This window comes from Actinoplanes cyaneus (genome assembly GCF_016862095.1).
GTDB classification, from domain to species: Bacteria; Actinomycetota; Actinomycetes; order Mycobacteriales; family Micromonosporaceae; genus Actinoplanes; species Actinoplanes cyaneus.
Genome location: NZ_BOMH01000042.1, coordinates 1 through 56262 on the forward strand (window position 1 = coordinate 1; position 56262 = coordinate 56262).

The window sequence follows — 56262 nt, forward strand, 5'->3', positions numbered from 1 at the left end:
CTAGGCGGCGTGCGCCGGCTCATGCCCGGGAGCGCGTGGTCAGCCGGCGTCGAGGGCGTGGAGCACCGGGGTCAGCGACGCCGGGTGGTGCAGGATGCCGAGGTGGCCGACGACGGCGGCGCAGGGAAGGACCACGGGGGTGGCGTGCGGCGCGGCGGTGAGGGACGCGGTGTAGGGCGTCACCATCTGGTCGTAACGGGTCACGATCGTGGTGAACCGGGTCGCCGGCGCCGCCGGGGCGGTGTGGATCGCGGTCAGGACCGCGGAGCCGGGGACCTGCTCGCGCCAGGTGGGGATCTTCGCGTCCAGCCAGCGGCGCAGGTTGCCGGGGAGCCGGTCCGGCCGGCGCAGCAGCCCGTGCAGGGTGGTCCCGCCGTACGTCGGCGCCAGCCCGACCAGGGTGCGCACGGCGCCGGCGGCCGGCTCGGCGGGCAGGCAGCGGACGAGATAGTGGGCGAGGACCGCGCCCCACGAGTGGCCGACGACGTCGACGCGGTCGCTGCCGGTGGACGTACGGACCGTGTCGACGAACGCGGCGAGCTCCAGCGCGTGCCGGTGCGTCGCGCTCGCCCCGGCCGCCGGGCGGGCGCGGCGCCAGTCGAACGGGTAGACGTCGCGCCCGTGGTTGGTGAGCAGCGGCGCGAGCGTGAACCAGTCGGACGAGGAACGCCCGTTCGTGCCGTGGACGAGAATCACCGGCACCGGCCCGGTGGCCGGTGAGCCGTCGCCGGGGTGGCGGGCGCCGGGCGGAAGCCCACGTGGATGCGCGGCGCGGTGACGCAGGGCCGCCCGCCGGCTGAAGTGCACGGGCAGTGGTCGGTCCATGTCGTGGATCTTAGGTCGGTGGGTGCTTTCCGGCTCCGGCGGCTATTCTCCGCTCCGATGACGAACGAGAACACGGCCAACAGCGCGCGAACCGGACCACCCGGGCAAAGCGGGACGCTGTCGCCGGAGCCACCGCGAAGTCAGGGGAGGGATGCCGCCGGGGTCACGCCGGCACGCCCCGTCGTTCCCGCACGTCCGGCCGGACCGGTCCGGCTGGCTGTGCTCGACGGGTTGCGACTGGTCGCGGCGCTGGCGGTGGCGGGGTTCCACCTCACCGCGGCGTGGCGGATCGACGGGGCCCGGGAGCCGGCGTACTTCCTGCCGCACCTGACCCACGTCACGATCTACGGCTTCCTCGGCGTCGAGCTGTTCTTCCTGATCAGCGGGTTCGTCATCGGCATGAGCAGCTGGAACCGCAGCCTGGGTGACTTCTTCACGTCCCGGGTCAGCCGGCTCTACCCGGCGTACTGGGCGTGCGTGCTGATCACCGCGGCGGTGGTCACGCTGGCGCCGATCGACGGCGGGGTGACGGTCACCGGCAAGCCCGGCATCCGCGAGATCGCGGCGAACCTGACCATGCTGCAGGAGCCGCTGGGCGTCCCGGCGGTCGACACCGTCTACTGGACGCTCTTCGTCGAGCTGCGCTTCTACCTGCTCTTCGCGGCGCTGGCGGCGTTCGGGCTGACGTACCGCCGGGTGGTCCTCTTCTGCGCGATCTGGATGACGGTCGCGGCGATCGGGCCGGCGCTGGGCAGCACGGCGATCACCGTGATCGCGATCCCGCAGTACGCGCCGTACTTCATCGCCGGGATCGCCGCGTTCCTGATCCACCGGTTCGGGCGCTCGGCGCTGCTGCTCGGCATCTACGGTTTCGCCTGGCTGCTCGGCGTCGAGCGGGTCAGCGACCGGGTGAGCGACATCGACCCCGGTTTCCACGTGCCGGTCTGGCCGGGCCTGCTGATCGTCACACTGTCCTTCGCGGCGGTGCTGGTGGTCGCGCTGGGCTGGACCGATCGGATCCGCTGGCGCGTTCTGACCGTGGCCGGCGCGCTCACGTACCCGTTCTACCTGCTGCACCAGCGGATCGGGTACACCTTGATCCGGCACGGCTACGAGGCGACGCGGCTGCCCGCCTGGGTGCTCGTGCTCGGCGCCGTCGTGCTGCTGCTCGGCCTGTCCTGGCTGGTCCATCGTCTGGTGGAGCGGCCGCTGGCCAAGCGGATCCGCACCAGCCTGCGGCACGCGCTCGCCGAGTTGCGCGCCGCCTCGGCGGCGGATGCCAAGGGCGTGACACTGCCGCGGCAGGCCCGGGAGGGGCGGTTGGTGCGATCCGCCCGGGGACGTGAGGAGAAATGATCAGATTCCTGGTACGTACGGAGGTGGAGCCGTGACCAGGCTCGAAGCCGACTGCACCCGATGCGCGGCGCTGTGCTGTGTCGCCCCGGCCTTCGCCAAGTCCTCCGACTTCGCCGTGAACAAGCCGGCCGGTCAGGCGTGCCGCAACCTGGGTGAGGACTTCCGCTGCACGATTCACGAGCAGTTGCCGCAGCGCGGGTTCCGTGGCTGCGTGGTGTTCGACTGTTTCGGCGCCGGCCAGCGGATCACCCAGGAGACGTTCGGCGGGCGCGACTGGCGGAGCGCCCCGGAGATCGCGGGCGCGATGTTCGCCGTCCTGCCGGTCGTGCGTCAACTGCACGAGCTGCTCTGGCTGCTCACCGAGGCGTTGCGGCTGGACGAGGCGAAAGCGCTGCACCCGAAGCTGCGGGCGGCGGCTGACGAGATCGACGCGGTGGCCGCGCGACCGGCCGCCGAGCTGCGGGGGCTCGACGTCGACACGTACCGGAAGAAGGCCGTGCCCCTGCTGCGCCGCGTCAGTGACCTGGCCCGGGCCGGAGCCGGTGGCCGCCGGCCCGACCACAGTGGCGCCCAGCTGATCGGCCGCCGGTTCCGCGGCGCCGACCTGCGCGGGGCCAGTTTCCGCGGCGCCCTGCTGATCGGGGCCGATCTGCGCGGCGCGGATCTGCGGCGGGCCGACTTCACCGGCGCTGACCTGCGTGGCGCCGATCTGCGGGGCGCCGATCTGACCGGGGCGCTGTTCCTCACCGCGGCGCAACTGCGCGCGGCAGTGACGGACGCCGCTTGAAGATCACCCGTTGCCGGGAGGTGAGCCGGGGCGATCGGCCCTAAGCTGGACCGATGCAGGATGTGTCCGGCGTGGTGTGGCTCCTGACCGTTCTCGGGATCATCGGGTTGTTGCTGTTCGACTTCTTCGTCCACGTCCGGCGGGCGCACGTGCCGCGCCTGCGTGAGGCCGCCCTGTGGACCGGGATCTACGTGTCGATCGCGATCCTGTTCGGGGCCGGGGTCTGGGTGTTCGGCGGGTCCACGATGGGCACCGAGTACTTCGCCGGATATGTCACCGAGGAGGCGCTCTCGGTCGACAACCTCTTCGTCTTCCTGCTGCTGCTCGGCAGCTTCAAGGTGCCCCGCGCCGACCAGCAGAAGGTGCTGCTCGTCGGGATCGCGGTGTCGCTCGTCGCGCGGACGGGGTTCATCCTGCTCGGCGCCGCGCTGATCAACTCGTTCGCCTGGATCTTCTACATCTTCGGGCTGATCCTGCTGGTCACGGCGGGCAACCTGGTGCGCGAGAAGGACCGGGACTCCGACGACGAGGCGCCGGAGAACGTGATGATCCGGCTCGCCCGGCGGGTGCTGCGCACGTCGGACACCTTCGACGGTGACAAGCTGGTCACCTACCGCGACGGCAAGCGGGTGCTGACCCCGATGCTGCTGGTCATGGTCGCGATCGGCGGCACCGACATCCTGTTCGCGCTGGACTCGATCCCGGCCATCTTCGGGCTCACGCAGAACGTCTACCTGGTCTTCACCGCGACCGCGTTCTCGCTGCTCGGCCTGCGCCAGCTGTACTTCCTGATCGACGGCCTGCTGGACCGCCTGGTGTACCTCTCCTACGGCCTGGCCGCGATCCTGGCGCTGATCGGCGTGAAGCTGATCCTGCACGCCCTGCACCAGAACAACGTGCCGTTCATCAACGAGGGCGAGCACATCGGCGTCACCGAGATCCCGACCGTCGCGTCGCTCGGGATCATCGTCGGGGTGCTGCTGGTGACCGTGGTGGCGTCCCTGCTCAGCCCGCGCGGCCGCGCCCGGACGTACGCGGCGGCCGCGCGCCGCCGGGCGAACGAGTTCCTCGAGATCGAGAAGGACCCGACCTACTGCGACGAGGTGTACCACCTGCTCCTGGAGGAGGAGCGAAACCTGCAGAGCCTGCCGGAGCGCCATCGCGAGCGCATCCGGCAGAGCGAGCTGGCCGACCTGCTGCGCCGCGCGCACCGGGTGCACGCCGAGCGGGTCGCGGCCGGCCACTGCTTCGTCCAGCCGGAGCCGTCAGCCGCGTGACCGCGAGCCTGCAGCCGGAGCCGGAGCCGCAGCCAGAGCCGGACAGCGGCGTGGCCGCGAGCCGCGGCCGGTCCGGTCAGCGGCGTGACTGCGGGTCGTCCGACCGGTTGAGATAGGCGGACAGGTTCGTCGTCTGGCCGCCGAACTCCTCGTCCTCCGACAGCAGGCTGGCCACCCGGGCGGCCAGGCTCGACGCCCGGGACGCCAGGTCCGGCTCGGTGTAACGGATGTCCTGCTCGGCGCGCATCGCCTGCTCGGCGCGGACGGCGTCGGCGGCGATCCCGGGCCGGTCGGCCTGCCCCCGGGAGCCGGAGGTGGGCAGCGACGACACCGGCACCGAGGAGACCGGGGCGGCCTCGTAGGCCGGCTCGGAGTACGACTGCTCCTGGAAGACCGACTCCCGGTACGCCGGCTCCTGCTGGTAGGCGGGCTCGGCGTACCCCGGCTCGGCGTACCCGGGCTCGTCGTAGACCGGGTCGGCCGGCTCCGGGGCCGGCACCGGGACCGAGCCGAGCAGCGTCACCGTCTGCCCCTCGCCGCCCTGGTAGTTGGTGAACTCCGGGCCGATCACCAGGCGCGCCAGCATCCGCGCGTGCGCGGGGGCCACCCCGATCTCGGTCTGGTTCTCCACCCGGAACCGGGCGATCGCCTGGCGCAGCACGTTCGCCAGCTTGTCGGCGTCGTTCACGGTCGCCAGGTCGCCGCCCGCGAACACCAGCGCCGGGAAACTGCCCTCCGGCCCGTTGCAGACCAGCTGGATCTGGGTGACGGTCGCGGTCCGGCCGATGTCCCGGTTCCCCGGCTGCACGCGCAGGTGTTGCGGCCACAGCCAGAAGAGCTCACCACTACTGAGCGTGTTCTCGTTCGCATGGGTGTAGCGGACCCGGCGGTCGGTCACCAGGACGTCGGTCTCCTCCGGCAGGGTCCATCGCGGTAGCGAGGAGGCCTCGTCGAAGGCATATTCGGCCACGGCGCAGCGGCCGCGCCAGAGCACCCGCTCGCCGCTGTCCAGCGGTCCGAGATCGGTGCCCGGTGCGGACAGGAAGTGCTGGTGGAACATGGTTGCCTTCCCCGTTCACGCCGCGGTCGGATAAACGCGGCCGAAACGATTACAGCGTTGTCCTACCGGTGTCGCCAGTCACCCGACGCGAATCACACCACAACTTCCGGATTCGACACCGGACGGTGATGACCGGTGAACCATCGGTCACTCCTTTGATCACTTTCGGTTACCGAACAGCCCGGCCGGTGGTGCGGGCGAAGCCACCGCCGAGGCGTCCGGGACCGGCGCCGCGCCGGCCGCGAACCGATCCAGGTCCGTCTCCACCCGCCCCGGGAACCAGTCCCCGGCGGCCCGGCGGGTGAGCTCGGCCACCGGAGGCGGGGTGCGCCCGGCGAGCACCACCAGATTGCCGAACCGGCGGCCGCGGAGCACCGCTGCGTCGGCCACCAGACACGCCTGCGGCAGAACCGCGCGGATCGTGGCGACCTGAGCGCGGGCATGCTTGAGCGGCGGGCCGTCGGCGATGTTCGCGACCAGCCAGCCGCCCGGGTCGAGCACGCGGGCGAGCTGCTCGGCGAACTCCAGCGACGCCAGGTGCGCGGGGGTGCGGGCGCCGGCGAAGACGTCGAGCACGATCACGTCGTACGCGCTGTCCCGCATGCTCTCCACGGCCTCGCGCGCATCGCCGACCCGGACCCGGATGTTCGCCCGCTCCGGCAGCGGAAGCTCCCGGCGGACCATCTCGACCAGCGGCCCGTCGATCTCCACGACCCGCTGGGCGGACCCGGGCCGGGTCGCGGCCAGGTAGCGCGGCAGGGTCAGCGCGCCACCGCCCAGGTGCAGCGCGCGCAGCGGCCGGCCCGGCTCGGCCACCAGGTCGATCGCCGCGGCCATCCGCCGGACGTACTCGAACTGCAGGTACGCCGGGTCGGCCAGGTCCACGTGTGACTGCGGCGCGTCGTCGAGCAGCAGTGTGAAAGCGGTGTCCCGATCCGGATCCGGGACCAGTTCCGCGACGCCCGAGGCGACGGTCTCACTACGCCGTCGCGACGCCCTGCGCTGTGCCATCCGGCAATTGTGCAGGGAGCGATTCGGTAGCACCGGGCAGGGAACGCGATGGCCGGCGCGAAAACTTCCGACGTTTGTCCCGTGACGGTTTTCGAGCAGACCCTGAATCGGCGTACGGCGATCGGCGGCGCGGCCGCGGCCGGCGCGGCGGCGGTACTTGCCACGGGTTCGCCCGCCCTCGCAGCCTCGCCCGCCGACCCCCGGTTCCGCACCGCGGTGGAGCCCGGCATCGTGATCGAGGAGGCCACCGGCGGGTTGCTGCCCGCCGACCCGCTGCTGCACCTGCTGCGCCGGGCGACCTTCGGGCCGAGCCCCGCCGCGATCGCGCAGATCCGCACGCTGGGCGCGAGCGCCTGGCTGGACCGGCAACTCAACCCGGGGAGCATCGACGACAGCGCGGCCGACGCGCTGATCGCCCGGCTGCCGCTGTGCGGCCTGAGCATCGGCGAGATCCGGGCCCGGGTCGCGGCCGGCCAGCTCAAGCAGTTCGACTGGAGCCCGATGTGGCAGCTGTCGTTCGCCGCGCCGGTCCGGGCGATCTGGAGCGAGCGCCAGCTGTTCGAGGTGATGTGCGACTTCTGGTCCAACCATCTCAACGTGACCTGCCCGTCCGGCGACGTCTGGGACAGCCGCACCGACTACGACCGCACCGTGATCCGCAAGTACGCCCTGGGCACGTTCGCGGAGATGCTCAAGGCGTCGGCGCGGCACCCGGCGATGCTCACGTACCTGGACAATCGGTACTCCACCCGGCTGGCGCCGAACGAGAACTACGGCCGCGAGCTGATGGAGCTGCACACGGTCGGGCTGGAGTACGCCGAACCGGACGTCAAGGACGCCGCGAGGCTGCTCACCGGACTGACCGTGGACAACACGACCGGGCAGTACCGGTACGACGCCGCGAACCACGTCACCGGCGCGGTGCGGATCCTCGGGTTCACGCACGCCAACGCGACCACGACCGGTGGCGAGGCGGCCGCCATGGCGTTCCTCGACCACCTGGCGATGCACCCGTCGACCGCGCGCCGGATCGTCACCAAGCTGTGCGTCCGCTTCGTCGCCGACGTGCCGCCGACCGGCCTGATCACCAAGCTCGTCAAGGTCTACCTGGACAACCGGTCGGCGATCGTGCCGGTGCTGCGGGCGCTGTTCACGTCGCAGGAGTTCGCCTCGTCGGTGGGCGCGAAGACGCGTACGCCGCTGGAGGATCTGGCGGCCACCGTGCGGATCCTCGGCTACGGGCCGCCGCCGAGCGGGACCAAGACGTACGAGAGCCTCTACTGGATGGCCCGCAACGCCGGTCACGCGCCGCTGCTCTGGGGGCCGCCGAACGGATACCCGGACGTCGCCGCGGCCTGGGCCTCGCCGTCCGGCCTGCTGGTGCGGTGGAACTTCCACCTGTCGATCGCGGCCGGGAACTGGCCTGCCGACCTGGTCCGACCGGCCGACCTGCTGACCGGGATGATCGGCGCGCGGCCGGCCACCTACGGCGCTCTGATCGACGCGACCGCCCGGCGGCTGCTCGGGGTCACGCTGGGCGGCGAGCAGACCGCGGCGCTGGCGAGCTTCTACGGCAAGACTCCGGCCTCGCCACTGAAATACAACGATCCCGCGGTTGGCTGGATGTACCCGTACCTGATGGCGATGCTGCTCAACGCCCCGAACTTTGCCCTGAGGTGATGACTGTGAACTGTGGTTGCGACGAAGCGCGCAAGGTCTCGCTGTCCCGGCGGCGGCTGCTCGCCGCGGGAGCGGCCGGGGCGTTCGCCGGGCTGGCCGGCTCGCAGCTCGACACCCAGCTGGCGTTCGCGGCCGACCCGGCGTACTCCGGGGACGTGCTGGTGCTGCTCTCGCTGCGCGGCGGGTTCGACGGGCTGTCCGCGGTCGTGCCGGCCGGCGACCCGGGGTACTACACCGCCCGGCCCGGGATCGGGGTGCCGAAGTCCCAGCTGATCGGCGGCGGGACGTTCTTCGGCCTGCACCCGGCGCTGGCGCCGCTGCTGCCGTACTGGACGTCGGGCAAGCTCGCCGCGGTGCAGGCGGTCGGGCAGCCGGCCCCGAACCGGTCGCACTTCTCCGCGATGGAGGAGCTGGAGCGGGCCGCCCCGGGGACCTCGCTGCGGACCGGCTGGCTGAGCCGGATGCTCGGCTCGCTCGGCGCTGACGACCCGTTCGACGCGATCGCGATGGGGACGGCTCGCCCGGCCCGGGTGCTCGACGGGCCCGCGCCGTACCTCGGTGTCACCTCGATCGACGGGCTCGCGCTGACCGGCGACGACGCGGCCAAGCCGCTCGCGGCGACGATGGCGGCGCTCTACAAGGGCGCGCCGGCGACCCTGGCGAAGACCGCGGGTCAGCTGACCGGCGCCCTGGACCGCGGCAAGGCGCTGCGGGCGGCCGGATACACCCCGGCGAACGGCGCGTCCTACCCGTCGACCGAGCTCGGGGCGGCGCTGCGCGACGTGGCCCGGATGATCAAGGCGGGCGCCGGGCTGATGACCGCGACCGTCGACTCCGGCGACTGGGACATGCACGAGAACCTGGGTGTCGCGCAACCCGGCCGGCGCATGCACGACCAGCTCGCCCAGCTGGCGTCCGCGATCGCGGCGTTCGCGACCGACCTGGGGCCGGACGGGCTGCGCCGGGTCACGCTGGTCACGATCAGCGAGTTCGGCCGGCGGGTGGCGCAGAACGGCTCCGGCGGGCTCGACCACGGGTACGGCAACGCGATGTTCCTGCTCGGCGGCGGGGTCCGCGGCGGCCAGGTCCACGGCACCTGGCCCGGCCTGGGCGCGGGTCAGCTGCGCGACGGCGATCTGGCGGTCACCACCGACTATCGCGCGGTGATCGGCGAGATCCTTCGCGCCCGCTGCGGCGTTCGGGACCTGGCCTCGGTCTTCCCCGGCGTTCCGGCGTCGTCGCTCGGTGTGGTGACCGCGCGCTGAAACCGGCCTTTCGGTCACGGTCGCCGCTTCACACTGTCACCGACATTTCTGACGTACGGAGGTGACGGTGACCAGCAACCTGTTGGCCGAACTCATCGGGGGCCAGCGGCGCCCGACCGGCCCGCCGCCCACCGGGCAGATGCCGGCGATCCTGCGCGCGGCCGAGCACCGGGCCGGCCCGCCGCTCAGGATCCGCCGGCACACCTCGGACGAGGGGCTGCCGTTCTGGCGGTGGGACTGCGAGAGCTGCGGCGAGTACGGCGGTGGCCGGCACCACCCGGACGCGGTCCTCCGGGCGACCCGGCACTGCCACGAGCATCCGGACCACCGGTCGTCGCTGCTGCCGCCGGCCAGTTGCCGGCAGCCCGACACGTACCTGCCGCTGCACCCGATGCTCTTCGCCGTCGACGACGAGCCCGGCCCCGAGCCCCTCGACATCTGACCACCACGACCGTGAGGCGCGCCGCAGGCACGAGTCACGCGCAGTCCACGTGCGGCCGGCCCGCGACGCGACCTGACGTGCCCGGAGTCCACGCCGGGTCCGCCCGGGGCCGGGCAAGCGTGACGCGCGCTGCGATCGCGATGAGCGCGGGGTCCGCGCGGGGCCGGGCATGCGCGGCGGTCACGGTCCCGGCTGGTTGTCATGGGCGTTATGAGGCACGAATAACGCCCATGACAACCAGCCGGAACCGGGGGCGCGCTGCTGCCGGGACCATCGGCGGCGTCGCGGACTCCGGGCGGTGGCACTGCGCGGGCCGCTCGAGGGCGTCGACGGGTCTGTTGCTCTGAGCGTGCCCACCCGCGGACGTCGCCCTGGAGGGCTTTGCGTTCTGGCCGCGCCAGCGGCCTGCGAAGCCCGGAAGGGTCCCCGCGGGAGCGACGATCCGGACCACAGCGAAGAGGGGACCGGAAGATCTTGAAGTTGATCTTCCGGTCCCCTCTTCTATGTCTGAGCCTGTCCGAGACGGATCAGGCGAGACGGATCAGGGCTGGGTGTCGCCGGCGCCGGTCCGCTTCTGGGCCTCGTCGACGCCGCGGTCCACCTGCGACGAGTACTTGTTCCCGGTCCGCTGGTCGACCTGGTCGCCGGCCTTGTCCAGACCCTGGTCGACCTGCTCGTCGTGCTTGTCCGCGAAGTCCTTGGCCTTGTCGAGGAAGCTCATCGTGGCGTCTCCTTCATTTGTGGCTCGATCACTTCTGACTCAACTGTCTCGGTGTTCCGCTTACCCAGAATCTCGGCAACCTTGCGGAAAAGTGGGTCGGCAACCACCTCGGTGAGGTCGGCGCGCAGCGGGATCCGCCAATTCGGGTACTCGTCGAAGGTGCCGGGCAGGTTCGGTTGCCGCCGTTCCAGCAGGACGTCGTAGAGCGACGCGGTGACCAGGCGGCACGGGGTGCGCGCGAGGAACTCGTGCATGGCGAGCACGACGTCGGCGGGCTCCTCCGAGTCGAGCAGGCCCTCGCCGCGCAGCAGCTCCAGCAGCGCTGTCTTGTCCGCCTTCCAGGTGGCCCACTCCTGCTCGACGGTGCCGGCCAGCTGGCCGAGCTCGGCGCGGACCTCGACCTGCTCGCCGGCGAGGAATCCGGCTGCGGTCGGCAGGTCGTGGGTGGAGATGCTGGCCAGGGCGTTGCGGCGGTACTCGGCGGAGGGGCGGAACTCGCCGGTGTCCCAGTCCCGGGTGAACCAGAGGACGGAGGAGCCGAGCATGTTCATCCGCTCCAGCGTGTCGGTCATCTCGGGCAGGACGGTGCCGAGGTCCTCGCCGATCACGACCGCGCCGGCCCGCTGCGCCTCGAGCGCCAGGATGCCGAGCATCGCCTCCGGGTCGTAGTGCACGTAGGTGCCCTGCGCCGGCCCCATGCCCGGCGGCACCCACCAGAGCCGCCACAGCCCGGCGACGTGGTCGACCCGCAGGCCGCCGGCGTGCCGGAAGATCCGGCGCAGCATGTCACGGTAGGGCGCGTATCCGGTTTTGATCAGCATGTCGGGGCGCCACGCGGCGAGCCCCCAGTCCTGGCCCAGCTGGTTGAACGCATCCGGCGGCGCGCCCGCCCGCACGCCGGCTGCCAGCGCGTCCTGCAGCAGCCAGCCGTCCGCGCCGCCCGGGTCGATGCCGACGGCCAGGTCGTGCACGATGCCGACCGGCATGCCGGCGGCCGCCTCGCGGGCCGCGTCGAGCTGCTGCTCGACCAGGCGCTGGACCCAGGCGTGGAAGGCGATCCGGTCGCTGCGGTAGGCCTGGACGGCGGGGGAGTCCGGATGCCGCAGCTCCTCGGGCCACTTCTGCCAGTCCGGGCCGTGCTGCTCGGCGAGCGCGCAGAACCGCGCGAAATCGATCAGCCCGGGGTCGTCGGCCTGGTCGGACGGCTCGGCGAGAGGCCAGAGAAGTTCCAGGGCGGCGAGCTTCGCCTCCCAGACGGCGGTGTAGTCGATCAACTCGCCCGCCGCCGGTCGCAGGGCATCGATCCGCTCCCGTACGGACCTGTCCGCGCGCTGGTACTCCCGGGTGTCCGAGATCCGCAGGTAGAGCGGGTTCGCGAACCGGCGGCTCGACGGCGAGTAGGGCGAGGCCGCGACCGGCGGCACCGGGGTGATCGCGTGCAGCGGGTTGAGCAGCACCAGCCCGGCGTCCCCGCTCTGCTCCACGAACGACCGCAGGTCACCGAGATCGCCCATGCCCCACGAGTCCGCCGAGTGCAGCGCGTAGAGCTGCAGCATCCAGCCCCACGTCTCCGGCGGCCGGGGCAGCTGGACGGGCACCACCACGACTGTCGTCCCGCCGAGCCGGTGCCAGCCCAGCGGCAGGTCCTCGAGCACGTCGACGGTCCGGGTCGTGCCGTCCTCCAGGACCAGCTCGGCCGGCGCGGGCAGCTGCCGGCTCTGGCCCTCGCGCAGCACGATGGTCCCGGGCAGGTCGTCGCTGGTCGTGACGCCGGCCAGTGCCGCGTCGATCGCCGCCGGTGTGCTCGCGTCGACGCCGAGCAGGCCCAGCACGCCGATCACCGACTCAGGCGCGACCTCGGTGTCGCGGCGCTGGAAGTTCTCGTACCGAGTGGCCACCCCGTGTGCCCTGGCCAACGCCTCGAGCTTCGCGTCCATGCTGTCCCTTCCCGTCTCCGGCCGCTGGAGTACCCGTGATCATCGGTGGCTACTCCGAGTCGCGGCCGTTGCTTACATCGGTCAGCATGGGGCACATGGGTGACATGGTGAAATGGTGGCCGCGGCTGACCGCGGCGCTGACCGGCGCAGTGCTGACCCTGGTGATCCCGGTGCACGCCTGGGCCGCGACGAACGGGGTGGACGACCTTGCGGTCGAGGCCGCCAAACGGCGTACGCGCAGCCGGGGTTTCGGCTTCTTCTTCCTTCCCGGCATCTGCTGCCTGCTCGTCGTGGGGGGTGTGGTGCTGGCAATAGTGTTGATTTCCCGCAAACGCAGGCGGCGCTGAGGAGATCCGTCCTAGTTTGGGAAGATGCGGACGCGTAGCAGGCGGTCGATGGCTCTGGGCGGCGGGATCGCCGCGATTCTGTGCATTCCACCCGCCGTCTCGGTCGCCGCGAACGCGTCCTCGGACGTGCTGCTGAGCATGGGCCGGCCCGCGCTCGCCTCGTCGACGCAGAGCGTTTCCTGGCTCGCGTCGTCGGCGGTGGACCGGGGCACCGGCACCCGCTGGGCCAGTGGCGCCGGGGTGGGCACCGAGTGGCTGCGCATCGACCTGGGCGCGGCGCAGGAGGTCACCCGGGTCCGGCTGCACTGGGCCACGGCGTATGCCAAGGGTTACCGGGTGCAGCTCTCCGACGACGGCGCCACCTGGCGGGACACGTTCCGGACGGCGTCCGGCAACGGCGGGGTCGACGACCTGCGCAACCTGAAGGGGCACGGGCGCTACCTGCGGGTGCTGGCCACCCAGCGGGCCAATCCGAGCGGCTACTCGCTGTGGGACGTGCGGGCGTACGGGCCGGGCCCGGCCGGCCGGCTCCCGGAGTCGGTCGCCGCCCCCGGCGCGGGGGTGCCACCGGTGGCCGGGGACCTGACCGGGCACACCAAGAAGGAGACCGCCCTGCAACTGGTCGCCAGCGCCGAGAACTCGACGCTGAACTGGCGCGGGGAGTACGGATACCTGGAGGACCTGGGCGACGGCCGTGGATACACCGGCGGGATCATCGGGTTCTGCTCCGGGACCGGCGACATGCTCGCGATGGTCACCGAGTACACCCGGCGCAAGCCGGACAACCCACTCGCCCGGTACCTTCCGGCGCTGCGCGCGGTGGACGGCACCGACTCGCACGCCGGGCTCGACCCGGGGTTCCCGGCCGCGTGGCGCATTGCCGCGAAGGACGGGATCTTCCAGAAGACGCAGCAGGACGCGCGGGACCGGATGTACTTCGCGCCCGCGGTGCGGCTCGCCGAGTCGGACGGGCTGCGGGCGCTGGGACAGTTCGCGTACTACGACGCGGCGGTGATGCACGGTGTCTCCGGGCTCCGGACCATCCGCGAGCGGGCGGTGCGGGCCCGGAAAACGCCGTCACAGGGCGGGGACGAGATCGCGTACCTGGGCGCCTTCCTGGACTCCCGGGACACCGAGATGAGGCGGGAGGCCGCGCACAGCGACACCACCCGGGTCGACACCGCTCAGCGAGTGTTCCTCACCGGCAGCAACCTCGACCTGGTGGCGCCGCTGTCCTGGAGCGTCTACGGCGACAAGTACTCGATCAAGCGCTGATCAGGCCCGAGCCCACTTCTGGTTCGCGGTGCCTGTGCAGTCCCACAACTGGAGCTGCGCGCCGTTGGCCGTGTTGTTGTCCTTGATGTCGACGCACTTGTTGGCCGACACGTTCACCAGGTCGCCCGCGCCCGACAGCGTGAACCGCTGCACCGGGTTGCCGTTGCAGGTCACCAGCTGGATCGGCGTGCCGTTGGTCAGCGCCCCACCGGCCGGGTCCATGCACTTGCCCAGCGCGCGGAACGTGCCGTCGCCGTTCGCCGTCCACTGCTGCGCGCCGGTGCCGTTGCAGTCGTACATCTGCAGGCGGGCGCCGTCCGAGGCGGTGCCGCCCGGGATGTCGATGCAGCGCCCGTTGAGGTTGCTCTTCAGCGCGTTCCCGGTGGCGGGCGGCGGGGTCGTCGAGCCGGTCGACGTGTTGACGTGCACGTAGTCGATCAGCATCTTGCTCTCGGCGGGCAGCCCCGCCGGGTTGCCCTGACCGAAGTTACCGCCGACGGCCAGGTTCAGGATGATGAAGAACGGGTGCTCATAGACCCAGTTCACGTTGCCCTTGGCGGCGCGCAGCGAGTCCGGGGTGGCCCGGAAGTACTCCTGGCCGTCCACGGTCCAGACGATCAGGTTCGGCGACCAGTCCACGGCGTAGTTGTGGAACGCCTGGTACCAGGGCGAGCCGGCGACGAGCTGACCGCCGTACGAGCTGCCGCCGGAGTAACCGGGCCCGTGCAGCGTGCCGAAGAGCCGGTTGGGGTCCCGGCCGACGATCTCCATGATGTCGATCTCGCCGTCGGTCGGCCAGTTGCCGCCGCCGAGCATCCAGAACGCGGGCCAGAGCCCGGAGCCGTTCGGCACCTGGATGCGGGCCTCGACGTGCCCGTACTGCTGGGTGAACTTGCCGGCGGTCTGGATCCGGCCGGACGTGAACTGGCAGGTGCCGTTCCAGCAGTCGTTGTGCCCGCCGCTGCCCTTGCGGGCCGTGATGACCAGGTGCCCCTGGCCGTCCATGGCGATGTTGCTCGTGCCGCTGGTGTAGTACTGCAGCTCCTGGTTGCCGAAGCCGCTGCCGCCGGTGTCGAAGTTCCACTTGGACGTGTCGACTCCGGTGCCGGCCGCGCCGTTGAAGTCCTCGTTCCAGACGACCGCCGCGTCGGCGTGGTCGTTGCGTGACGACATGAACAGCGATGACGCCAGGGTGGCCATCACCACCGCCGCGCCGAACATGACGCGTAACTTGCGCATGGGGGAACCTCCGGGGGAGAGGGTGCCGTTACTCCAAACAGTCTTTAGAGATGGACTGCCATGGGTCAATGGAGACGGGTTCCGGAACCCCGGATAACAGAGAACCGCTCAGAGTTTCTGGAAAAGAGCCGGCACCGGCCCCGGCTGCCACCCCGGGAGCGAGGTGTGCTGCTGCAGGACCCGGTAGTTCGCGCCCTTGTACGAGACGCGGTCGCCCACCTCGTACGTCGTGAACGCCTTCCACGCCGGCGCCGGCGGGGCGGTCACCGTGACCGTGACGGCGACCGAGTCGGCCACCAGCGCGTCCGAGTAACGGCCCCGGCCGGCCGGGCCGAGCTCCAGCTTGAACGGCTGCCCCGCGGTGTCCGGCGTCAGCCGCAGCACCTGCGTGCCGTCGACCGCCCAGACGAACGACGTCCGGGTCCAGTCGACGGTGTACGTGTGGAAGCCGCCGACGCTGGTGGTGCCGACGCCGAGCGCCTCGTACCGCCCGGAGATCGTGCCGCCGTTCGTGGTGCGCACGCCGAACAGGTTCCAGGCCGGGCCGGCGTCCCCGGCGCGCAGCACGGCGGTCGCCCGCCCGCTCGACTGACTGAAGCTCGCCACGGTGGTCAGCGACGAGTCGAGCACGAGGTGGCCCTCGCCGTCCTGCCAGGTGTCCCAGCCGTTGCCGGACCACTTCGCTGGGTCCGGCCCGGAGCCCCGGCCACCACCGAAGTCGTCGCTGAAGACCGTCTTGGTGACCGTCTCGGCGTGCGCGACGCCGGACATGGTCAGCCCGGAGACGACGACTGCGGCCGCCAGCAGCGACCGCAGCCACCGCGCACCGTGACGCACCGTTCCCACCCCTGCCTGAACCTGGCCTCGCACCCGGCCGAATGACGAGACCCGGTCTGGATCCGCGCACAGACTCTGCACGCCGAAGTGCGGTGAGGGCAAGACCGGCCGCGATCTGTTTACTGATCCCTTACGCGGGATTGCCCTGGCGCGGGGCGCGGACGGGCCGGGGTCACGCCGCGGCCCGTCACCGGACACGCCGTCAGTCGTAGTCGGGCGCCCGCGTCTCGTGCATCGCCAGCTCCTCGGCGCTCGCGCCACCGCCGGCCGCGCCCGCGTCCCACGCCACGCTGTCCGGCTCGTCGTCGAGGCCGGAGCCGCCGTCCGGCGCGACCAGCCGCCCGACGCGGGCCGGGTCGTCCTCGTCGAGCTGGCCGTCGTCGTAGAGCGAGACCGGCGAGTCCGGATCGGAGGTCGGGCTCTCACCCCACACGTCCCGGTCGAAGCGCTCCTGGCCGGAGTCGTCGACCGTCTCGTCGATCGGGTCACGACGCCGCGGGCTCTCGTCCTCGGCGCCGAAGTCCGGCTCCTCCTGGCGCAGCCGGCGGTCGAGCCCCTCGCCCTGGCGCTGCTCCTCCGCCGTGTCACCGAACCGGTTCGAACCGCCCGGGCCGACCCCGGCGAGCGCTGCCGGGTCCGCGCCGTCGGCCCATCGGCCGCTGTCCACCTCGTCGTTCGCGGTGGAGTCGTCGTCGGCGGTGTCCGGCAGGCCCGAGGCCTCCGGATCGCTCACCTCGGTGGGGTAGTCGTTGTCTCGCATGTGCGCAATCTACCCGCGCGCCGGGCAGGTCATTCGTTGATCGGTCACCGGTTCATCAGGGCCCAGACGACCTTGCCGCCGGGCAGCCCGAGCAGTCCCCACCGGGTCGCCACCGAGTCGATCAGAAGCAGACCCCTCCCGCCGTACGCCGTGGGAGCGACCGGCCCCGAGAAACGCGGCCGGGCCGGCGACTCGTCGCGCACCGCCACGCTCATCGTGGCACCGCGCCGGGCCAGCATCAGCCGCATCGGGGTCCGGGCGTGCGCCACCACGTTGTTGACCATCTCGGTGGCCACGATGCACGCGTCCCCGGCCAGCTCGGCCAGCTCCCAGCGCAGGCAGAGCTCGGTGATCAGCTCGCGGGCCCGCCGGGCGGCGCCGGCCGCGGGTTCCAGGTCCAGGTTCACCCGGGTCCCGGCGCCGGGCGGGCCGAGCGCGGCGTACGCAGCGTCCCGGTCGTCCGCGACCAGCCAGCCGGTGGGCTCCCAGCGCCGGTCGCCGTCCCCGCCGTAGAGCGCGAGGCGGGTGGCCGGCCAGTCCCGCGTCTCGTCGAACACCTCGCGCAGCGTGGCGAGCGCGGCGTCCTGCGGCACCCGGAGGCCGGCGACGTCGGCGACCAGCGCCTCCGGCTGGCCGGCCAGCACCTCGAGAAGGGTGGAGCGGACCGGCCCGGCGGTCTCGGCGTCGAGCACCCCGGTCAGCCGGACCAGGGGATGACTCCGGCCACGGTCCACCAGGTGACGAACCTCGCTCGGCATGATCGCTCCATTGTGCATAACACGTCCCCTCCGCGCATTTCGGCGATCGGCGGGCGGGGTCCGGCGCGAATGCGGACATTTGCCCACGACGGGCATGTAGGGCAAGTACCCCGTCCGGGTGCGGTCAACCCCGGGGCGTCAATGCGGTCAGCAGGCTCTCGTGCAGCAGGCCGTTGGTCGCGACCACCGACGACTGGTCCGCGCAGGTGCGCCCGTCCAGATCGGTGACCTTGCCACCGGCCTCCTGGATGATCGGGATCAGCGCCGCCATGTCCCAGAGCGACAGCTCCGGCTCGGCCATCGCGTCCAGCGCGCCCTCGGCCAGCAGCATGTAGCCGTAGAAGTCGCCGTAGGCGCGGCTGCGCCACACCCCGAGCAGCACGTCCAGCAGTTGCGGGAGCCGCCCGTTCTCCTGCCACCCGGTGAGGCTGGCGTAACAGACGCTGGCGTCGGTGAGCTTGCGGACCTGCGACACCTCGATCCGGCTCGCGGCGTGCTGGTGCCTTCCCGCGTACGCCCCCAGGCCGCGGCCCGCCCACCAGCGCCGCCCCAGCGCCGGGGCGGACACCAGCCCGACCACCGGGGTGTCGCCCTCCAGGAGCGCGATCAGCGTCGCCCAGATCGGGACGCCGCGCACGTAGTTCTTGGTGCCGTCGATCGGGTCGATCACCCAGTGCCGGGTGCCCGGGCCGGCGGCCGCCTCGGACCGGCCGAACTCCTCGCCCAGCACGCCGTCCCGCGGCCGCGCGCGGGCCAGGGTGGCACGGATCGCCTTCTCCACCGCGGTGTCCGCGTCGGACACCGGGGTCAGGTCGGGCTTGGCCTCGACCTTCAGGTCCAGCGAGCGGAACCGGGCCATCGCGATGGAGTCGGCCGAGTCGGCGAGGGTGTGGGCGAGAGCGAGATCGTCCGCATATCCAGCCATGGGTAGACCCTATAGAGACACCGCCGGCGCGGCGTCACGCGCTCAGGCCGGTCTCCGGCTGGTGATCCCGCGCATCCAGGTCGCCGGCCCTCGACGAGAGGAGCCTGCGGTACGAGTCCAGGCGCCGGCGGTCGGCGTGCCCCTGGGCCACCCACGCGTCGAGCGTGCAGTCCACGTCGGCGGCGGTGTGCCCGCAGTTCGGCTGATCGTCCAGGGTGCCCTCGACCAGGTCGGGGAACCCGTGCAGCAGGCTCTCGGCGCTGACGTGGGCCAGGCCGAAGCTCCGGATGCCGGGCGTGTCGATGATCCAGCCGGGGTCCTCGGGCGCCTTGCCCTTCTTCGGGGCGGGGCCGACCCGGGGCAGGCGCAGCGCCACCGCGCTCGTCGACGTGTGCCGCCCCTTGCCGACCGCGCTGACCACCCCGACCGCGCGCAAGGCGTCCGGCACCAGGCGGTTGACCAGCGTCGACTTGCCCACGCCGGAGTGGCCGACCATGACCGAGATCCGCCCGGCGAGCCGCTCGCGCAGCTCGGCCAGGTCGCTGCCGGGGCGCACCAGCACGTGCGGCAGGTCCAGCTCGGCGTAGTAGTCCAGCACCTTCTCCGGGCCCGCCAGGTCGGCCTTGGTGAGGCAGAGCAGCGGCTCGATGCCGGCGTCGTACGCCGCGACGAGGCACCGGTCGATGAACCCGGTGCGCGGCGGCGGGTCGGACAGCGCGCTCACGATCACCAGCTGATCCGCGTTCGCCACGACGACCCGTTCGAGGCGGCCCTCGGGGGTGGTGTCGTCGTCGTCGGCGGTGCGGCGCAGCACCGACGTGCGCTCGCCGATCCGCACGATCCGCGCCAGCGAGCCGGCGTCGCCGGAGACGTCCCCGACCAGCGCCACCCGATCGCCCACCACCACCGACTTGCGCCCGAGCTCGCGCGCCCGCATCGCGGTGATCACCTCGGGCTCGTCGCCGGTGTCCTCCTGGACACAGCCGTACCGCCCACGGTCCACGGTGATCACCAGCGCGTCCACCGCGTCGTCGTGCTTGGGGCGCGTGCGGGTGCGCGGGCGGGACGACCGCCCCGGCCGGACCCGGACGTCGTCCTCGTCGTACTCCCGCTTGCGCCCTGGCAGCTCCGGCTCCTCTGGCTCGTGGTCAGCTGTGCCCGGCTCAGCTCGTGCTCAGCTCGGATCAGCTCGTGGTCGCTAGTCCCGCCCAGAGTTCCGGGAACTCGGGCAGCGTCTTCGACGTACAACCTACGTCGGTGAGCTGAACGCCCGGGACGGAGAGTCCGATCACCGCGGCGGCGTGCGCCATCCGATGATCCGCGTACGTCTCGAAGGACGCGCCGTGCAGCGGCCCCGGCTCGATCCGCAATCCGTCCCGGAACTCGGTGATGCCCGCACCGGCCTTGGTCAGCTCGGCGGCGAGCGCGGCGATCCGGTCCGTCTCGTGGCCGCGGATGTGCTCGACCCCGCGCAGCTCGGACGGCCCGTCGGCGAGCACCGCCAGCGCGGCGAGCACCGGGGTCATCTCGCTCACCTCGGACAGGTCGGCGGTGATGCCGCGCAGGGTGCCGGTGCCGCGCACGGTCAGCCCCCGCTCCGAACGGGTGACCTCGGCGCCGAACGCGGTGAGCAACCCGGTCAGCTGCTCGACCGGCTGCCAGCTCCGCTCCGGCCAGCCCGCGAGCGTGACCTCGCCGCCGGTGACCATCGCGGCGGCGAAGAACGGCAGCGCGCCGGAGAGGTCCGGCTCGATCACCCAGGTGCGGCCGCTCAGCGGGCCCGGCTCGACCACCCACACGTCGGGCGTGCTCTCGTCGACCACGGCGCCGGCCGCGCGCAGCATGTGCGTGGTCATCCGCAGGTGCGGGGCGGACGGGACCGGCGGGCCCTCGTGCCGCAGGGTCAGGCCCTTGGCGAAGCGGGCCGCGGAGAGCAGCAGGCCGGAGACGAACTGGCTGGACCCGGACGCGTCGACGACCGCCTCGCCGCCCTCGACCAGCCCGCCGCCGTGCACGGTGAGCGGCAGCCCGCCGGTCGGCGACGCGTCCACCCGCACGCCGAGCGAGCGCAGCGTGTCGAGGATCGGGCCCATCGGGCGGTTGCGTGCGTGCGGGTCGCCGTCGAACTCCACGGTGCCCTCGGCCAGCGCGGCCACCGGCGGCAGGAAGCGCATGATCGTGCCGGCCAGACCCACGTCCACCCGGGCCGGGCCCCGCAGCGGGCCGGGCTCGACCACCCAGCGGTCGTCGGCCGAGGCGTCCACGGCGACGCCGAGCGCGCGCAGGCCCGCCGACATCAGCGTGGTGTCCCGCGCCCGCAGCGGCGCCTCGATCGTGGAGGGGCCGTCGGCCAGCGCGGCGAGGATCAGCGCGCGGGCCGTCATCGACTTGGAGCCGGGCAGCCGCACGGTGGCGGTGACCGGACCGGCGGCGGACGGGGCGAGCCAGGGACGGAGTTCAGCAGCCATGACCGCCATTCTGCCGGTGGGCCCCGACATTTCCGTCATCGCATTCCCGGCCCCCGGGACACCACCGCGCACCCGGCCTTTGCGCGCCGCCGGGCGCCCCCTGCCACCGTTTCCGGCGGCGTACGCTGCACCCCATGTGCGGGCGGTACGCGACGACGCGGAGCAACGCGGATCTCAGCCAGTTCTTCGAGGCGGTCGACGTGACCGCGGAGCTGCCGCCGAGCTGGAACGTCGCGCCCACCGACCCGGTGCCGCTGATCCGTGAGTCGGTCACGCACGCCGCCCGGGTGCTGGACACCGCGCGCTGGGGCCTGGTCCCGCCGTGGGCCGCCGACCTGCGGCAGGGCGCCCGGATGATCAACGCGCGCGCCGAGACGGTGGCCGGCTCGAAGGCCTTCGCGGCGTCCTTCGCGAAGCGCCGCTGCCTGATCCCGGCCGACGGCTGGTTCGAGTGGGTCCGCGACGGCAAGCAGAAGCAGGCCTACTACATGACCCCGGCCGACGGCTCCCCGCTGGCGCTCGCCGGGATCTGGTCGTCGTGGGGCAAGGAATCCGTGCTGACCTGCAGTGTCATCACCACCGCGGCGCTCGGTGACCTGGCCCGGGTGCACGACCGGATGCCGCTGATCCTGCCGCCCGGGCGATGGGCCGGCTGGCTGGCCGGTGGCGGGGACCCGGAGCCGTTGCTGCGCCCGCTCGACGCCACCGCATTGGCGTCGATCGAGATGCGCCCGGTCGGTCCGGCGGTGGGCAATGTCCGCAACAACGGTCCGGAGTTGCTGGCGCCTCCCGCGGAGGTAACGCTTTTCTGAACTCCGGGAGATCAACGAAGTTCTTTGTCGGAGTATGCGCGGATTCTGGATTTACAACTTTGTTTCAAGATAGATCACCCCCTTGTTCTGATCTTGTACGGTGCGGTACAAACCAGCGCCGGAGTGGTGACAGTCCGCAAGGTGCGGGATGACCGCCACAGCAGTTCCGGTCCCACGGGGGAGGTGGGCTGATGACACGAGCACGCATGCCGCGTCCGCACGAGGTGGCTATCGCGCGACGCGACCCGCGGTTGCTCGACGCAATTGCGCAACGCCGTACCGACGAGGCCTGGCGGACCCGGGGGGCCTGCCGGACCGTCGACCCGGAGACGTTCTTCCCGGCGCCCAACGAGCCGTCCGGCGGAGCTGTCGCACTCTGCGGCACCTGCCCGGTGCAGGGCCCGTGCCTGGCCTGGGCGCTGCAGGTGGGCGACTGTCACGGGGTCTGGGGCGGCACCACGCCCCGCGAGCGGCGAGCCATGCTGGTGGCCTGGCGGGAACGGGTCCAGCCCAACGGCGACGCGGTCGAGGACGACTCCACTGACGAGGCGGACCGCCGGTTCCTGACGCTGGAGCCGGTCAGCCGCTGATAGAAACGGAGCCTGTGACGAGCTCCGAGAAAACCGTCGACACCCCGCGCGGGCCGGCCCGGGTCCGGGTCACCGAGCCGGACGGCCCGCCGCGCAGCCAGCTCTTCCTCGGCCACGGCGCCGGGGGTGGCGTCGACGCGCCCGACCTGGTGGCGGTGCACGACGCCGCGGTCGCGGCCGGGGTGCGGGTCGTCCTGGTCACCCAGCCGTACCGGGTGGCCGGCCGACGGGCGCCCGCGCCGGCCGGCCAGCTCGACGAGGCGTGGACCGCTGTGGTGCGGGCCATGGCCGTACCGGAGAAGCCGTTGATCCTGGGCGGGCGGTCGAGCGGAGCCCGGGTCGCGTCGCGGACCGCTGCCACGCTGGGCGCCGCGGGGGTGCTGGCCCTGGCGTTCCCGCTGCACCCGCCCGGCAGGCCGGAGAAGACTCGGGCGGGTGAACTTCCGCAGGCGATCCCGACGCTGGTGCTCAACGGCGACCGGGACCCGTTCGGCGTGCCCGGACCCGCCGGATCCGTGGAGGTCGTCGTGCGTCCCGGGGCCGTGCACGATCTGCGGAAGGACTTGCCCGGCACTGTCCGGTTCGTGGTCGAGTGGCTTGCGCGACATGGCTGGGCGAAGGAATTCTGACGGTGGCAGCGGCGTTGCAGAACCCGGATGAACAGTCATCGGAAGGGGTTTGCGCAGTGCGTGCGGTAAAGCAGCACGAACGCCGGGAGACGACCCGGGTCCGGGAACTCCTGGGCTCCCCGGAATGGCCGGCCGTCGCGCCGGCGGCCCCCGCTACGCCGGTGAGCGTGAGCACACCGGTTTTCGAGAGCGTGACTGGGGCACTACCCGTATCCTCGGCGGGGCGGTCGAGGGGGGAGTCCAGGGTGGCCCAGAAAGAGCGTGTCGACGAGCGTCGCGAGCGCTTCGAGCGTGATGCGCTGCCGTTCGTCGATCAGTTGTATGCCGCCGGCCTGCGGATGACCCGCAACCCGGCCGACGCCGAGGACCTGGTGCAGGAGACCTTCCTCAAGGCGTTCTCCGCGTTCCACCAGTTCGAAGAGGGTACGAACCTCAAGGCCTGGCTGTACCGGATCCTGACGAACACGTACATCAACTCGTACCGGCGCAAGCAGCGGCAGCCCGTGCAGGCGCCCACCGAGGAGATCACCGACTGGCAGCTCGCCTCCAGTGAGTCGCACACCTCGCAGGGGCTTCGCTCGGCGGAGACCGAGGCGCTCGACCGTCTGCCGGACAGCGACATCAAGGAAGCGCTGCAGTCCCTGCCGGAGGATTTCCGGCTCGCCGTCTACCTCGCCGATGTCGAGGGTTTCTCGTACAAGGAGATCGCCGACATCATGGGCACGCCCATCGGCACCGTCATGTCCCGTCTGCACCGTGGCCGGCGCAACCTGCGCAACCTGCTCGAGGGGTACGCCGCCGACCGCGGCATCACCCGGGCCGCCACCGAGCCGCAGGAGGCATGAGCCGATGTCGAGCGCCGAGAGCGAACACGAGACCGACTGCAGCATCGTGCTCAGCGAGGTGTATCTCTACCTTGACCTGGAGTGCAGCGAGGACCGCCGGCACCTGATCCAGAGGCACCTCGACGAGTGCACGAGGTGCCTGCGTGAGTTCGGCATCGAGACCGAGGTGAAAGCCCTGGTCGGCCGATGCTGCGGGGATGAGCGGGCACCGTCCGAGCTGCGCGAGCGGCTCCGTCAGAAACTGGGACAGCTCGACGCTTCGTGACCTCATGCGAAAGGGCCGGCAGACGTGTGTCTGCCGGCCCTTTCGTCGTGATTCAGCTGTTGGGACGCTTACCGTGGTTCGCGCCGCTCTTCTTACGGGCCTTCTTCTTGCGAGCCTTCTTGGCCATAAAGGGCCTCCTTCCTCACGCTTGCTCAGTCGCCGATCGTAGTCGGCGCTTCTCGCGGCCCGGGACTCGCCCGCTCGAGATCCGTGATTTGATGACGTTCTCTGGAATGCGAGGAGGGATCGGAATGGCCGAAGAAGTCCGTGCCGAGATGGTGGCCAACGTGTGGAAGGTCGTGGCCGGGGTGGGCCAGGCCGTCGCCGAGGGCGACACGCTGGTGATCCTGGAGTCCATGAAGATGGAGATCCCGGTGATCGCCGAGTCCGACGGGACGGTCGATCAGCTGGCCGTGAACGAGGGCGACGTGGTCCAGGAGGGCGACCTGATCGCCGTCATCGGCTGATCCCTACTTCTTCAGCCAGCGCAGCAGGTAGGAGCGGCTGCGCTGGCGCGGGACGACCGGCACCCGCACCGTGGCCGCGGCCAGCTCGCGGGTGGGCCGGTCCAGCTCCGGCGTGGCCAGCGCCAGCTCGGCGACCGCCCGGGCGTGCGGCCCGCCGGCCGTCTCGGTGAACCGCCCGGCCACCACGGCCGCCACGTCCGCCCGCGCCGCCGGGTCCACCCAGGCGTAGGTGACCAGCGCGAACAGCGCCGCCTGGGTGACCCGGTCGACGTCGCCGTCGAGCAGCCCGAGCAGCAGGCGCCGGCGGCCGGAGTCCAGCCACGGCTCCTCCGTCCCGTGGTGCAGCAGCCCGAGGCAGGCCCAGATCTCCGCCGCCCCGCGCGGCTCGGCGCCGGCCACCGTGGGGTGGCCGAGCATGGCGAGCAGCTCCCAGGGCTCGACGAGCACCAGGCCGAGCGCGCGGTCGTACGCCGCGGGCGGGTGCGGCCACCGGTCCGACGCCACCCGCAGCAACCGGGCCACCGCGTCCCCCGAAGGCTCGGCGTTGACCGTCGCGCGGCCGGGCGGCAGCCGGGACAGGCCGGCCGGCGTGCCGCTGAGCCACGCCGTGTCGCGGCAGCACTCGTCCAGGTCGGTGTGCTCGTGGGTGTCGTCGGGGTGGTCGCGGGCGAAGTCGGCGAGCGCGATCAGGTGCGCCACGTCGCCGTCGGCGCGGAACCGCAGCCGGTGGGCGGTGTGCACCACGCAGTCGAAGCGCGGGTCCCGCTCCAGCGCGCGCTCCGTCCAGTTCAGCGCTTCCTCGAGCCGGCCCAGGTCGGCGAGGGTGGCGGCGACGTCGGCGTAGACCGACAGGTCGTCCGGGTCGTACATGACGGCACGGCGCAGCGCGGCGAGCGCCTCGGGGATCCGGCCGGCGCTGCGGAACGCGTACCCCAGCCAGATCTCGCCCAGCTTGGACGGGCGGGACCGGGCGCCCCGGGTCGCCCAGTCGATCGCGAGCCGTGCCTCGCCGAGCCGACGGGCCAGCGCCGACCCCGCGCCCAGCAGCATCGCGTGCTCGCCGTGGGCGTCGATGGTGTGCCGGACCACGGTCAGGTAGGGCCGCAGTGACGTGGCAGCGGCTCTCGGCGCCGGATCGCCCACCGCCGTGCAGAGCCGCATCAGCGTGCGGGCCAGCGCGTCCGGGTCGATCCGCCCGCCCAGCACCGGGTCGCTGACCCACGGGACGCCGGCCCAGTCGACGGCGGGGGTGTGCCCGCTGGCCGCGGCGAGCAGGGGCAGCGCGTCCTCCGGGCGCCCGGCCGCGGCGAGCAGGTGGGCGTGCGCGGCCACCCGGCCGGCCGGGGCGTGCGGCTCCAGCGGGAACAGGTCGAGCGCGCGGTCGGTGTCCGCCGCCAATCGGCTGAGCAGCTCGTGGATCTCCGGCAGGGTGGGTGCGTGGGGCAGCGCCCCGGCCAGGTGGCGGGCGGCCTGATCCATCTCGCCGCGGTCGAGTGCGGCACGGGCGAGGGCGAGGTCGTGCGGGACCTGGGGGTGGGCGTCCACGAGTGAAGACAGTACGGGCATCAGCACGATCTGTCAGGCCTCGCCTTTGCGCAGTAGTGCTCGAAAGGTTGACGTACTAAGCTTTTTCTTGCAAGACTGCGCATCGATTGCGCGGGAACTGCTCATCTCGGGAGGATGACGTGACAGAGCGAGGCCACGGGATGGCAGCGGACATTGCGGAACAGCCGGCGGGTTTCGCCCGCTTGCTGGAGGGTCCGCACGCGGACGCGATCGCCGGGGTCGCCGCCGAGATCGCGGCACGCCGGCCGCGGAACGTGGTGTTCGTCGGCCGCGGCACCTCCGACCACGCGGCGCTCTACGGGGCGTACCTCGCCGAGATCCGGCTGGGCCTGCCGGTGGCCAGCGCGTCGCCGAGCGCGATCACGCTCTACGGCGCTCGCCCCGACTTCACCGGCACGCTGGTCGTCGGAGTCAGCCAGAGCGGCGGCTCCCCCGACCTGACCGGTGTCCTCTCGGCCGCGCGGGAGACCGGCGCGCTCACCCTCGCCGTCACCAACAACCCGGAGTCGCCGCTGGCCAAGGCGGCCGAGCTGTCGGTGGACGTGGCGGCCGGGCACGAGCGGGCGGTCGCGGCGACCAAGTCGTACACGGCCGAGCTGCTCGCGCTGCTCCTGCTCGTCGAGGGCATCCGGGCCGGCGACGGGCGGCTGCCGGACGCCGAGCGGGCCGCGCTGGCCGAGCTGCCGGCGCTGGCCGAGTCGGTGCTCGCCGACCGGACCGCCGACGAGATCGCCCAGCGCTACCGGTTCGCGCCGCACATGGTCACGACCGGCCGGGGGTATGCGTATCCGACCGCTCGCGAGGCCGGGCTGAAGCTGATGGAGACGTCGTACGTGCCGACGCTCGCGTTCTCCGGCGCCGACCTGCTGCACGGCCCGCTCGCGATGACCGACACCGACGTCCCGGTGATCGCCGTGGTCGGTGACGGCCCGGGCGGGAAGGCGATGGGCGACGTGCTCACGCGGCTCGGGGAGCGCCGGGCGGACGTGCTGACCGTCGGTCCCCGGGGTCGACTGGTCGTCCCGGCCGTCGACGAGCGTTACAGCCCGTTGCTGGACATCCTGCCCCTGCAGCGGCTGGCGCTCGCGCTCGCGCTGGCCAAGGGTGAGGACCCGGACGCGCCACGCGGTCTCAAGAAGGTGACCAGCACGCTCTGACAGGAAACATCGGCGTGGCAGGCTTGGAGCCGTGTCCACCCTGCGCGATCTCGTCGAGGAACACACCAGCCTGGGTTCCGCCGACATCGACCACCTGCACCGGCTCGCCGGTGACTGGCAGCTGCTCTCCGACCTCTCCTTCGCCGACCTGCTCCTGTGGGTGCCGATCAAGGGGGACAAGCCACGTCAGTTCCTCTGCGTGGCGCAGGTGCGCCCGACCACGGCGCCGACGGCGTACCAGGACGACCAGGTGGGCAAGATCTTCGGTGGCCCCGAGGTGGCCCACCTGGACATCGCCTTCACCCAGGAGCGCATCTGGCGGGAGGGCGACCCGGTCTGGTACGGGGACACGCCCGCCCGCCACGAGGCGATCCCGGTGCGCCGCCGCGACGAGAACGACCACGAGGAGGGCTACAGCGAGGTGATCGCGGTGATCGGCCGCGACACCAACCTGAGCACCGCCCGCACGCCCAGCCAGCTGGAGCTGAACTACCTGACCACCGCCGACGACCTGGCCCAGATGGTCGCCGACGGCACGTTCCCGCCGGCCCGCCAGCCCGGCGAGATGACCACCTCGGCGCCCCGGGTCGGCGACGGCCTGATCCGGCTGGACGCCTCCGGCAAGGTCACCTATGCCAGCCCGAACGCTCAGTCGGCCTACCGCCGGCTCGGCTTCAACGCGCACCTGGTCGGCGAGGAGCTGGCCCACCTCTCCAGCCGGCTGGCCGCCGACCCGCTGGAGGGCAACGACGTCGCCGAGCGGATCCGGTCCGCGCTGCGCGGCGAGTTCCCGCCGCGGATGGAGTTCGACGCCCGCGGCGCCACCGTGCTGACCCGGTCGCTGCCGCTGCTCCCGGCCGGCGTGCCGATCGGCGGGCTGGTCCTCGTCCGGGACGTGACCGAGGTCCGCCGGCGGGACCGCGCGCTGATGACCAAGGACGCCACCATCCGCGAGATCCACCACCGGGTGAAGAACAACCTGCAGACCGTCGCCGCGCTGCTGCGCCTGCAGGCCCGCCGGGTGGACGCGCCGGAGGCCCGGATGGCGCTGGAGGAATCGGTGCGCCGGGTCGCCTCGATCGCGCTGGTCCACGAGACCCTGTCGATGTCCAGCGACGAGGCGGTCGAGTTCGACGGCATCGTCGACCGGGTCGCCACCGCCGCCACCGAGGTCGCCTCGACCAGTTTCCCGGTACGGATGAGGCGCGAGGGCACCTTCGGGATACTGCCCGCCGAGATCGCCACGTCGCTGGTCATGGTGCTGAACGAGCTCCTGATCAACGCGGTCGAGCACGGTTTCGGCACCCCCGAGGGCGACGACGAGGACGACGCCGTCGCGCCGGAGCAGGGCGCCGAGGTGGTCGTCTCCGCGCACAAGTTCCGCAAGCAGTTGCACGTCACGGTCGCCGACAACGGTCGCGGGCTGCCGGAGGGCTTCCGGCCGGACGCCGGCGGGCGGCTCGGGTTGCAGATCGTCCGCGCGCTGGCCACCGGCGAGCTGCGCGGGAGCATCGAGCTGCGCAACCGGGCCGGGGGCGGCACCGAGGCCGTGCTCGTGGTGCCGCTCGGCAAGCGCTGACCCGCACGCTTCCCGGCCGGTTCTCACCGTGGTCGTTCGTCCCTCGCAACCATGGTGAGAACCAGCCGAGAGAGTGGATCTCGATCGATGCGTCGGGCCGCTCTACCTGCGGTGTAACGTTTTCGTAACGGCAGTAAGAGAACTCCGCCAAGTGCCGCGGACCACACTCCCGAAATCTGGACCTCACTGGCCCACATTCGGTTTGCGTGAGAGGCTTACCGGCATGACCGCTGCTCTTGACCGCCGCTTCGTGGCCCGCCGCCACGTCGATTACGGCCGTGTCTTCAGCGCGATGTGTCCGGCTTCCTGACGCCGCCCCCCTTTATTTCGGGCGCGGACGACAAGCCGGCCCTCTCCCGACGCTGACGTCGCGGAGCCTCCTCAAGGCCGCGATTGTCCTCCGGTGCCCACGAAACCCGGAGGACCGCCGCCATGGCGCCCAGCAACACTCCCGCAACACCGGCCGCTCGCCCTCGTAAGGCGCGCGGCGAGGGTCAGTGGGCGCTCGGACACCGCGAGCCGCTCAACCCCAACGAGCGCAGCAAGAAGGACGACAACCCGCTCAACGTCCGGGCGCGCATCGAGAACATCTACGCCCACCGGGGCTTCGCCTCGATCGACCCGGCCGACCTGCGTGGCCGTTTCCGCTGGTGGGGGCTCTACACCCAGCGCAAGGCCGGGATCGACGGCGGCCGCACCGCGGTGCTGGAGCCCGAAGAGCTCGAGGACGAGTACTTCATGCTCCGCGTCCGCATCGACGGCGGCGCGCTGAACCTGGCCCAGTTGCGCACCATCGCGCAGATCTCCACCGAGTTCGCCCGCGACAGCGCGGACATCACCGACCGGCAGAACATCCAGCTCCACTGGGTGCGGGTCGAGGACGTGCCGGAGATCTGGCGCCGGCTCGAGGCGGTCGGCCTGCAGACCACCGAGGCGTGCGGTGACTGTCCCCGCGTCGTGCTCGGCAGCCCGGTCGCCGGCATCTCGACCGACGAGGTGATCGACGCGACCCCGGCGATCGACGAGATCATCAAGCGCTACATCGGCGACCCGGCGTACTCGAACCTGCCCCGCAAGTTCAAGACCGTCATCTCCTGGCTGCCCGACGGGCCGTACCTTGCGAACGACGTCTCCTTCGTCGGCTCGGTGCACCCGGACCACGGGCCCGGCTTCGACCTCTGGGTCGGCGGCGGCCTCTCCACCAACCCGCGGCTGGCCGAGCGCCTCGGCGTGTGGGTGCCGCTCGCCGAGATCCCGGACGTCTGGGAGGGCGTCGTCGCGATCTTCCGCGACTACGGGTACCGCCGGCTGCGTCACCGCGCCCGCCTGAAGTTCCTGCTCGCCGACTGGGGCGTGGAGAAGTTCCGCGAGGTCCTGGAGAAGGAGTACCTCGGTCGCGCGCTGATCGACGGTCCCGCCCCGGACCTGCCGGAGAAGCCGATCGACCACATCGGCGTGCACAAGCAGCGCGACGGCCGTAACTACGTCGGCGCGGCCCCGGTCGTGGGCCGGTCCTCCGGCAAGCAGCTCAGCGACCTGGCGGACCTCGCCGAGCGGCACGGGTCGGACCGGGTGCGGCTCACGGCGTACCAGAAACTGCTCGTCCTCGATGTTGCGGATGACCAGGTGGAGTCACTGATCACGGGACTGCGGGGGATCGGCCTGGAGGCGCGGCCCTCGGCATGGCGGCGCGGCACGATGGCCTGCACCGGCATCGAGTACTGCAAGCTCGCGATCGTCGAGACCAAGGCCCGCGGCGAGGAACTGGTCGCGCGGCTCGAGGAGCGGCTCAAGGACTTCGACGCGGACATCTCGGTGCACATCAACGGCTGCCCGAACGCCTGCGCCCGCACCCAGGTCGCCGACATCGGACTCAAGGGCCAGCTCGTTCTGAACGCGCACGGCGAGCAGGTCGAAGGCTTCCAGATCCACCTCGGCGGCGCGCTCGGCATGGCCAAGGGCGAGACCGCCGGCTTCGGCCGCAAGCTGCGCGGCCTCAAGGCCACGGCAGAAGAGCTCCCGGAGTACGTGGAACGCGTCGCTCGCCACTACCTGGACGGACGTTCCGACGGTGAGACGTTCGCCAACTGGGTGATGCGGGCCGAGGAAGGGCTCCTCAAATGAGCGACGCCCGATCCGCCCCGCTCTACTGCCCCTACTGCGGTGAAGAGGACCTCCGCCCCAACGAGTCCTCGCACGGCGCCTGGGAGTGCCACTCCTGCGCCCGAGTCTTCACGGTCAAGTTCAACGGGTTGTTGTCCAAGGGAGCCACGTCATGAGCATCCTCAACGCCACCGGCCTGGGCCTGATCAACCTGGGCGCTCCGAGCGCCCCCGCTGACCCCGCCCGCCGCACCCCTGACGAGCTGCGCGAGCTCGCCGTCCAGGCCGCACGGGACCTGGAGGGCAAGCCCGCCGAAGTGATCGCCAAGTGGGCGACCGACACCTTCGGCGCGCGGTTCTGTGTCACCAGCTCGATGGCCGACGCCGTGGTGGCGCACCTCTTCTCCCGCGTCGCGCCCGGCGTCGACGTGGTCTTCCTCGACACCGGCCTGCACTTCCCGGAGACCCTCAAGGTCCGGGACACGGTCGCCGCGACCATGGACGTCAACGTCCGCTCTATCCGCCCGCGGCTGACGGTCGGCCGGCAGGACGCGGAGTACGGGCCTCGCCTGTTCGCCCGCAGCCCCGACGAGTGCTGCTTCATGCGCAAGGTCGAGCCGCTGGAGCGGGCCCTCGCCGAATACGACTCGTGGGCCACCGGCCTGCGCCGCGACGAGTCGCCGACCCGCGCCAACACGCCGGTCGTCGCCTTCGACGCGAAGAAGGGCAAGGTCAAGGTCAACCCGATCGCGGCCTGGACCCAGGACGACGTCGACCGCTACATCAGCCGGTGGAACGTGCCGGTCAACGAGCTCTTCAAGAAGGGGTACGGGTCGATCGGCTGCTGGCCGTGCACCCGCCGCACCAAGGCCGGCGAGGACCCGCGCGCCGGCCGCTGGGCGATGTTCGAGAAGACCGAATGCGGTCTGCACGTCTGAGTCCGCCCCGCCCCGCCGTGGTCCTGGTGGCCCACGGCAGCCGGGACCCGCGGGCGGCCGCGTCGACCGAGGCGCTGGCCCGGGCGGTGCGGCAGGCGCGACCGGAGTGGCTGGTCCGGGCCACGTACCTGGATCACGCCGGGCCCCGGCCGCTGGACGTGCTGGCGGCGCTCGGGCGGCGCCGGGCGGTGCTGGTGCCGCTGCTGCTGACCGCCGCGTACCACGGAAAGGTGGATCTGCCGGCGGTCGTCTCCGCGGCCGCGGGACTACCGGTGGACGTGTCGCTGGCCGACGTGCTGGGGCCGCTGCCGCTTCGGACGGCCCCCCGGCTGCTGCTCGACGCTCTCGTGCGGCGGCTGCCCGCCCCGGAGACGTTCGACGCCGTGGTGCTCGCCTCGGCGGGAACACGCGACGCCGCCGCCCGGGGAACCGTGGAACATGCCGCGGCGGCGCTGGGAGCCCGTCTCGGAGTGCCGGCGGCGGTGTCGTACTCCTCGGGGGCCGGGCCGCGCGCCGGGGAAGCCGTCCGGGCGCTGCGGGACGGTGGGGCCCGGCGGGTCGCGGTGGCGGGATACTTCCTGGCGCCTGGATTGCTCTACGACCTGGCGGTGTCCTCGGGCCGGGAGGCCGGGGCGGTGGCGGTGGCTGAGCCGCTCGGGGATGCGCCGGAGTTGGTCGGCCTGATCAGTGCGCGGGTGGCGGCCGCCGGAGTGCGGGCGCTCGCCGCGGCCTGAAGGTGTTCGGGCGTCCTGAAGGGGTTCGGGCGGGCTGAAGCGCCCGGCGGGCTGAAGCGCCGCCGACATCCGGCTGGCCGGACTCGGCTGGTTCCCAGGGGTGCTTGAGGTGTGCGGAAAGGCCTTTGCCGTCCAGCCGGGCTCGGTGAGCTGGTGCTGAGGGTTGTTTCGTGGCGGGTAGGCAGCCGTGACGTCCAGCCGGGCTCGGTGCGCCGGCGGTCAGAGGTGCCTGCTGCGGGAGGAACTCTGACGGCCGGCCGGAATCGCGCGCTGACTCATAAGGACCCGGGGTCACGTGATGATCCGGCACAGAACGCGGCACAGGGCAGCCGACGGGTGCTCCATGGCGCAAAGGGGGAGAGACTGCGGGCGGTGGCAGGGTGCGCGGCGCAACGCGGAGGAGGCGGCGGCCGGCGGGCGGTCGGGGCCGGCTCACGGGCGCGGGCTCAAACCGTACCCCTCCAGCTGATTGGCTCTTGAGGGTTGGCGCAGGAGCAACACAACCCACCCACCCCACTGGGGGAAGGCCCCGCTGACCATTGTCGCGCGAAAGCCGGCCCCCGCGCCGACGGCCTGTGGACAACCCATCGCTGTGGACAACTTGCGGACGGCCTCATCGCCCCGCAGACCGCCGGAATCACCGGGCGGGCCGGTCGATGCCGCTCCGTCCACAACCGATCCGCAGAGCTGATCTCCGTCGATCAGTTACGCAAAGTGATGATCACTCTGCGCTACGCGACAATGGGAGCCGGCATCGGAGCATCCACAACGGAGTGTGCTGGAGTGGCGACGGAAACCGGTCGATCACCAATTTCGAGATCATTTCAGGAGTGCGGGCAAACGTACGGTGATCGAATTGACGCTCAGCGGAATGGGGACTGTGAGTAGGCGACCCGAAACAGCAAGACGCCCCGTGCCGTTACGGCCCGGGGCGCAAATGCTGTGCGGGGGATTGAATCAGGCAGTGGGGGCGGAGACCCGAAGGCCGCCGCGACGCTTGACCGCGCGCCGCTCGTCTTCGCTCATTCCGCCCCATACGCCGGCGTCCTGGCCGGACTCGAGTGCCCACTGGAGGCAAGACTCGGTCACAGGGCACCGCCGGCACACGGCCTTGGCCTGCTCGACCTGCAGGAGCGCGGGGCCGGACGTCCCGATCGGGAAGAACAGCTCCGGGTCCTCGTCGCGGCAGATCGCATCGTGACGCCAGTCCATGGCGGCAAACTCCTTGTTTCGGATGGGGTAATGAAAACAGTGCTGTTTACCTATATGCATGCGCCCGCAGTGCCGACGGGTTGTACCCGTACACTCACCGGAGCGTCAGCAAGCCTTTGTGTTTGGTAGCCGTTCTGCGCTTCTTGTTTAGGAACGCGCACAAGCCGCTACCGGTTACTTCTTATCGCTTGTGAATGCTTTCACGAACTCTCGCGATGTCAAGGGTAGCGCTGGAAGTTTCTTCCAGCGGGTGAGCTGCCTCACGCACCCTTATGTCCGGTTCTGCTGCTCTTGCCAGAGCCGGTTGACGAACGCTCCCATCAATGTAGTACGGTCTCGCCCACTTCGCCGACCTTTTGCCCGTGTTTCTGTAACGGATCGTGAGCACGTCCCGAAAGACGTACCCCGGAGTCAGCAGATCACACGTAGCGCTGATGGGACGGACACGAAGTGCACCTTCTGCCGCTCCCCGAGATAGTCCCCGTCCAGCTGGAACGCCTGGGGTCGGGACGCGATCACGGTGAACTCGGCAAGGTCGTGCAGACGAACTACTTGTTTACCGTGCGGATCACCGGATCGCCACGCGAGTTGTGTCACGGTCTTTGCTGTTGCGTAAACCTTGAGTTTGCGCAGGGCAAGCACGTCGAGCCCGAGATCGAAGGAAGCGTCCGGATTCGGGTCCACCGGACGGTCACCGGCGTACGTCCAAGGGGCCGTGTTCTGGATGATCACCGTGCCGAGCCCGGTCTGCGGCGGCTCACCCGGACGTTCCAGGGTCATCGGCGGATCGGACCGTTCGATCCCGGTGAAGAACTGACCGACGATCGACCGCATGTAGAGGCCCGGCGTCGAGGTGCGGCCGCGCAGCCGGGCCTGCTCCACCCGGCGGATCACCGCGGCGTCCAGTCCGAGGCCGGCCGTGAAGGTGAAGTAGCGATCGTCGGCGCGACCGAGACCGATCACCCGGTGGCGGCCGTCGCGCAGCCCGTCCAGGATCACGCTCGTCCCGTACACCCAGTTCTCGGGGAGGCCGAGTGCGCGGGCGAAGACGTTCGTCGAACCGCCGGGGACCACGGCCAGCGCCGGCAACCGGTACGCCGAGGGGCCGGTCAGCCCGGTGAGTGTGCCGGGCGCGGACATCAACCCGTTGACCGCCTCGTTGACGGTGCCGTCACCGCCGAGCGTGACCACCACGTCGATGCCACTCTCGGCCGCGTCCCGAGCCAGCGTGGTGGCGTGCCCGCGGCGCTCGGTGTAGCGCACGGTCAGGTCGACGGCGCTCTCGAGCGCGCGGACCAGAACGTCCCGGCTGCGCTCGGTGGTCGTCGTCGCACGAGGGTTGACCACCAGCAACGCACGCATGGGCGGCACCTTACCCGGCGGAACTCGATCAGGCTGTCGGTATGGTGCAGCCGTGACAGGTGAGAAATCCGTGACGTCGGCCTCGGCGTCCCTCGATTGGGCGGTCCGGCTGCTCTACCTGCAGAGCGTGGGCATGGCCGGGCTCACGGCGTACCTAATTGTCCTAGATCTGACCAGTTCCGCGGCGGACCTCGGCGTGGCAGTCTCCCTGACCGTGATGGCGGCCCTGGCCGCCGTGGTGATCTTCCTGGTCGCCCGCGCGCTGGGCCGACGGAAGGTCCGTGCCCGCGGCCCGGCCGTCGTGATCCAGCTCTTCCTGCTGGCCACCGGCGGTTTCCTGCTCCAGGTCGGGCCGGTCTGGCTGGGTGTCGTGCTGCTGGTCCTCGCCGCGATCACCGCTGTCCTGGTGCTTCTCCCGCGCAGCGGCCGAGCGTTGGGTGTCGATTAGCCGGTCCGTTGTGGCAGATCAGGGCCTAACCTGGACGGGTGACCGGCTCAACGGTGCGCCCGCCCGCATACCAGCAACTAGCGGACGATCTACGTGCGGAGATCACTTCGGGACGGCTGCAGCCTGGTGAAAGGTTGCCGCCCGAGCCGGAGCTGTGCGTCAAGATCGGCGTCAGCCGCAGCACGGTGCGTGAGGCGCTGCGCCTGCTCGCCAGCCAGCATCTGATCGTCACGACCCGCGGGGTGACCGGCGGGAGCTTCGTCGCGCACCCGGACGCCGGGCAGCTGGCCGACGGCCTCTCGACCGGGTTTGCGCTGCTCGCGCACTCGGCGGGGGTCGGTCTCGCCGATCTGCTGGAGTTGCGGCGCGCGCTCGAGGTGCCGGCGGCCGGCCTGGCGGCGGTCCGCCGCACGGACGCGCACCTCGCGGAGATGCGCGGGGCGCTGTTCGACCCGGCGATCGACGACTTCGACACGATGCTGTCGGCACACTCGGTGTTCCATCGGGTGCTCGCCAAGGCGACCGGGAATCCGCTGTTCGAGCTGGTGGGGCGGCCCCTCTACCAGGCCTCCTACGGGGAGGAAGTGGTCGCGCACCTCCCGGCGGAATACTGGTCGCGGATCGACGCGGACCACCGGGAGCTGCTGGATCATCTGGCGGCTCGCGACGCCGGCGCGGCACGACTGGCCGCGGCCCGGCACCTGGACTACATCGCGGTCGCCGCGGGCACGCAGACTGCCGGCACACCCACCGCCGGTACGCCGGCTACCGGCGAGACCCCGTGAGCAGTGCCACGGGCCGGGCGAGCAGTCAGAACTCCGTGAGCAGCGCTGACGCCCGGCTTCCGGGTGCGAAACGAGCGCTCAGTACTCCGTACGCCGAGTGAGCAGGCGAATCGTCGCGGACTGCCCGTTGGCCTCGGCGGAGGCGGACGTGGTGAGCGCGGTCAGCACCTTCCACGCGAAGGACGACTCGGAGGGCAGCCGCGCGCCGCGCACCGTGGAGACGGTGACCTCGACGGTCAGCGCGTCGTCGGTGACCGCGAAGCGGCACTCCAGCTCGGCGCCACGGGTCGCGATCGCCAGCAGCATCGCGCAGGCCTCGTCGACGGCGATGCGCAGATCCTCGATCTCGTCGAGGGCGAAGTGCAGGCGGGCCGCGAGACCGGCGGTGGCCGTCCGGAGCACGCCGAGGTAACCACCGTCGGCGGGAACCGTCAGGAGTACGACGTCGTCTCCGACTTCCGGCTCCGCGTGGGTCAGCTGAGTCATCCGCGACCTCCTCCTGTCGGTGGAGACTCTAATCGGTCACACCGAGTTACGGCAGAGGCCGGCAGCCCTTGCGGGCTGACCGGCCTCGATCGCGACTCAGGCCTGCTTGGTCTCCCAGAAGATCTTGGAGATCTCCTCGATCTTGGCAAGCAGCTGGTCAGCCACGGCGACGTCCACCGAGCCCTTGGCGCCGGACGCGCCGGCCAGCTTGGTGGCCTCGTTGAACAGCTGGTGCAGCTGCGGGTACTTCTCGAAGTGCGGGGCCTTGAAGTAGTCGGTCCACAGCACCCAGAGGTGGTGCTTGACCAGCTCGGCGCGCTGCTCCTTGATCAGGATGGCCCGGGTGCGGAACTCGGGGTCCGTGTTCGCCGCGTACTTCTCGGCGATGGCCTTGACCGACTCGGCCTCGATCCGGGCCTGGGCCGGGTCGTAGACGCCACACGGCAGGTCGCAGTGTGCGCTGACCACGGTGCTAGGCATGAGGAAACGCGGAAGTCGCATCAGGACTCCTCCATAGAGTTTGCGATGATCCGCCTTGACACTACCCCTTACATCCCTGGGCTAACGCAACGGAGGCTTGATGCCTTGAGGTGGCAATTACCACTGTTCGCCGTGCTGGTGAACGGCCCGTCCATGGTTCCGGCGCTGCGCCACGGGGACGCGCTCGTCGTCCGTCGCGGCGCGCCCGTAAGGAGCGGCGACATTGTCGTCGCGCGCTTCCGTTGCCGCCCGGACCTGCTGGTCGTTAAGCGAGCGATGCGGGAACAGGACGACGGCTGGTGGCTGGAGGGTGACAACGAGTTCGTCCAGGACGACTCACGGGCCTACGGGGTGGCAGATGTCATCGGGCGAGTGTTGTTTCGCTACTACCCCAGCCCAGGGCGGTTAAGTTAGTCTCCAGTATCCCCAGCGCACACCCGCGCTGCGGTCGCTTTCCCGGGTGACCCCCGCATCGCACCGCCTCCTGGCGCATACTCGCGACCAGTTTGTGCAGGTGCCACGTATCAATGTCGATGCTGTGTGGAGTTCACCGTGTCTTTCTTCAGTTTTGAGCTCGATCCTGCCCTCGCCGCCGACCCGGTCTTCGACCTGCACCGCCGGGGCAAGATGACGATGAGCGCGACCGTTCCCCTGGCCAGCCGGGACGACCTGTCCCTGGCGTACACCCCCGGTGTCGCCCGGGTCTGCGAGGCCATCGCCGAGGACGAGTCGCTCTACCCCGACTACACCTGGACCGCCAACACCGTCGCCGTCGTCACCGACGGCTCCGCGGTGCTGGGGCTGGGCAACATCGGGCCCAAGGCCGCGATGCCCGTCATGGAGGGCAAGTCGGTCCTGTTCAAGCAGTTCGGCGGGGTCGACTCGATCCCGCTCTGCCTGGACACGCAGGACGTCGAGGGCATCATCGCCGCGGTCAAGGCGATGGCGCCGTCGTTCGGCGGGATCAACCTGGAGGACATCAGCGCGCCGCGCTGCTTCGAGATCGAGCGCCGGCTCGACGCCGAGCTCGACATCCCGGTCTTCCACGACGACCAGCACGGCACCGCGGTCGTCACGCTCGCCGCTCTGCGCAACGCCGCCAAGCTGCTCGGCCGTGACTTCGCCGGTCTGCGTGTGGTCATCAGTGGCGCCGGTGCCGCGGGGGTCGCGATCACGAACACGCTGATCGCCGCCGGCGTCCAGGGCGCCAACGTGATCGTCGTCGACTCGCGCGGCATCATCCACGCCGACCGCGGCGACCTGTCCGGGGCCAAGGCCGGCCTGGGCGCGATCACCAACATCTCCGGCCGCACCGGCGGCATCGCTGAGGCCCTGATCGGCGCGGACGTCCTCGTCGGCGTCTCCGGCGGCACCATCGACGAGGAGGCGCTGGCCGGGATGGCGCCGGGCGCGATCATCTTCGCGCTGGCCAACCCGACGCCCGAGGTCCACCCGGCGGTCGCCCACAAGTACGCCGCGGTCGTCGCCACCGGCCGCAGCGACTTCCCGAACCAGATCAACAACGTCCTCGCGTTCCCGGGCATCTTCCGCGGTGCGCTGGACGTCCGGGCCACGACGATCACCGACGCCATGAAGGTCGCCGCGGCCGACGCCATCGCCGCGATCGTCACCGACGACCTGCGACCGGAAGCGATCGTGCCGTCACCCCTCGACCCTCGCGTCGCCCCGGCCGTCGCTGCCGCCGTCGCCGCCGCCGCGGTCCGCGACGGGGTGGCCCGGCGTACCCCGGCGCCTGCTCCGGCGCAGGCCCGCCAGCCGGTCTGACCTGCTGTTCCTGACGCGCCGCCCTGCTTTCCGGTAGGGCGGCGCGATCAAAATCAAGATCCTCATTGCCTATCTTCGCTGTGGTCCGGATCGTCGCTCCCGCGGGGACCCTTCCGGTCCGAGCAGGGCCGTGACCGGCCCTGAACGCTCGGCCCGCAAGGGCGGCCTCCGTGGTGGGGCACGGTCACCCCGGCAGTCAAAATCCGCGACATCGATCGACGTGCGGCGCTGCGAGCCGCCGGCGACTAGGGTCGGATCATGCGCGCCGCCTACGCCTCCTCGCTCCAGCCCGACGCGCCTCTGAGCGCCCTGACCGTCGGTGAGCTGCCGTTCGATCCGCCGGAGGGCTGGGTGCCGGTCGAGGTCCGGGCCAGCTCCCTCAACCAGCACGACGTCTGGTCGCTGCGCGGCGTGGGGCTGCCCGCCGACCGGCTCCCGATGATCCTCGGCTGCGACGCGGCCGGCGTGACCCCGGCCGGCGACCCGGTCCTGGTCTACCCGGTGATCCAGGACAAGGCCGACCCGCGGGGCTATTCGCTGTTCTCCGAGCGGTTCCCCGGCACGTTCGCCGAGCGCGTCGCCGCCCCGCGGGAGAACCTGCTCCCGATCCCGGACGGCGTGTCGTTCGCCGAGGCGGCGTGCCTGCCGACAGCGTGGCTCACGGCCTACCACATGCTGGTGACCCGTGGCCGCGCCGGCGACGCGGGCGCCGTCCTGGTCCAGGGCGCCGGCGGCGGAGTCGCCACCGCGGCGGTCGCCATCGGGGTCGCGCTTGGCAAGCGGGTCTACGCCACCAGCCGTGACCAGGCAAAGCGTGAGCGCGTCACGGAGCTGGGCGCGATCGCGGTGGAGCCCGGCGCGCGCCTTCCGGAACGCGTCGACGTGGTGATCGAGTCCGTCGGCGAGCCCACCTTCGACCACTCGATGAAGTGCGCCGCCCCCGGAGCCCGCATCGTCGTCTGCGGAGCCACCGCGGGTCACCTGGCTCGCGTCGACCTCCGCCGGGTCTTCGCCATGCAACTGGAGATCCTCGGCAGCAGCATGGGCACACCCGCCGAGCTCACCGAACTCCTCGACATGTGCGCCACCGGCAAGATCCACCCCGTGATCGACTCCACCTACGAGTTCGAGGCGATCCCGGAAGCCTTCGCCCGCCTCACCGCCCCGGACCTCTTCGGCAAGGTAGTCATCACCCACTGACCGCCGGCGTCTCCCAGCCCGCCGGCCCCTTCAAACCGACCGTGCCCAGCCCGTTCCCTCGCGCGCTGCCCGGCTGGCCCTGACCGTCGTCTCCGGCCCGTTCCACCAACCGTGAGTCCCAGCCGGCGGCCGTGCGCTGCCCGGCTGGCGCTGACGGTTGTTTCCGGCTGGTTTTACAACCGTGAGTGCCAGCTGGGGGCCGTGAGCGTCCGCTGGCGGGTGTGCGGTGCCCGGCTGGCGCTGAGGGCTGCTCTCCGGTCCGATCGAGCGCCGTGAGCGCCGGCCGGGGACGTGGCGGGCCGACGGCGTCGGCGGTCGCACCTGGGGTGCGTCGGGATGGGATGGGCTTGGCGGAAGCATGCGCTATTTGGCTAGGGTCGGGCGCATGTCTGACAACAGCGTCGACCCGAGCGGGAACACCGAGGCGTTCCAGGCGTTCAGCCGGGAGCCGGAGACCGCGGCACCGTCCAAGTTGCCCTACATCATCGGCGGCATCGTGGCCGCCGTGGTCGTGATCGCACTGATCGCCTGGCTCGCACTGTAGTTATCCGCGCATTGATCGACCCGGCCCGCTGCGGGGAGGCCAGCAGCGGGCCGGCGACGCAGCGGCTGAACGGCGCGGGCTAGAGGCCGAGCGCTCGCCGGGACTCGTTCGCGATCTCCAACTCCTCCTCGGTCGGAACCACGCAGACCGTGACCGGAGCACCGTCCGGCGAGATGACCAGGGCGTTCTCGCGGTTACGGACCGGGTCGACGGTGATGCCCAGCGGCTCCAGCCCGGAGAGAGCGGCCAGGCGCACGTCCGGCGCGTTCTCGCCCACGCCCGCAGTGAAGGTGATCGCGTCCACCCGGCCGAGGACGGCCAGGTAGGAGCCGATGTACTCCTTCAACCGCCGGATGTAGACGTCGAAGGCCAGCGTCGCGTCCGCGTCCCCGGCGGCCCGGCGTTCCAGCACCTCGCGCATGTCGTTGGCACCCGCGAGACCGGCCAGGCCGCCGTGCCGGGTCAGCGACTCCTCGATCTCGTCGAGCGGCAGCCCGCCGGCCCGGTGCAGGTGGAAGACGAGGCTCGGGTCGATGTCGCCGGAGCGGGTGCCCATCACCAGGCCGCTGAGCGGGGTCATGCCCATCGACGTGGCCTCGCACCGGCCGCCGCGCACGGCGCTGGCGCTGGCACCGTTGCCCAGGTGCAGCGTGATCACGTTGGCCTCGGCGAGCGGCTTGCCGAGGAGCCGGGCGGTCTCGCGGGAGACGTACGAGTGTGACGTCCCGTGGAATCCGTACCGCCGGAGCCCGAAGCGCCGCGCCAGGTCACGGTCGACCGCCCAGAGCACCCCCTCGGCCGGGATCGTCGCGTGGAACGCGGTGTCGAAGACGGCGACCTGCGGCACGTCCGGCAGCAGTTTGCGGGCCACCCGGATGCCGGTGAGCGAGCCGGGGTTGTGCAGCGGCGCGAGCGGGATCAGCTCCTCGACGGCGGCCACCACCTCGTCGGTGACGACGGTGGACTCGGTGAACCGCTCGCCGCCGTGCACGACCCGGTGTCCGACCGCGGCCAGGTCGCTCAGGTCGAGCCGGTCCATCAGGTCGCGCAGCGCCGTCAGGTGGTCGCCCGCGTCGCCGCCTGCCTCCCCGATCCGCTGGATCAGGCCCTTGGCCCGCACCTCGTCGCCGTCGAAGAGCCGGTAGCGCACCGACGAGGAGCCGCAGTTGAGCACCAGCACCCTGGTCATTTCGCCCCTGCCTGGATCGCCGTGATCGCCACGGTGTTGATGATGTCCTTGACCGTCGCGCCGCGGGACAGGTCGTTCACCGGCCGTCGCAGGCCCTGCATGACCGGGCCGACCGCGACCGCGTTCGCCGAGCGCTGGACGGCCTTGTACGTGTTGTTCCCGGTGTTCAGGTCAGGGAAGACGAACACCGTCGCCTGGCCCGCGACCGCGCTGCCGGGCAGTTTGGTGGCGGCCACGGCGGGGTCGATCGCCGCGTCGTACTGAATCGGGCCCTCGACCGGCAGGCCGGGGTGGCGTTCCCGGACGAGGGCGGTGGCGGCCGCGACCTTCTCCACGTCGGCGCCCGCGCCGGACTTGCCGGTCGAGTAGGAGAGCATCGCGACGCGCGGCTCGATGCCGAACGCGGCAGCGGTCCTCGCCGAGGAGAGCGCGATGTCGGCGAGCTGAGCGGCATCCGGGTCGGGGTTGACCGCGCAGTCGCCGTAGACCAGCACCCGGTCGGCCAGCAGCATGAAGAACACACTGGAGGCGACGGACACCTCGGGCACGGTCTTGATGATCTCGAACGCCGGCCGGATGGTCGCCGCCGTGGTGTGCACCGAGCCGGAGACCATGCCGTCCGCATAGCCCGAGGCGACCATCATCGTGCCGAAGTAGTTGACGTCGCGCACCACGTCATACGCCAGGTCGAGCGTCACGGCCCGGCCTTTGCGCAGCTCGGCGTAACGGGCCGCGAAATCGTCGCGCCACGGGCTGGTGGCCGGGTCGATCAGGCGCGCGTCGCCGATCTCCACCCCCAGCTCACGGGCGCGGCGGTGGATCTCGTCGGGGTCGCCGAGCAGGGTCAGGTCGGCAACGCCGCGGCGCAGCAGGGTCTCGGCGGCGCGCAGGATCCGTTCCTCGGCGCCCTCGGGCAGGACCAGGTGGCGGCGGTCGGCGCGGGCGCGGTCGATCAGGTCGTTCTCGAACATCAGCGGGGTGACCCGGGCGGACCGGGCGACGTCGAGGACCTTGGAGAGCTCGGCCGTGTCCACGTTCCCCTCGAAGACGCCGAGCGCGGCCTGCACCTTGCGCGGCGTGCTGAGCCGGGCCTGGACGCGGTCGGAGAGGGCGATGGTGTGGAAGCTGTCGCCCTTGGTGACCAGCATCGCGAGCCCGGTGTTGAGCCGCTCGACGACCTGGACGATCCGCGGGTCGGGTGGCTCGCCGAGGGTCAGCACGAGCCCGGCCAGGGTGACCGTGCCGGCGGCGTGCGCGGCGTGCGCGGCGACCAGCAGGTCGGCCCGGTCGCCGGGGGTGATCAGCAGCGCCCCGTCGGTCAGGTGCTCCAGGACGGTGGGGACGTGCGCGGCGCCGACGACGTAGTCGAGCACGTCACGACCGAGCGCGCCCGGGGTGCCGGAGAGCACTGTCGCGTCCAGCGCGTCGGCGACCTCGCCGACCGTGGGCGCCGCGATCGCCGCCACCTCGGGGATCGCCCAGAACGGGACCGGCAGATCCGGGGCGGGGCCACCGGCAGCGGCCGGCGGAACGCGGTTGGCGATCACCGCGGCGACCGTCGCGCCGAGGTCGCCCAGCGAGTGGTAGGCGCTGCGGACCGCCGCGGCAAGCGACTCGCCGGTGCGGCCGGCGCCACTCACCACCGGGATCACCACGCTGCCGAACTCGGTCGCCAGGCGGGCGTTGAAGGCCAGCTCGCGGGGCAGCCCGTCGCGGGCCTCGTCGCCGGACTCGGCGAAGTCGCTGCCGATGATCACGACGGAGGTGCTCAGCCGCTCGGCGGCCCGATAGCGCTCGACGATCCGGCCGATCAGCTCCTCCCGCCGGCCGTCGGCGATCAGCTCCGACGCCTCCGCCACCGTCACCCCGAACGAGTCGGCCAGGGGCACGGGCCCCTGATAACGCTCGCGGATCGTGGCCAGCAGATGATCACGATCGACCGCCGGGACCAGCGGCCGGAACACCGACACCCCGGCGACCTGCCGGGACAGCAGCTCGACGATCCCCAGGGCGACCGTGCCCTTACCGACACCCGGGCCCAAACCCGCTACATAGACACTGCGCGCCACGCCTTCAACCTACCGGCCCGGCCTGACCGCCGCCGGGCCGAAGGTCCCGCTTGTGGACAACTTCGGTCCCGGCTGGTTCTCATGGGCGTTATGAGGGACGGATAACGCCCATGAGAACCAGCCGGGACCTCGCGGCGCGCTGCGCCGGGACCAAGAGCAGCGTCGCGGGCCGGCTGCGGACGGGCGCGTGCTCACGCCGTACGCGCGAAGGGGGTTATTCGTCGTCCTCATCGTCGCGCGCCAGCCAGGTGGCGAAGCGCTCGATCGGCGTCTCGAACTCCGGGTTCATGTCGACGAAGGTGCGCAGCTGCTCGGCGAGCCACTCCAGCGTCACGGTTTCCTCGCCGCGCCGCTGAGCCAACTCCTCGATGCCTCGATCGGTGAAGTACATGCCCGGAATGTTAAGAGGGGGCGCCCCGCCGAAGCGGAGCACCCCCGGTGAAACTCAGCAGGTCACGGGCGCGGCAGCGACGCCTCGATCAGCGCCTGCTGCTCGGCCTCGTGCATCTTCGCCGAGCCGACCGCCGGAGCGGCCGCCGCCGGGCGGGAGATGCGCCGCAGCCGCACGCCCTCCAGGTGCTCGAGCAGGTTGAGCGCGACGAACGACCAGGCGCCCTGGTTGGCCGGCTCCTCCTGGACCCAGGCGAAGTCCTCGGCGTTCGGGTACTGCGCGAGGACGGCCTTGAGCTCCTCGACGGGCAGCGGGTAGATCTGCTCCATCCGGATGATCGCGGTGTCGGTGATGCCGCGGTCGGCCCGCGCCGAGAACAGGTCGTAGTAGACCTTGCCCGAGCAGAGCAGGACCCGCTTCACCGCGTTCGCGTCCAGCGCCTGGCCGCCGATCCCGGCGTCGCCGAGGACCGGCTGGAACGTGCCCTGGGTGAAGTCGGCGACCGACGACACCGCGAGCTTGTGCCGCAGCAGCGACTTCGGCGAGAAGACCACCAGCGGCTTGCGCTTGCTGGACAGGGCCTGGCGGCGCAGCAGGTGGAAGTAGTTCGCCGGGGTGGTCGGGTTCGCCACCCGCATGTTGTCCTGCGCGCACAGCTGCAGGAAGCGCTCCGGGCGGCCGGAGGAGTGGTCCGGGCCCTGGCCCTCCTGACCGTGCGGGAGGAGCAGCACCAGCGACGACCTCTGGCCCCACTTCACCTCGCCGGAGGAGAGGAACTCGTCGACGATCGACTGGGCGCCGTTGACGAAGTCACCGAACTGGGCCTCCCAGAGGACCAGCGCGTCCGGGTTCTCCACCGAGTACCCGTACTCGAAGCCCATCGCCGCGTACTCACTGAGCAGCGAGTCGTGGACGAAGAACCGCGCGTTGCCGGTGGTCAGCGTGGAGATCGGCAGGAAGTCCTTGCCGGTCTTCGAGTCGACGATCGAGGCGTGCCGCGAGGTGAACGTGCCCCGGCGCGAGTCCTGCCCGGCGAGCCGGACGGTGACGCCCTGGGCGAGCAGCGAGCCGAACGCGATCAGCTCACCGAAGCCCCAGTCGATGCCGCCGTCGGTGGACATCTTGGCGCGCCGGTCGAGCAGCTGCTGGACCCGCTTGTGCGCGGTGAAGCCCTCGGGCAGCTCGATGTGGGCCTGGCCGACCGCGCGGACCGCGTCGGCGTCGATCGCCGTCTGGACCTGCGGCTCCGGCTCCTCGGCGATGATGTGCGGCTTCGGCGGGCTGCCGGCCGCGTCCCGGGTGGCCTTGAAGACCTCCTCGAGGCGGGACTGGTAGTCGCGCAGCTGCTCCTCCGCGTCCTGCACGGTGATGTCGCCGCGGCCGATCAGCTCCTCGGTGTAGAGCTTGCGGACGCTGCGCTTGGTGTCGATGATCTGGTACATCCGCGGGTTGGTCATCGACGGGTCGTCGCCCTCGTTGTGACCGCGGCGGCGGTAGCAGATCATGTCGATCACGACGTCCTTGTTGAACGTCTGCCGGTACTCGAAGGCCAGCTTGGCGACCCGCACCACGGCCTCCGGGTCGTCCCCGTTGACGTGGAAGATCGGGGCCTCGACCATGCGGGCGACGTCGGTCGAGTACATCGAGGAGCGGCTGTACTCCGGGGCGGTGGTGAAGCCGACCTGGTTGTTCACGACCACGTGGACCGTGCCGCCGGTGCGGTAACCACGCAGCTGGGAGAGGTTCAGCGTCTCGGCGACCACGCCCTGGCCGGCGAACGCGGCGTCGCCGTGCACCAGCACCGGCAGCACCGTGTAGCCGTGCAGGCCCAGGTCGAGACGGTCCTGCTTGGCGCGGACGATGCCCTCCAGGACCGGGTCGACGGCCTCCAGGTGCGACGGGTTCGCGACCACGCTGACCGTGGTGGAGTGCTGCCCGTCCGGCGTCGTGTACTTGCCGGTCTGGCCCAGGTGGTACTTCACGTCGCCGGAGCCGTGCGCCGACTTCGGGTCCATCCACCCTTCGAACTCGTTGAAGAGCTTCTCGTACGGCTTACCGACGATGTTGGTGAGCACGTTCAGCCGGCCGCGGTGGGCCATGCCGATCACCATCTCGTCCAGCCCCGCCTCGGCGGAGGACTGCAGCACCGCGTCGAGCAGCGGGATCAGGGACTCGCCACCCTCCAGCGAGAAGCGCTTCTGACCCACATACTTCGTCTGCAGGAACGTCTCGAACGCCTCGGCGCGGTTGAGGCGCAGCAGGATCTGCTTCTGCTCCTCGGTGTCCGGCTTGGCGTACTTGACCTCGATGCGCTCCTGGACCCAGCGGCGCTCCTCCGGGTCCTGGATGTGCATGTACTCGATGCCGATGCGGCGGCAGTAGCTGTCGCGCAGGACCCCGAGCACGTCCCGCAGGCGCATCTTCTCCTTGCCGGCGAAGCCGCCGACAGGGAACGTCCGGTCCAGGTCCCACAGGGTCAGGCCGTGCTGGAGCACATCCAGGTCGGGGTGCTTGCGGATGGTGAACTCGAGCGGGTCGGTGTCGGCCATCAGGTGACCGCGCACCCGGTACGCGTGGATCAGCTCGATCACCCGCGCGGCCTTGTCGATCTGGCCCTCGGAGGTGCGCGCGACGTCGCGCACCCAGCGCACCGGCTCGTACGGAATGCGCAGCGACGTGAAGATCTCGTCGTAGAAGTCGCGCCCGCCGAGCAGCAGCTCGTGCATCACCTTGAGGAACTCGCCGGACTGCGCGCCCTGGATGACCCGGTGGTCGTAGGTGCTGGTCAGCGTGGTGACCTTGGAGACGCCGTGGTCGGTGAGCGTCTCGTCGCTCATGCCGGCGTAGGGCGCGGGGTATTCGAGCGAGCCGACACCGATGATCGCGGACTGCCCGTTCATCAGGCGCGGGATCGAGTGCACCGTGCCGATGCCGCCCGGGTTGGTGAGCGAGATCGTGGTGCCGTTGTAGTCGTCCATGGTCAGCTCGTTGCGGCGGGCGCGCCGGACGATGTCCTCGTACGCCTGCCAGAACTGCCGGAAGTCTAGTTGTTCACAGTTCTTGATGGATGGGACGACCAGCGTTCGCGAGCCGTCCTTCTTCGCCAGGTCGATCGCGATGCCGAGGTTGACGTGCTCCGGCTGCACCAGGGTGGGCTTGCCGTCGATCTCGGCGTAGGTGTTGTTCATCTCCGGGTGCGCGACGACCGCGCGGACCAGGGCCCAGCCGATCAGGTGCGTGAAGCTGACCTTGCCGCCCCGCCCGCGGGAGAGGTGGTTGTTGATCACGATCCGGTTGTCGATCATCAGCTTCGCCGGCACCGCGCGCACCGAGGTGGCGGTCGGGACCTGGAGCGAGGCCTCCATGTTCTGCACGATCTTGCCGGCCACGCCGCGCAGCACCGTGGTCTTGGCCCCCGCCGGGGCGGAGGTGGCGGCGGCCGGCTTGGCCACGGCCTTCTCCGCCGGGGCGGCCTTGGCGGGCTCGGGCTTCTTCGCCGGGGCCGGGGGCGTCACCGGCTTGGCGGGCGCCGTCGCGGCGGGCGCGTCGGTGCCGGCCTTGGCCGCGCTCTTGGTCGCGTTCGCCGCGGTCGCCTCGTCGGGCGTCACGATCGCACCGGGAGCGTTCGCCGGCTTGTAATCCGCGAAGAAGTCGTGCCAGGCGGGGTCGACGCTGGTCGGATCGGCCAGGTATCGCTGATACATCTCGTCGACGATCCACTCGTTGGGACCGAAATCCGCGAGTGGGTTGTCCTGCGAAGTCTGCTGCGTCGACACTGCCGCGTTCGCCTCTTTCACCGTTTTTGTCATCGCGTGACCAGTCCGGCCTGGCCCGACTCGTCACACGCGACGGGCTAGGATCCGGTACAAGGCTACGCCGTGCGCGAGCGCAGTCCGCCCGGACGTCCGCTCTGTGACCAACCGGCACTTGCGGACTTCGATCGCACGTGGTGGTTTTCTCATCCTGTCCTGATCCAGGTGGCCCGCGCAATCGCCAGCCGCCGCCCGTCCGGCCCGTGCACCGCCGAGTCGACGAGCGCCTTGCGGCCGGACAGGTCCGCGACCGCGCCGGTCACCACGCAGCGGGCCCCCGGCTCCGGCAGCCCCTCCACGGCGACCGCGATCCGCCCCAGGACGAACGTGCTGCCCTCGCGGATCGCGGCCCACCCACCCGGGCAGTCCAGCGCCGCCCACATCAACGGCACGCTCACCTCGGCCGGAACCGACCAGGGCGCGGCGGTACGGCCGTCGGGCAGCCGGCCGGGGAAGATCCGCAGACCGTCGTCGCGCGCGGGCCCGCAGACGAAACACGTGGGGAAGGGGTGATCGCTGAAGCCGGGATAGCCGCGGGACACGTCAGTGGCGACGTCCCAGCCGACCGGCTCGACGCCCGGGCCCGGGTCGCCGGAATCCAGAGTGGCGATCAAGCTTTCACCCGCGTACGCCGCATGGTCCCTGATCTGGATGTCGGTCTCGAGCGGTGGAGGCAGGCGCAGCGTCACCTGGGAGACGCCCGCGGCGGTCGCGAGGACACCCGCGCACCACCCGCCGTTTCCGGAGCCGGGAGGGCCGTTGAAGCGTGCCGGGATACGCATCCCCCGACGATCGCACAAGCCGTTCATCAACCGGACACGCATCGCCACCTGACGCGACACTCCATCGGCAGTTGTCACCCTTACACAGATCACATGGCAGTTCTGATGACAGCCGCCGCACCCACCGGGACCAGCGGCTACACGCTTCTCATCGCGGACGAGGCGACCCAGATCAAGGCCGCCCAGCGACTGCGCCACGACGTCTTCGCCGGCGAGCTCGGGGCGACCCTCACGACCGCGGCCGGCGGTCACGACGTGGACGAGTTCGACGAGTTCTGTGACCACCTGATCGTGCGTGACGACTCCACCGGCGAAGTCGTCGGCACGTACCGGATGCTCCCGCCGCGCGCCGCCGAACGGGCCGGCCGCCGGTACGCCGACGACGAGTTCGACCTGAGCGCCCTGCGCCCCCTGCGTGACCAGTTGGTGGAGATCGGGCGCTCCTGCGTGCACCCGGATCACCGGTCCGGCGCCGTGATGAATCTGATGTGGAGCGGCATCGCCCGCTACCTGCACCTGAACAACCTGCGCTGGCTCGGCGGCTGCGCCTCGGTGCCGCTCGCCGACGGCGGCGCGGTGGCGGCCGGGGTCCGCGAGCGGATCAACGGCAAGCACCTGGCCCCGCCCGCGCTGCGGGTCCGCCCGCGCAACCCGTGGACGCCCCCGGCGGGCCTGGTCGCCGACCCCAAGGTCGCGGTCCCGCCGCTGCTCAAGGGATATCTACGGGTGGGCAGCTGGATCTGCGGCGAACCGGCCTTCGACCCGGCCTTCGACTGCGCCGACTTCTACGTGCTCTTCTCGCTGGACCGGCTCGACCCGCGGTACCGCCGGCACTTCCTGGGGACGGACCTGTGACCACGCTCAGCACTCTCTGGCAGCCCGCCTCCGGCTGCGGCGACGCCTGCCGCCCCGGCGACGCGCCGCGTGCCCGGACCTGGACGGCCGGGTTCCGCCTCGCCGGGATGGCCCTGGTGATGCTGGCCGGTATCCCGGCCGTGGCGCTGCTGGGCGGCCCCGCCGTCCGCTGGCTGGCGCGCACGCTGCTCGCGGCCCTCGGGGTGAACCTGGTCCAGCGCGGCCCGGTGCCGCGACCCGGCAGCCTGCTGGTCGCCAACCACATCTCCTGGATCGACATCCTGGTGCTGATCGCGGTCTCGCCGGTCCGGCTGGTGGCCAAGCACGACGTGCGAGGCTGGCCCGGGATCGGCGCCACGGCCGGTCGCAGCGGCACCATCTTCATCGACCGGACCCGGCCGCGCGACCTGCCGGCGACGGTGGAGGAGGTGGCCGGGGCGCTGCGGTCCGGGCGCTCGGTCGCGGCCTTCCCGGAGGGCACCACGTTCTGCGGGGCCGAGCACGGGCGCTTCCGGCCCGCGCTGTTCCAGGCGGCGATCGACGCGGGCGCGCCGGTGGTGCCCACCTCGATCACCTACGACAGCACCGAGGCGGCGTTCATCGGCCGGGACACCCTGGTCGACTCGCTGCTGCGGGTGGCCCGGGTCCGGCGGCTGACGATCACGGTGATCACGGCGCCGGCGTTGCGGCCGATGCCGGGAGCGGATCGCAAGGCGCTGGCAAGGGCGGCCGAGCGCAGCATGGGTGGACACGGATACCGGTTGGCGGCATAAGGTCGTCCCGGTCCCGCCACCGGTCATTCTGGGCGTGACCTTCGGGTGAAGTACTCCTCACAGATAATTTTCAGCAAGCCTGCAGCAGGGGTGCAGCGGACGGGGAAAGAATGGCCGCATGGCCGCTCAGACCCAGCCCAAGCAGAGCGAGGCGAAGTTGCTCGTCGTCGAGGACGACGCGAACATCCTCGAGCTCCTTTCCGCAAGCCTGCGTTTCGCCGGGTTCGACGTCACCACAGCGACCAGCGGCAGCGCCGCGGTCAGCGCGGCCCGCAGTGCGGCGCCCGACCTGGTCGTGCTCGACGTCATGCTCCCCGACCTCGACGGTTTCGAGGTCATCCGGCTGATGCGCGAGGGCGGGCAGCGCACCCCGGTGGTCTTCCTGACCGCCCGCGACGGCACCGACGACAAGATCCGCGGCCTCACGCTGGGCGGCGACGACTATGTCACCAAGCCGTTCAGCCTGGAGGAGCTCACCGCCCGGATCCGCGCGGTCCTGCGCCGCACCACGGCCGGTGAGGAGCAGCCGTCCCGGCTGGTCTTCGCCGATCTGGAGCTCGACGAGGAGACCCACGAGGTCTATCGGGCGGGCAGCCGGGTGCAGCTCTCGCCGACCGAGTTCAAGCTCCTGCGCTACCTGATGCTGAACGCGAACCGGGTGCTCTCCAAGGCCCAGATCCTCGACCACGTCTGGAAGTACGACTTCCGCGGTGACGACAACATCGTCGAGTCGTACATCTCCTATCTGCGGCGGAAGGTGGACAACGTCCAGCCGCGCCTGATCCACACGCTGCGTGGCGTGGGCTACGTGCTGCGCAAACCAGCCGTCTAGGTCGCCGCGATGACTATCGCCGAGCGGGTGCGGGTCTCGCTTCCGTCGCAGGCCAACCTGCGCAAGGTCTCCCTCCGGACCAAACTGGTCGCGTCGGTGCTGGTGCTGGTGTTCGCGGCGCTCACCCTGATCAGCTCAGCCAGCACGATCGCTCTGCACACGTACCTCATCTCCCGGCTGGACAACCAGCTGAAGGAGCTCTCCGTCGACGCGATCGGCCTCACCCGCGAGGCGTCGGTGGTCCAGGTCTACATGCCGATGGACTACATGATCGCGTTCAGCTCGGTCAGCGGCGTCACCAAGCCCTATGCGAACAGCCGGATGGACCTGGAAAGCCTGCCCGTCCTGATCACCGGCGCGCAGCGGACGGCCGAGCTCAACGAGCAGACGTACACGACCCGGTCCTATGACCGGAAGTTCATGTGGCGCGTCCGGATCGACGTGCTGGACAACGGCACGGTGATGTCCGTGGGCGAGCGGATGACCGGCGTCGACGCGGTGATCGCCCGGCTGATCTGGGTGGACGTGCTGGTCGGCGTCGGCGTGCTGCTGGCCCTCGCGATCGTCGGCGCGGCGCTGGTCCGGCAGAGCCTGGTCCCGCTGCTGCAGATCGAGCGCACCGCCGGGCGGATCGCCGCCGGCGACTACAGCCAGCGGGTGCCCGACCCGGAGGTGGACGGCGGCGAGCCGACCACCGAGCTGGGCCGGCTCTCCACCGCGCTGAACTCGATGCTCGCCCAGATCGAGATGGCCTTCCACGCCCGGGCCGCCTCCGAGCAGCAGGCCAAGGCCGCCGCCGAGTCCGCCCAGCTCTCCGAGGGCCGCGCGGTCGCCTCGGAGGAGAAGATGCGGCAGTTCGTCGCGGACGCCTCGCACGAGTTGCGGACGCCGCTGACCACCATTCGTGGCTTCGCCGAGCTCTACCGGCAGGGCGCGGTCTCCGACCCGGACGCGGTGGCCCGGCTGGTGCGGCGCATCGAGGACGAGGCCGCCCGGATGGGCCTGCTCGTCGAGGACCTGTTGCTGCTCGCCCGGCTCGACCGCGAGCGCCCGCTGAACCTGGCGCCGGTGGAGCTGCCCGTCCTCGCCATGGACGCGGTGCAGGCCGCCCGCGCGACCGCACCGGACCGCACGATCGAGCTGGACATCCACGACGATCAGGAGCGCCTGGTGGCGTACGGGGATGATGCCCGTCTTCGCCAGGTGATCGGCAACCTGATGACGAACGCGCTGGTGCACACGCCGCCCGAGGCGACGGTGACGCTGCGGTTGCACGCCGGCGGGGAGAACGAGGCCGTGGTCGAGGTGTCGGACACCGGCCCGGGGCTCTCCGACGAGCAGCGGTCGCGGGTCTTCGAGCGCTTCTACCGGGCGGATGGCGCACGGACGAGGAACACTGATCGCGAGGCCACCGGGACCGGCCTGGGGCTGGCCATCGTGGCGGCCATCGTGCGATCCCACAACGGGTCGGTCGATGTCTTCAGCGAGCCTGGTCAGGGTGCCACGTTCCGGGTGACCTTGCCGACCGTGAATGTGGATAAAGGGTTCACAGAAAACATCCAGGACTAGCACAGTTCGGTACGAGTCGCACGGGGCAGAGTAAGGAACATGAACGAGAACGAGTCCAACCCGCGGCCCGCGGACGCCGTCGCTGACAACAGCACGGAGCGGGTGGAGTCTGAGCAGCCGACTGCGGTGCAGCCGCCGGCCGCCCCGCAGTACGCCGCTCACCAGTCCGCGGCTCCCACGCAGCCCCACAACCCGTGGGCACAGCAGGCCCCGCAGCAGCAGCCGGCGGCCGCTCCCCAGCCCCCGCAGGCGCCCCAGTCGCCCTGGCAGCAGCCGCAGGCACCGGTCTCCGCGACCCCCGCCTCCGCCACCCCGGCCTCCGCGACCCCCGCTTCCGGGACGCCCGCCTCCGCGGCCCCGGCCTCCGGCTACCCGCAGTACGGGCCGGCCGGCTATGCCCAGCCCGGTTACGGGCAGTATGGGCAGCAGCCCGGCTACCACCCCGGCTGGCAGCAGCCCGGCGCCACGCAGACCGCCGAGGGCGGCTGGCAGCACAACACCACGCCCGAGGGCGTCGTCCCGGTCTGGGCCCAGGGCCCCGGCAACGAGCCGCCGCGCAACGGCCGCGGCCGCAAGTTCATCCTGGCCGGCGCCGCCGCCGTGCTGATCGCGCTGCTCTCCGGCGGGGTCGGCGCCGTCACGGCGCTGGCGGTGCACGACGACGGCACCACCACCTCGGTGAAATCCGGCAACACCTCGGTCAGCCGGGTCGTCGACCGGTCGTCGCTGGCCCAGATCGCCTCGGCCGTGCAGGACAGCGTCGTCTCGATCACCACGCAGTCCGGTGAGGGCTCCGGCGTGGTCCTCAGCGCCGACGGCTACATCGTGACCAACAACCACGTGGTCGCGACCGCCGGCGGCGGCACCGTGAACATCATCTTCGCGGACGGCAAGAAGGCCACCGCGACCATCGTCGGCACCGACCCGAGGACCGACCTGGCCGTGGTCAAGGCGACCGGGGTCTCCGGCCTCAAGGCCGCCACCTTCGGCGACAGCTCGCAGATGCAGGTCGGCGACACCGTGCTCGCGCTGGGCAGCCCGCTCGGCCTGGAGGGCTCGGTCACCGCCGGCATCATCAGCGCGAAGGACCGCACGATCGAGTCCAGCAGCGAGGACGAGCAGCAGGGCCAGGGCAACGACCCGTTCGGCCAGTCCCAGCAGCAACAGCAGCAGTCGAGCGGCACCACGATGACCGGCCTGCTGCAGACCGACGCCCCGATCAACCCGGGCAACTCCGGCGGCGCGCTGGTGAACGTGAACGGCGAGGTGATCGGCATCAACTCGGCGATCGCCACCTCCGGCTCCGGCTCCGGCAACATCGGCCTGGGCTTCGCGATCCCCAGCAACAAGGCGAAGACCGTCGCCGAGGCCCTGATGTCCGGCAAGAAGGTCAGCCACCCGGCGCTCGGCGTCAGCGTCACCACCGCGGAGAACGGCGGGGCCCTGGTCAGCCAGGTCACGGCGAACAGCGCGGCCGGCAAGGCCGGGATCCAGCAGGGCGACGTGATCACCAAGGTCGACGGCAAGGACATCAGCGAGTCCGACGATCTGGTCGCCGCGGTCCAGGCGGGCGCGGTCGGGCAGAAGATGAACATCACCTTCACTCGCAACGGGGCGGAGAAGCAGGTCGACGTGACCCTGCTGGAGTCCCAGTAAGGCTTCCTCCTTTCGCTGCGGCGGGTGACGTGACCAGGGGTGGGCACGTCACCCGCCGCATTCCTGTTCTATGGCCGCTATTCAGGACCTTCACGACGAACGGGCAATTTTGTCGCCGAGGGCTCGCGTTTGGCAGGGGGACCTTCTAATCTCTGACCGCCACCGCGGCGGAGTGAGAGGCCCTGCAAGTTGACGTATGTCGAGACCCGGACCAACGTCTGGGAAGCACTGGCCGGCCGGGCCTCGGGCGCCGAGCCCGGCCCCGCCGACTCCGGCCTCTGGCACGCCGTCGCGGACCGGCTCGACCCGGCCCGCGCCCGTCCGGCGCTGCGCGGCGGTATCGAGGTCCGGCACCGCGCCACGGTGCGCGGCGGCCGGTATGTGATGCTCCGCTCGCCCGACGACGGCGGCCGCACCTGCTACCTCCGGCTCAGCCCGGAGGAGTACCAGCTGGCCCTGATGATGGACGGCTCCTGCACGGTGGCTCGCCTGGTCGCCGAGTTCGCCCGGATCGCCGGCCGGCTCGCCCCCGACCAGGTCCGCCGGGTCGTCGCCGACCTGGCCGGCAACCGGATGCTGGAGGACCTGCCCGGCGACGCGTTCCGGCCGCTGCGCGAGCTGAGCCCGGAGCCGTCGCCGAAGCAGTCCGCGCGCGGCCGCCGGGCGCTGTCGGTCCCGGTCGACGGCATGCTGACCGGTTTCTACAACAGCGTCGGCAAGCTGCTCTTCACCCGGCCCGCGGTCTGGCTCGGCACCCTGCTCTCGCTGGCCGGCGCGGTGCTGTTCGTGCTCAGCTGGCAGCACGGCAGCCACGCCCTCTTCCTCGCCGGCGACTCCTATCTGCTCGGCGCGCTCTCGCTGCTGCTGCTCAACCTGGTGGCGCTGGGCCTGCACGAGTTCGGTCACGCGCTGGCCGCGAAGCGGGTCGGCCGCGAGGTGCCGTCGGCCGGCGTGATGCTGCATTTCGGCCTGCCCACCATCTTCGTGGACACCAGCGACGTGTGGATGGCCGGCCGGCGCGCCCGGATGGCGGTCACCGCGGCCGGTCCGGCCACCGGCCTGGCCATGGCGGGGCTGTTCCAGCTGATCGGGCTGGCGCTGCCGGCCACCGGCGGCATCGCGTTCAAGCTGGCGTTCCTCTTCTACCTGCACACGTTCTTCAACCTGAGCCCGCTGCTGCCGCTGGACGGGCAGTACCTGCTGATGGACTGGCTGGAGATCCCGGACCTGCGGGCCCGCGGCCTGGCCTGGCTCGGCGGCCGGTGGCGCCGCCGTGGCCCGCGCTGGTCGGCGCTGGACCGGGAGGGCCGGCTGATCGCCCTCTACGGCCTGCTCGCCCTCTTCTGGCTGGCCACTGCCGTGGCGCTGGGTTACCGGC

General features: G+C 71.4%; 54 protein-coding genes and 1 pseudogene (1 of these 55 only partly in view). 32 read left to right on the top strand and 23 right to left on the bottom strand.

All coding sequences use genetic code 11. From position 1 onward, the window contains the following. Window positions 1-39: 39 nt before the first annotated feature. Entirely contained in the window at window positions 40-825 is a 786-nt protein-coding gene (locus Acy02nite_RS28645; RefSeq protein ID WP_203746252.1) for an alpha/beta fold hydrolase, read from the bottom strand. A gap of 231 nt (window positions 826-1056) precedes the next feature. Here Acy02nite_RS28645 and Acy02nite_RS28650 point away from each other — a divergent pair, with 231 nt between their 5' ends. The 3 genes and pseudogenes from Acy02nite_RS28650 to Acy02nite_RS28660 all read left to right on the top strand — a co-directional run. Further along, a complete protein-coding gene (locus Acy02nite_RS28650; protein ID WP_239175303.1) occupies window positions 1057-2181 on the top strand; it encodes an acyltransferase family protein in 1125 nt (374 codons plus the stop codon). Between the two features lie 31 nt (window positions 2182-2212). Further along, the gene (locus Acy02nite_RS28655) at window positions 2213-2968 is read left to right on the top strand and encodes a pentapeptide repeat-containing protein (RefSeq protein WP_203746256.1); all 756 of its coding nucleotides are present in this window, start codon (window positions 2213-2215) and stop codon (window positions 2966-2968) included. Between the two features lie 53 nt (window positions 2969-3021). Beyond that, a pseudogene (locus Acy02nite_RS28660) lies at window positions 3022-4011 on the top strand (TerC family protein); the annotation flags it as partial. 310 nt (window positions 4012-4321) lie between these two features. Here Acy02nite_RS28660 and Acy02nite_RS28665 read toward each other — a convergent pair. Both Acy02nite_RS28665 and Acy02nite_RS28670 read right to left on the bottom strand, forming a co-directional pair. Continuing rightward, a complete protein-coding gene (locus Acy02nite_RS28665) occupies window positions 4322-5305 on the bottom strand; it encodes a translation initiation factor 2 (RefSeq protein ID WP_203746265.1) in 984 nt (327 codons plus the stop codon). Between the two features lie 159 nt (window positions 5306-5464). After that, window positions 5465-6316: a spermidine synthase gene (locus tag Acy02nite_RS28670; protein WP_203746267.1), complete on the bottom strand. Its 852-nt coding sequence runs from the start codon at window positions 6314-6316 to the stop codon at window positions 5465-5467. Window positions 6317-6397: 81 nt separating this feature from the next. Here Acy02nite_RS28670 and Acy02nite_RS28675 point away from each other — a divergent pair, with 81 nt between their 5' ends. The 3 genes from Acy02nite_RS28675 to Acy02nite_RS28685 all read left to right on the top strand — a co-directional run bounded on the left by Acy02nite_RS28675 (window position 6398) and on the right by Acy02nite_RS28685 (window position 9703). Beyond that, a complete protein-coding gene (locus tag Acy02nite_RS28675; RefSeq protein WP_239175304.1) occupies window positions 6398-7996 on the top strand; it encodes a DUF1800 domain-containing protein in 1599 nt (532 codons plus the stop codon). After that, entirely contained in the window at window positions 7996-9261 is a 1266-nt protein-coding gene (locus Acy02nite_RS28680) for a DUF1501 domain-containing protein (protein ID WP_203746271.1), read from the top strand. Before Acy02nite_RS28675 ends, Acy02nite_RS28680 begins: the two co-directional genes overlap by 1 nt. Window positions 9262-9328: 67 nt before the next feature. Beyond that, on the top strand, window positions 9329-9703 hold the full coding sequence (locus Acy02nite_RS28685; RefSeq protein WP_203746273.1) for a hypothetical protein: 375 nt from the start codon (window positions 9329-9331) through the stop codon (window positions 9701-9703). Window positions 9704-10244: 541 nt separating this feature from the next. On the opposite strand, the gene Acy02nite_RS28690 is transcribed toward Acy02nite_RS28685, so the two are convergent. Next, a complete protein-coding gene (locus Acy02nite_RS28690) occupies window positions 10245-10424 on the bottom strand; it encodes an antitoxin (protein ID WP_203746275.1) in 180 nt (59 codons plus the stop codon). Continuing rightward, window positions 10421-12361: a 4-alpha-glucanotransferase gene (gene malQ, locus Acy02nite_RS28695; RefSeq protein WP_203746277.1), complete on the bottom strand. Its 1941-nt coding sequence runs from the start codon at window positions 12359-12361 to the stop codon at window positions 10421-10423. Before malQ ends, Acy02nite_RS28690 begins: the two co-directional genes overlap by 4 nt. 95 nt (window positions 12362-12456) lie before the next feature. On the opposite strand from malQ, the gene Acy02nite_RS28700 reads away from it, so the two are divergent. After that, the gene (locus Acy02nite_RS28700) at window positions 12457-12708 is read left to right on the top strand and encodes a hypothetical protein (protein ID WP_203746279.1); all 252 of its coding nucleotides are present in this window, start codon (window positions 12457-12459) and stop codon (window positions 12706-12708) included. 24 nt (window positions 12709-12732) lie between these two features. Then, the gene (locus Acy02nite_RS28705; RefSeq protein ID WP_239175305.1) at window positions 12733-13983 is read left to right on the top strand and encodes a chitosanase; all 1251 of its coding nucleotides are present in this window, start codon (window positions 12733-12735) and stop codon (window positions 13981-13983) included. On the opposite strand, the gene Acy02nite_RS28710 is transcribed toward Acy02nite_RS28705, so the two are convergent. The 7 genes from Acy02nite_RS28710 to aroA form a co-directional block, all read right to left on the bottom strand. Then, entirely contained in the window at window positions 13984-15222 is a 1239-nt protein-coding gene (locus Acy02nite_RS28710; RefSeq protein ID WP_203746281.1) for a glycoside hydrolase family 16 protein, read from the bottom strand. It lies immediately after the preceding gene. Between the two features lie 108 nt (window positions 15223-15330). Next, the gene (locus Acy02nite_RS28715) at window positions 15331-16059 is read right to left on the bottom strand and encodes a carbohydrate-binding protein (RefSeq protein ID WP_203746283.1); all 729 of its coding nucleotides are present in this window, start codon (window positions 16057-16059) and stop codon (window positions 15331-15333) included. A gap of 202 nt (window positions 16060-16261) precedes the next feature. Continuing rightward, window positions 16262-16819 carry a DUF5709 domain-containing protein gene (locus Acy02nite_RS28720; RefSeq protein ID WP_203746285.1) on the bottom strand — a complete coding sequence of 186 codons (558 nt, stop codon included), beginning with the start codon at window positions 16817-16819 and terminating at the stop codon, window positions 16262-16264. Window positions 16820-16863: 44 nt separating this feature from the next. Next, window positions 16864-17577 carry an ATP-binding protein gene (locus Acy02nite_RS28725; protein WP_239175307.1) on the bottom strand — a complete coding sequence of 238 codons (714 nt, stop codon included), beginning with the start codon at window positions 17575-17577 and terminating at the stop codon, window positions 16864-16866. 124 nt (window positions 17578-17701) lie between these two features. Further along, on the bottom strand, window positions 17702-18502 hold the full coding sequence (hisN, locus tag Acy02nite_RS28730) for a histidinol-phosphatase (protein ID WP_203746296.1): 801 nt from the start codon (window positions 18500-18502) through the stop codon (window positions 17702-17704). A 34-nt stretch (window positions 18503-18536) separates the two neighbouring features. Then, window positions 18537-19628 carry a ribosome small subunit-dependent GTPase A gene (rsgA, locus tag Acy02nite_RS28735; protein ID WP_203746405.1) on the bottom strand — a complete coding sequence of 364 codons (1092 nt, stop codon included), beginning with the start codon at window positions 19626-19628 and terminating at the stop codon, window positions 18537-18539. Window positions 19629-19686: 58 nt separating this feature from the next. Then, on the bottom strand, window positions 19687-20979 hold the full coding sequence (aroA, locus tag Acy02nite_RS28740) for a 3-phosphoshikimate 1-carboxyvinyltransferase (RefSeq protein ID WP_203746413.1): 1293 nt from the start codon (window positions 20977-20979) through the stop codon (window positions 19687-19689). A gap of 125 nt (window positions 20980-21104) precedes the next feature. Here aroA and Acy02nite_RS28745 point away from each other — a divergent pair, with 125 nt between their 5' ends. From Acy02nite_RS28745 to rsrA, 5 genes are all read left to right on the top strand, one after another. Further along, window positions 21105-21782, top strand: coding sequence for an SOS response-associated peptidase (locus Acy02nite_RS28745; RefSeq protein WP_203746298.1), 678 nt, complete (start codon window positions 21105-21107; stop codon window positions 21780-21782). 191 nt (window positions 21783-21973) lie between these two features. After that, window positions 21974-22372 carry a WhiB family transcriptional regulator gene (locus Acy02nite_RS47285; protein WP_203746300.1) on the top strand — a complete coding sequence of 133 codons (399 nt, stop codon included), beginning with the start codon at window positions 21974-21976 and terminating at the stop codon, window positions 22370-22372. A gap of 14 nt (window positions 22373-22386) precedes the next feature. Beyond that, a complete protein-coding gene (locus Acy02nite_RS28755) occupies window positions 22387-23001 on the top strand; it encodes an alpha/beta hydrolase family protein (RefSeq protein WP_203746303.1) in 615 nt (204 codons plus the stop codon). Between the two features lie 56 nt (window positions 23002-23057). Then, window positions 23058-23846, top strand: coding sequence for a sigma-70 family RNA polymerase sigma factor (locus Acy02nite_RS28760; protein ID WP_203746305.1), 789 nt, complete (start codon window positions 23058-23060; stop codon window positions 23844-23846). Window positions 23847-23850: 4 nt separating this feature from the next. Then, window positions 23851-24111, top strand: a complete 261-nt coding sequence (gene rsrA / locus Acy02nite_RS28765) for a mycothiol system anti-sigma-R factor (protein WP_203746307.1) — start codon at window positions 23851-23853, stop codon at window positions 24109-24111. Between the two features lie 52 nt (window positions 24112-24163). Here rsrA and Acy02nite_RS47795 read toward each other — a convergent pair whose 3' ends face one another. Further along, the gene (locus tag Acy02nite_RS47795; protein WP_369700219.1) at window positions 24164-24238 is read right to left on the bottom strand and encodes a 50S ribosomal protein bL37; all 75 of its coding nucleotides are present in this window, start codon (window positions 24236-24238) and stop codon (window positions 24164-24166) included. 118 nt (window positions 24239-24356) lie between these two features. Between Acy02nite_RS47795 and Acy02nite_RS28770 the strand changes: the two genes are divergently transcribed. After that, the gene (locus Acy02nite_RS28770) at window positions 24357-24578 is read left to right on the top strand and encodes a biotin/lipoyl-binding carrier protein (RefSeq protein WP_203746415.1); all 222 of its coding nucleotides are present in this window, start codon (window positions 24357-24359) and stop codon (window positions 24576-24578) included. Window positions 24579-24581: 3 nt separating this feature from the next. Here the strand turns inward: Acy02nite_RS28770 and Acy02nite_RS28775 are convergent, their stop codons facing one another. Next, a complete protein-coding gene (locus Acy02nite_RS28775) occupies window positions 24582-26144 on the bottom strand; it encodes a tetratricopeptide repeat protein (RefSeq protein ID WP_203746309.1) in 1563 nt (520 codons plus the stop codon). Window positions 26145-26284: 140 nt separating this feature from the next. On the opposite strand from Acy02nite_RS28775, the gene Acy02nite_RS28780 reads away from it, so the two are divergent. From Acy02nite_RS28780 to Acy02nite_RS28805, 6 genes are all read left to right on the top strand, one after another. Then, on the top strand, window positions 26285-27301 hold the full coding sequence (locus Acy02nite_RS28780; RefSeq protein WP_203746311.1) for an SIS domain-containing protein: 1017 nt from the start codon (window positions 26285-26287) through the stop codon (window positions 27299-27301). Between the two features lie 31 nt (window positions 27302-27332). After that, window positions 27333-28880 carry a sensor histidine kinase gene (locus Acy02nite_RS28785; protein ID WP_203746313.1) on the top strand — a complete coding sequence of 516 codons (1548 nt, stop codon included), beginning with the start codon at window positions 27333-27335 and terminating at the stop codon, window positions 28878-28880. A 432-nt stretch (window positions 28881-29312) separates the two neighbouring features. Beyond that, the gene (locus Acy02nite_RS28790; RefSeq protein ID WP_203746321.1) at window positions 29313-31004 is read left to right on the top strand and encodes a nitrite/sulfite reductase; all 1692 of its coding nucleotides are present in this window, start codon (window positions 29313-29315) and stop codon (window positions 31002-31004) included. Next, window positions 31001-31159 carry a hypothetical protein gene (locus Acy02nite_RS28795; RefSeq protein WP_203746324.1) on the top strand — a complete coding sequence of 53 codons (159 nt, stop codon included), beginning with the start codon at window positions 31001-31003 and terminating at the stop codon, window positions 31157-31159. Before Acy02nite_RS28790 ends, Acy02nite_RS28795 begins: the two co-directional genes overlap by 4 nt. Further along, window positions 31156-31920, top strand: coding sequence for a phosphoadenylyl-sulfate reductase (locus Acy02nite_RS28800; RefSeq protein ID WP_203746326.1), 765 nt, complete (start codon window positions 31156-31158; stop codon window positions 31918-31920). The genes Acy02nite_RS28795 and Acy02nite_RS28800 overlap by 4 nt, the downstream gene beginning before the upstream one ends. Next, window positions 31902-32654 carry a sirohydrochlorin chelatase gene (locus tag Acy02nite_RS28805; protein ID WP_203746328.1) on the top strand — a complete coding sequence of 251 codons (753 nt, stop codon included), beginning with the start codon at window positions 31902-31904 and terminating at the stop codon, window positions 32652-32654. Before Acy02nite_RS28800 ends, Acy02nite_RS28805 begins: the two co-directional genes overlap by 19 nt. A gap of 957 nt (window positions 32655-33611) precedes the next feature. Here the strand turns inward: Acy02nite_RS28805 and Acy02nite_RS28810 are convergent. Further along, window positions 33612-33866, bottom strand: a complete 255-nt coding sequence (locus Acy02nite_RS28810; RefSeq protein ID WP_067697263.1) for a WhiB family transcriptional regulator — start codon at window positions 33864-33866, stop codon at window positions 33612-33614. 411 nt (window positions 33867-34277) lie between these two features. Beyond that, on the bottom strand, window positions 34278-35228 hold the full coding sequence (locus tag Acy02nite_RS28815; protein ID WP_203746330.1) for a diacylglycerol/lipid kinase family protein: 951 nt from the start codon (window positions 35226-35228) through the stop codon (window positions 34278-34280). Between the two features lie 52 nt (window positions 35229-35280). Between Acy02nite_RS28815 and Acy02nite_RS28820 the strand changes: the two genes are divergently transcribed. Both Acy02nite_RS28820 and Acy02nite_RS28825 read left to right on the top strand, forming a co-directional pair. Continuing rightward, complete coding sequence (locus Acy02nite_RS28820; protein ID WP_239175311.1) at window positions 35281-35676, top strand: hypothetical protein; 396 nt, start codon at window positions 35281-35283, stop codon at window positions 35674-35676. Window positions 35677-35729: 53 nt separating this feature from the next. Further along, the gene (locus Acy02nite_RS28825) at window positions 35730-36461 is read left to right on the top strand and encodes a FadR/GntR family transcriptional regulator (protein ID WP_239175315.1); all 732 of its coding nucleotides are present in this window, start codon (window positions 35730-35732) and stop codon (window positions 36459-36461) included. A 78-nt stretch (window positions 36462-36539) separates the two neighbouring features. Here Acy02nite_RS28825 and Acy02nite_RS28830 read toward each other — a convergent pair whose 3' ends face one another. After that, on the bottom strand, window positions 36540-36947 hold the full coding sequence (locus Acy02nite_RS28830; protein WP_203746332.1) for an ATP-binding protein: 408 nt from the start codon (window positions 36945-36947) through the stop codon (window positions 36540-36542). A 96-nt stretch (window positions 36948-37043) separates the two neighbouring features. Beyond that, complete coding sequence (gene sodN, locus Acy02nite_RS28835) at window positions 37044-37448, bottom strand: superoxide dismutase, Ni (protein ID WP_203746340.1); 405 nt, start codon at window positions 37446-37448, stop codon at window positions 37044-37046. A 24-nt stretch (window positions 37449-37472) separates the two neighbouring features. Here sodN and Acy02nite_RS28840 point away from each other — a divergent pair, with 24 nt between their 5' ends. The 4 genes from Acy02nite_RS28840 (at window position 37473) to Acy02nite_RS28855 (ending at window position 40956) form a co-directional block, all read left to right on the top strand. Continuing rightward, window positions 37473-37841, top strand: a complete 369-nt coding sequence (locus Acy02nite_RS28840) for a S24 family peptidase (protein ID WP_239175313.1) — start codon at window positions 37473-37475, stop codon at window positions 37839-37841. Window positions 37842-37979: 138 nt separating this feature from the next. Further along, entirely contained in the window at window positions 37980-39212 is a 1233-nt protein-coding gene (locus Acy02nite_RS28845; RefSeq protein ID WP_425548221.1) for an NAD(P)-dependent malic enzyme, read from the top strand. A 258-nt stretch (window positions 39213-39470) separates the two neighbouring features. Further along, complete coding sequence (locus tag Acy02nite_RS28850) at window positions 39471-40412, top strand: zinc-binding dehydrogenase (RefSeq protein WP_203746342.1); 942 nt, start codon at window positions 39471-39473, stop codon at window positions 40410-40412. A gap of 385 nt (window positions 40413-40797) precedes the next feature. Next, entirely contained in the window at window positions 40798-40956 is a 159-nt protein-coding gene (locus tag Acy02nite_RS28855) for a hypothetical protein (RefSeq protein WP_203746344.1), read from the top strand. 79 nt (window positions 40957-41035) lie between these two features. Here Acy02nite_RS28855 and Acy02nite_RS28860 read toward each other — a convergent pair whose 3' ends face one another. The 5 genes from Acy02nite_RS28860 to Acy02nite_RS28880 form a co-directional block, all read right to left on the bottom strand. Continuing rightward, on the bottom strand, window positions 41036-42145 hold the full coding sequence (locus tag Acy02nite_RS28860) for an acetate/propionate family kinase (RefSeq protein WP_203746346.1): 1110 nt from the start codon (window positions 42143-42145) through the stop codon (window positions 41036-41038). Beyond that, complete coding sequence (gene pta, locus Acy02nite_RS28865; protein WP_203746348.1) at window positions 42142-44214, bottom strand: phosphate acetyltransferase; 2073 nt, start codon at window positions 44212-44214, stop codon at window positions 42142-42144. Before pta ends, Acy02nite_RS28860 begins: the two co-directional genes overlap by 4 nt. A gap of 214 nt (window positions 44215-44428) precedes the next feature. Next, window positions 44429-44605, bottom strand: a complete 177-nt coding sequence (locus Acy02nite_RS28870; RefSeq protein WP_203746356.1) for a DUF6104 family protein — start codon at window positions 44603-44605, stop codon at window positions 44429-44431. Window positions 44606-44667: 62 nt separating this feature from the next. Further along, complete coding sequence (locus Acy02nite_RS28875; RefSeq protein WP_203746422.1) at window positions 44668-48381, bottom strand: multifunctional oxoglutarate decarboxylase/oxoglutarate dehydrogenase thiamine pyrophosphate-binding subunit/dihydrolipoyllysine-residue succinyltransferase subunit; 3714 nt, start codon at window positions 48379-48381, stop codon at window positions 44668-44670. Window positions 48382-48563: 182 nt separating this feature from the next. Beyond that, window positions 48564-49199 (bottom strand): hypothetical protein, encoded by a 636-nt coding sequence (locus Acy02nite_RS28880; protein WP_203746358.1) that lies wholly within the window; start codon window positions 49197-49199, stop codon window positions 48564-48566. 93 nt (window positions 49200-49292) lie between these two features. Here Acy02nite_RS28880 and Acy02nite_RS28885 point away from each other — a divergent pair, with 93 nt between their 5' ends. The 6 genes from Acy02nite_RS28885 to Acy02nite_RS28910 form a co-directional block, all read left to right on the top strand. Then, window positions 49293-50054, top strand: coding sequence for a GNAT family N-acetyltransferase (locus Acy02nite_RS28885; RefSeq protein ID WP_203746360.1), 762 nt, complete (start codon window positions 49293-49295; stop codon window positions 50052-50054). Further along, complete coding sequence (locus tag Acy02nite_RS28890; RefSeq protein WP_203746362.1) at window positions 50051-50827, top strand: lysophospholipid acyltransferase family protein; 777 nt, start codon at window positions 50051-50053, stop codon at window positions 50825-50827. Before Acy02nite_RS28885 ends, Acy02nite_RS28890 begins: the two co-directional genes overlap by 4 nt. A 118-nt stretch (window positions 50828-50945) precedes the next feature. Then, entirely contained in the window at window positions 50946-51659 is a 714-nt protein-coding gene (locus Acy02nite_RS28895) for a response regulator transcription factor (protein WP_122981123.1), read from the top strand. 9 nt (window positions 51660-51668) lie between these two features. Next, complete coding sequence (locus Acy02nite_RS28900) at window positions 51669-53228, top strand: sensor histidine kinase (RefSeq protein WP_203746364.1); 1560 nt, start codon at window positions 51669-51671, stop codon at window positions 53226-53228. A 39-nt stretch (window positions 53229-53267) separates the two neighbouring features. Then, complete coding sequence (locus Acy02nite_RS28905; protein ID WP_203746366.1) at window positions 53268-54884, top strand: S1C family serine protease; 1617 nt, start codon at window positions 53268-53270, stop codon at window positions 54882-54884. A gap of 189 nt (window positions 54885-55073) precedes the next feature. Then, window positions 55074-56262: the 5' portion of a cyclic nucleotide-binding protein gene (locus tag Acy02nite_RS28910; RefSeq protein ID WP_203746368.1), read on the top strand. The gene runs 1940 nt beyond the window's last position; 1189 of the gene's 3129 nt are visible here — the first part of the coding sequence; the start codon lies at window positions 55074-55076; its stop codon lies off the right edge, out of view.

Coding starts and splice junctions, on each gene's coding strand:
- Acy02nite_RS28645 (WP_203746252.1), bottom strand. CDS start 825: ATGGACCGACCACTGCCCGTGCACTTCAGCCGGCGGGCGGCCCTGCGT.
- Acy02nite_RS28665 (WP_203746265.1), bottom strand. CDS start 5,305: ATGTTCCACCAGCACTTCCTGTCCGCACCGGGCACCGATCTCGGACCG.
- Acy02nite_RS28670 (WP_203746267.1), bottom strand. CDS start 6,316: ATGGCACAGCGCAGGGCGTCGCGACGGCGTAGTGAGACCGTCGCCTCG.
- Acy02nite_RS28680 (WP_203746271.1), top strand. CDS start 7,996: ATGACTGTGAACTGTGGTTGCGACGAAGCGCGCAAGGTCTCGCTGTCC.
- Acy02nite_RS28690 (WP_203746275.1), bottom strand. CDS start 10,424: ATGAGCTTCCTCGACAAGGCCAAGGACTTCGCGGACAAGCACGACGAG.
- malQ (WP_203746277.1), bottom strand. CDS start 12,361: ATGGACGCGAAGCTCGAGGCGTTGGCCAGGGCACACGGGGTGGCCACT.
- Acy02nite_RS28700 (WP_203746279.1), top strand. CDS start 12,457: ATGGGTGACATGGTGAAATGGTGGCCGCGGCTGACCGCGGCGCTGACC.
- Acy02nite_RS28705 (WP_239175305.1), top strand. CDS start 12,733: ATGCGGACGCGTAGCAGGCGGTCGATGGCTCTGGGCGGCGGGATCGCC.
- Acy02nite_RS28710 (WP_203746281.1), bottom strand. CDS start 15,222: ATGCGCAAGTTACGCGTCATGTTCGGCGCGGCGGTGGTGATGGCCACC.
- Acy02nite_RS28720 (WP_203746285.1), bottom strand. CDS start 16,819: ATGCGAGACAACGACTACCCCACCGAGGTGAGCGATCCGGAGGCCTCG.
- Acy02nite_RS28725 (WP_239175307.1), bottom strand. CDS start 17,577: ATGCCGAGCGAGGTTCGTCACCTGGTGGACCGTGGCCGGAGTCATCCC.
- hisN (WP_203746296.1), bottom strand. CDS start 18,502: ATGGCTGGATATGCGGACGATCTCGCTCTCGCCCACACCCTCGCCGAC.
- aroA (WP_203746413.1), bottom strand. CDS start 20,979: ATGGCGGTCATGGCTGCTGAACTCCGTCCCTGGCTCGCCCCGTCCGCC.
- Acy02nite_RS28745 (WP_203746298.1), top strand. CDS start 21,105: ATGTGCGGGCGGTACGCGACGACGCGGAGCAACGCGGATCTCAGCCAG.
- Acy02nite_RS47285 (WP_203746300.1), top strand. CDS start 21,974: ATGACACGAGCACGCATGCCGCGTCCGCACGAGGTGGCTATCGCGCGA.
- rsrA (WP_203746307.1), top strand. CDS start 23,851: ATGTCGAGCGCCGAGAGCGAACACGAGACCGACTGCAGCATCGTGCTC.
- Acy02nite_RS28775 (WP_203746309.1), bottom strand. CDS start 26,144: ATGCCCGTACTGTCTTCACTCGTGGACGCCCACCCCCAGGTCCCGCAC.
- Acy02nite_RS28780 (WP_203746311.1), top strand. CDS start 26,285: ATGGCAGCGGACATTGCGGAACAGCCGGCGGGTTTCGCCCGCTTGCTG.
- Acy02nite_RS28790 (WP_203746321.1), top strand. CDS start 29,313: ATGGCGCCCAGCAACACTCCCGCAACACCGGCCGCTCGCCCTCGTAAG.
- Acy02nite_RS28795 (WP_203746324.1), top strand. CDS start 31,001: ATGAGCGACGCCCGATCCGCCCCGCTCTACTGCCCCTACTGCGGTGAA.
- Acy02nite_RS28800 (WP_203746326.1), top strand. CDS start 31,156: ATGAGCATCCTCAACGCCACCGGCCTGGGCCTGATCAACCTGGGCGCT.
- Acy02nite_RS28805 (WP_203746328.1), top strand. CDS start 31,902: ATGCGGTCTGCACGTCTGAGTCCGCCCCGCCCCGCCGTGGTCCTGGTG.
- Acy02nite_RS28810 (WP_067697263.1), bottom strand. CDS start 33,866: ATGGACTGGCGTCACGATGCGATCTGCCGCGACGAGGACCCGGAGCTG.
- Acy02nite_RS28815 (WP_203746330.1), bottom strand. CDS start 35,228: ATGCGTGCGTTGCTGGTGGTCAACCCTCGTGCGACGACGACCACCGAG.
- Acy02nite_RS28830 (WP_203746332.1), bottom strand. CDS start 36,947: ATGACTCAGCTGACCCACGCGGAGCCGGAAGTCGGAGACGACGTCGTA.
- sodN (WP_203746340.1), bottom strand. CDS start 37,448: ATGCGACTTCCGCGTTTCCTCATGCCTAGCACCGTGGTCAGCGCACAC.
- Acy02nite_RS28840 (WP_239175313.1), top strand. CDS start 37,473: ATGATCCGCCTTGACACTACCCCTTACATCCCTGGGCTAACGCAACGG.
- Acy02nite_RS28850 (WP_203746342.1), top strand. CDS start 39,471: ATGCGCGCCGCCTACGCCTCCTCGCTCCAGCCCGACGCGCCTCTGAGC.
- Acy02nite_RS28855 (WP_203746344.1), top strand. CDS start 40,798: ATGTCTGACAACAGCGTCGACCCGAGCGGGAACACCGAGGCGTTCCAG.
- Acy02nite_RS28860 (WP_203746346.1), bottom strand. CDS start 42,145: ATGACCAGGGTGCTGGTGCTCAACTGCGGCTCCTCGTCGGTGCGCTAC.
- Acy02nite_RS28870 (WP_203746356.1), bottom strand. CDS start 44,605: ATGTACTTCACCGATCGAGGCATCGAGGAGTTGGCTCAGCGGCGCGGC.
- Acy02nite_RS28880 (WP_203746358.1), bottom strand. CDS start 49,199: ATGCGTATCCCGGCACGCTTCAACGGCCCTCCCGGCTCCGGAAACGGC.
- Acy02nite_RS28885 (WP_203746360.1), top strand. CDS start 49,293: ATGGCAGTTCTGATGACAGCCGCCGCACCCACCGGGACCAGCGGCTAC.
- Acy02nite_RS28895 (WP_122981123.1), top strand. CDS start 50,946: ATGGCCGCTCAGACCCAGCCCAAGCAGAGCGAGGCGAAGTTGCTCGTC.
- Acy02nite_RS28900 (WP_203746364.1), top strand. CDS start 51,669: ATGACTATCGCCGAGCGGGTGCGGGTCTCGCTTCCGTCGCAGGCCAAC.
- Acy02nite_RS28905 (WP_203746366.1), top strand. CDS start 53,268: ATGAACGAGAACGAGTCCAACCCGCGGCCCGCGGACGCCGTCGCTGAC.